The sequence below is a fragment of the Vibrio sp. 14N.309.X.WAT.E.F5 genome, assembly GCF_030397615.1.
GTDB classification, from domain to species: Bacteria; Pseudomonadota; Gammaproteobacteria; order Enterobacterales; family Vibrionaceae; genus Vibrio; species Vibrio lentus.
Genome location: NZ_JAPNXR010000015.1, coordinates 72,504 through 122,308, shown reverse-complemented (window position 1 = coordinate 122,308; position 49,805 = coordinate 72,504). Strand labels below are relative to the sequence as shown.

The following is a 49,805-nucleotide window of genomic DNA, read 5'->3' as shown; positions in this document are numbered from 1 at the left end:
TCGCTACTCGCTACTCGCTACTCGCTACTCGCTACTCGCTACTCGCTACTCGCTAAAGCATATCAACAGCTTTTTCTATCGCCGCAATGAGTTTTTCAACATCATCCATGTTGTTGTAAATACCAAATGAAATACGAACCGTTCCTTTCACATTGAGTGCATCCATTAATGGATGAGCACAATGGTGACCAGCGCGAACTGCGATACCTTGTTGATCCAGCAGAGTTGCAATATCTTGATGGTGAACACCATCCATCACAAAAGTAATCACACTTGCGTTGGGTTGATAACCCAATACCTGAATATCATCCAGTTTACTGAGTGCAAGATAAGTCTCGTGCTGAAGCTGGTGGATATGATTTTCGATATCTTGCTGAGCAAAACCACTTAACCATTCTATTGCGGTACTTAATGCTATCGCTCCCGCCACGTTTGGCGTGCCCGCTTCAAATTTTCCCGGCAGTTCAGAAAAGGTAGTGCCAGAGAAAGACACGCGTTCAACCATCTTGCCACCACCATGCCAAGGTGGCATCGCGTCTAGCAATTCAAGCTTGCCGTAAAGCACCCCAATACCAGCGGGAGCATAGAGCTTATGTCCAGAGAACACGTAGAAATCAGCCCCTAAAGCAGCAACATCAACGGGCTCATGAACGATACCTTGCGCGCCATCGACTACAACAATTGCATTCATTTTATGTGCTTTCTCGATAACTGTTTCAATGGGCTGGCGAGAACCCGTAACATTGGTTATCTGAGCCAGAGCAACAATCTTAGTTCGTTCATTCAAAAGGGCGTCAAACGCAACAACGTCAAAGTCACAATCTGATGTCATTGGTACTTTCACGACTTTAGCACCGGTTTGTTCAGCCACAATTTGCCAAGGCACGATGTTGGCGTGATGCTCCATTTCACTGACTAAGATCTCATCGCCAGGTTGAAGCGTGCTTCTTGCGTAAGTTTGTGCGATTAGGTTAAGTGCTTCGGTTGCACCACGAGTCCAAATAATCTCTTTTGACGATGTCGCGCCAATAAACTGAGCGACCTTGTCTCTAGCCGATTCAAATTGACTGGTTGCTTGAGCTGTTAAGCTATGACTGCCACGGTGAACATTGGCATTTTGCTTGGAGTAATATTGGCTAATAGCATCAATAACCACCTGAGGTTTTTGTGTCGTTGCCGCGCTGTCTAAGTAAATCAACGGTTGTTGGTTGATGGTTTGTGATAGCGCAGGAAACTGCTCTCGGATGTGATTGATATCAAGCATCTATTCTTACCTAAATCTTGGAAATTGGTGCCAGCGTCATGCTGATCAGTATCGTTATTTTATCGCGACTTGTTAACCGTTGCTGACTAATCTTGATGATTCCAGCTATTTTCTTGTGCTTTAACCTGATCGAAGAGTTTTTGGTTAACAGGAACCTCTATCTGATGCTTAAGTGCGGTTTTTATTAGGTGTCCGGTAATGAAGTCGATCTCTGTCTTTCGTTGGTAAAACACATCTTGCTTCATTGAGGAATTGTTCTTTGCTGTCGCTTGAATAACCTTGTTGACGCTTGTCTCTAATTCGTCAAATGAACAAGTAATACCTTCAGCCTGCATCACTTGCATGAGTTCTTTAATTATAGAACTCAGAGCTTCGCTAAATCTTTTGTCAGCAAGCTCTCCGTTTTTGATCTGTTCCAACCCAGTCAGTGGGTTGATGGCACAATTGATGGCGAGCTTAGTCCATAGCGCCGTTTTTATTTCAGGATTCCAACTCACGGTAGGTAAAGCGTGTTCCAACACATCAACTAAAAAAGTGCACTGTTGACCTTTGAGGTTAAAAGCACCCAACTGGGTTTGTCCGATTCCTGTATGGGATACATTGTTGCGATTGGGTTTGAATGCCGCTTGGGTGGTGGTCGCCAATACTATTGGGTGAGCATCAATTTGAGTCTCTATATGGTCGACCGCGCCCATTCCATTGTGCATGAACATGAGAATGGTGTCAGGGTCTAGGTGTTGAAGCAGTGGAGTGGTGGCTTCTTCTACTTGCCAAGCTTTGACCGTGAAGATCACTAGGTCACTTTCTGATAGCTTCTCGATATTGTTGTTACTGAAGGAAAGTGAAGCTTGTCCATCAAGCGATACGTCAATTGAGTTATCAGTGGAGCGACTCCACAAAGACACATTATGACCCGCTTGAGAGAGTTTGATAGCCCACAAAGAGCCGATAGCTCCAGGCCCAATAATTGAGATGTTCACAGCAATACCGAGATAAGAAAGTGATGCTGCAAGGATAACGAGGCATTAAATGAAAGCAATAAAAAATGGCACCCGAGGGTGCCATTTTGGAAACTTTCTTAGAAGTTCTATTAGAACTTGTAAGTTACTGCTACGTAGTGACCTACGCCTGAAGACTCAGCTTGTGCTGATGCATTCCATGGAAGGCCTTCGCCATCTGCAAAACCGTATACATCTTTGTATAGTTTTAGACCGTAGCCAACTGCGAACTGATCTGAGTGCCAGTAAAGACCGTTGAACATTGCACCACCATTGCTTGATGTTGCATACCCTTTACCTTCATCCATACCGAATTGGTAATCGATGTAACCTTGGTAAGAGATGAATGAACCGTTCTCGAAGAAGTGGAAAGGTTTGAACCAGTTAGTCGAGATTTGGAAACCGTTCCAATCTTTTTTGTTTGAGTCGTATGTACCGTAAAGGTTTAGACCCATTTTACCGAACCATGGAACCATTACGTCAGAACCAAGACCAATTTTTTGAGTGTTAACACCAGGGCTACCATCGATACAACCTGTAGCATCACAGTTAGTAGCACCACCACCACCCCATTCCATAAGAGATGCAACGTATAGCTCTTGAACTGGACCAAAAGAAAGGTCTTTACCAGTTAGGCCATCGATAGACATACGAGGAGCAAACTTCATGAACATTTTTTCAGATTTTGCTTTATCGCTGCTTGAGTCCGACGTTAGGTTAAATACATCAACATAGCCGTAAAGATCGAAAATACCATTGCGACCACCAAACTCCATCTCTAGGTAATCATGAGTAGACTCAGAAACACCTTTCTCATTAAAAGCACCCATCAAGTTGAACTGTAGGAACTTGTAATCGTTCTTGTGGATGTCGCCGTCAGAATAATCCGCTGCCATTACTGGAGCAGAAGCTGCTGCTAGTAGGGCAAGAGTTAAAAGTGATTTACGCATAATGGAACTCTCTATGTTAAAAATGAATAACCCGCTAATCCGTGCGTGTTTATGATGTCCGAATGCCGAGCATAATAGCGATTTTGTTCTCAAATAAAAGTGAGACGCGATGAAAATTGCAATTATTAAGGTGAACTTGATCACACTAATGATCTAAATGATGGAACTTTAAGATGGTAATGCATCCTGATGCACCACTGATTCTATTGATTTTGTGAAATTCGATTATTTTATGGATAAATTGGTGAATTACTGCCCTAAGCAAACGATTCTACTGAATAGAGTGACATGCATATCAAAATCAACAGTATTCTTTTCTAAGGCTTTTCGCGCTGAAAAGTGACTAAATCAAACCGCCCTCCATCCTGCCTTTGATCTATTTTTGACCAACTTCGTAATGGTGTTGGAATCAATTGATGAACAACTCATGTGATGAGTAATCTGGAGTACGAATCTGATTACTTTTCAAATCACAGATATATTTGAGACAGTTCACTGCACTAGATACCGAGAAAGTATTTAAAGATTTTTACTGAGCTAATCTTCTGTGTGACGAACTGGTCTAACTTTTTGGAGAGAAGACCGATGAAATATTCACCATTATTAGCGGTAGCAATTTCAGCGCTGTTCATTGTCGGGTGTGATGATGACGATGAACCAACGACACAACTGCAAGCCGTTCATGCATCACCCGATGCACCCTTAGCTAACGTTATTGTAAACAGTCAGGCTCGTTGGACTGGCGTTGATTATGCTCAGGCGTCTGGTTACGCCTCTGTCAATCAAGGACAGACATCAGTACAAGTCGATGTTCAACTTCCTGGTGACGCTGTCGCTACGGTGATCCCTCAAAGCCAATTCGATTTGAGCGGTGATTTAGATTACACCGTTATGGTGGTCGGCGATGCTGATGGTTCCAATAACCCTGTAGAGGCTTTAGTGGTTACACGCCCCGCTGAGGGAACCGCAACAAGTTCAAGTCTAGATGTGCAAGTTGTACATGCAGCAACAGGCGTTGGTGCGGTGAACCTGTATGTTACTGGGCCGAGTGATCCGTTGGGCGCGCCGCTTGGGACTCTAGACTACAAAGATTTTACTGATGTGTTGAACATTCCAGCTGGTCAGTACCGAGTAAGATTAGAAACAGTGAGCGGAAGTGCTATTGCTTTTGACTCTGGAGAAATCACTCTGTCTGGCGGTAGCGAGCTAACTATTGCGGCGGTGCCAAGAGCTGATTCAAACAGCGCATCTCCGGTGAAATTGATGGTGATGGATGGGAAAGGATCGTCTTTAATTTACGATATGGCAGAAACTGCTGAGGTCAGAGTGGGGCACTTAGTTGATGGTGCTCCGGATGTAGACCCATTTGTAAATGGTTCGGCTTTTGCGCCTTTAGCTGATTTGGTGTTCAAGGAGATCCGAGGGTTTATCGATTTGGCTGTCGGAAGCTATGACATTGATATATTTGCAGATGGTACAACAACTAATGCATTGATTGATGCCGACGGGGTGGCTGTATTTGCTGGAATGGATTACAGCATTTATGCAGTGGGGACTGTTTCTCCATTGAACTTAGAAGCACTTGTCGTTCCTGAAAACCGTCGTCCGGTAGCGACTAGCGCAGTATTGAACATTACCCATGCGGCGGCAAACCCAGTTGCAGCTTCGGTTGATATTTACTTAACTGAGAACGTAGGAATCTCTGGAAGCACTCCTGCGCTGAGTGATGTGAAATTTAAAGATTACGCGAATGGCATTTATGTAGCTGCGGGCTCTTATTTTGTGACGATCACAGTCGCAGGTGACCCATCTACTGTTGCGATTGATTCTGCGCCTGCAACTTTGGCTAACGGTGTTGTGTATCAAGTGGTGGCGATTGATGATTCGATGGGAACTGGCTTTAACTTAATAGTGAGTGATACGACAGACTAGCTCCTGAACATCCATATTCAGAAAATAAAAGAGGGTAGCTCATTGCTACCCTCTTTCTTTCGTTTGCTTTTTCTCTTATTCGTGGTTCTGTTTAGCTTTTTCTAACAAATCAGTAAAAAAGTGGCGTAACGAATAGAGCATGATCAAACTCGGTATCACCATTAATGATGTCAGTATAAAGAAGGTTGACCAGTCATTGAGGAAGTCGACCAATTCGCCGCTGAAAGATGCCAACGTCGTTCGACCAAAATTACCTAAGGATGCTAATAGAGCATATTGCGTTGCAGAGAAAGCGTGCCCAGTTAGTAGCGTTAAGAAAGAGACAAATGCCACTGTCGAAAAGGCGGTTGTGAAGTTATCGACAATAATGGTTGCCAAAAATAAGTGCTCATTTGGTCCTACTTGCGCAATCCATGCAAACATGAGGTTGCTGGCAGCCATTGCCACACCGCCAATCATCAGCCCGCGCACAATCCCGAACTTCACATTGAAGACACTGCCTAACAAGGTGAAGAATATTGTTGCACCCCAACCAATTAACTTGGAATAGTGGCCGATTTGTTCATTGCTAAAGCCGATCTCTTTATAGAAGGGAATCGACATTCTGCCTAAGAAGGCTTCACCTATCTTAAACAGGAAGACGAACAACAGCAGGGTAATTGCAACTTGAACACCGTTTCTCTTAAAGAAATCGTAGAAAGGCTCTAGCACTGTAACGCTTAGCCAGGCCACAACTTTAGAACCCACAACCTTATTATGGCGCTGCTGTGCTTCTTTTTGTAGCGCTTCGCGTTGTGTTGTTGGTTCCCCAACAAATAAAGTGAATAGCATTAGAATAATGACAACACCAGCCATGCCGTAATACACGCCATTCCAACCTATCGTATCAGCGTTGATAAAGGCGAGGTAACCCGGAAGAGAATAGCCTGTCCACCATCCCATCACGGCCATTGCGGATGCTTGTGGTAACTTTGATGATTCTGATTTTGGAAATGAATCAATACGGAAGGCATCGATAGCGACATCTTGGGTTGAAGAGGCGATCGCAATCCCGAGAGCAAGCATAGAGGTGAACATCAAGTCATTGGCTGGGTTTACACCAGCGATGAAGAGTGTGCAGACCAATACAAAGCTTTGGCACAGGAATATCCAACTGCGTCGTTGACCTAATATTGCATGTAGGATTGGCAGTTTGACTCGGTCTACCAATGGTGCCCAAAGAAAGTTAATGGCATAGACGGCGAATACACTACCGAAATAACCAATCGCAGCACGAGTTAAGCCAGCATCTTTTAGCCAGCCCGACATGTTAGAGCCGATAAGAACCCAAGGAAAGCCACTCGAACAACCCAGCATAAACACCCAAAGTAGACGTTTATCTAGGTAGCTACGGAAGGTCTGCATCCAAGAAAGAGAGGGAGTGCCAGATGACATGGGGCGTCCTTGTATAGAAAAACGCCCTTAAGAGGTTAAGGGCGCTGTATGAGATTACTTAAGAAGTGTTACTTTGTTGATGATGATTGGGTCGGCTGGGATATCTGACATACGACCCATTCGCTTAGTCGGAATGGTTGCCATCTTTTGTACGACATCGAAACCTTCAGTCACCGTGCCGAAAACAGCGTAGCCAGGGTTGCCACCTTTTGCATTCAAGAAGTCGTTATCCGAAAAGTTGATGAAGAACTGACGAGTCGCAGAATCTGGCGCGTTAGTGCGAGCCATTGCAATCGTTGCTGTATCATTCTTTAGACCGTTACTGCCTTCATTTTTGATAGGGGCATAAGTCGCTTGTTGATTCATGTCTTGATCGAAGCCGCCGCCTTGCGCCATAAAGCCAGGAATAACACGGTGGAAGATAGTGCCTTCATAGCTACCGTCGGCAACATATTTAAGGAAGTTATCAACACTAATCGGTGCTTGTTCTTGGTTGAGCTCGATAGTGAAGTCGCCTAATGTCGTCTCTACGTTCACTTTAGGGCCAGCCCAAACGCTCACGCTAACCAGCATTAATGCAATAGAAGTTAAAATACGGCTCATTAGAAACGTTCCTTCATGTAGTTTTGCAGTTCAGCGTCGTTAGCAATCTCAGTAAGAACCAAATTGATCACATCGTTAAGAACCATTGAGATATCGTCGTTTGAAGCGCTTAATGCACCAGTACGAGTTGCCGTACCGTTGAATGTTTTAACGAGCTTACCTTCAGGTGTTTCAGCCGTTACTTCAAGTGTTACTTTACCGTCCATTTTGTTTTCCATAATGGTGTGTTCTACGGTAACAAGCGCTTCTTGAATCTCTAAAACAATTGAGTTTTCACTGTTTACGCTTGCACGAAAACCTTGAGAGTCCAGTTGTTTTGCTAATGCGTCCTCTAGAGAAATACGCATGTTTTGTTTAGCGTGAATCGGCTGGATATTTGAACGGCCACTATCAACCAAAGCAACATACTGAGCGGCACGAACATCTTTGCTCGTTAGTGTGTATGTTTTGTTTTGAACGATATTGCTTGAGCTTAGTGAAGCTTCTGGCATTACGTTGATCTGTTCTTGCTGAGGGGCTGAACAGGCAGTCAGAGCCATGATAGAAGCAGCCAAAATCAGTTTTTTCATTCCTTTTTCCTTTCTAAATTCACACCAGAAGCTCGGTATTTTAAATTCTTATGAAGCAGTCTACTGCCTATTTATTAAAATTTGCAGGCTCTCTTGTTGCCTGTAATATCTCAAATTTTTGGTTCAATTCAAGCGTTTCGACATTTGCTTCACCAAATAATCTTGCTAGTTTGACATCGTATCCGAGGTGTCGGTTACCAATAACAATTAATTTGCCCCCGTTACTAAGAACATGCTTTGCATCACAGAACATTTGCCACGCAATGTGGTCCGTGATCGCTTGTTGTTGGTGGAACGGAGGATTACACATAACTAAGTAAGTGCTGTTTTTCTTAAAGCCATCTAAACAGTTGTTTGCGATGAACTGGAAGTTCCCTTCTTCGCCAAGGTTGTCTTTTACATTCTGGCGTGCAGACTCCACAGCCATGAAGCTTTCGTCTACACAGGTAATACGAGCTTGTGGGTTTAACTGACCAGCTTTCACACTCAGTACACCATTACCACAACCCAAATCAATTATGTGACGCAATTCTGGATCTTGTGGAATGTGTTCCAACATATAACGAGCGCCTTGATCGAGTGACTCGCCTGAGTAAACATTTGGTAAATTTTTCAAGCGAATATCTTCACCGTCCACATCCCATTCAACATAAGGTTCTACTGTTTGAATCGGTTGGCAGTTTGGAGAAGAGAACACAAGGCGATGCTTTTTCTTAGCCAGAGAGGTTTTGGTTTCGCCCAGATACTTTTCAAACAGGTTCAGTGTTGAAGTGTGGATCTCTTTTACTTTATTCACACCAATTACTTGGCAGCCTTCAGGCAATGCTTGGCGCAATTGACTCAATTGCCATATTAGGTGGCGGTTGGTTTTTGGCAACTGCATGATCACAAGGTCGATACCGTGTGGGATATCATCCATTGTGTTTAAAAAGTTCACACGGTTGCTCTGATTACGCTGTAAGTTTTTTAGCGTTCCGCGATGAGAAATGAAAGAGTCACTCATCATGGTCACATCATGGTCTTTCGAGAACCAAGCGGATAGGGCGCCAAAACTGTCGTTCATGATCAGGATGTGTTTACCAGGTTCAAGGTTCATCTCTTCAACATGGCTAATCAGGTATTCGTCGCCGGCATCCCAAGCTTGAAGGGTTTCATTTGAACGGTTGGGGAAACGATTTAGGGTTAAAGTTCTATCGTGAAGGGTAAGTTCAGTTTTCATTGCTTGAGATACTTATGTAAGAAATAACAAAGATATTGTCTCAAATGCAGACTGAACAAGATATAAAAAACTCGACTAAACCCCTTGAGTCAGCGATGAAATACTCAGACAGTCGGTTAGTTAGGGTTTATACTGGAGCGACAGATAATGCCAATACGCTATTTAAGGAATCACAATGATCCAAGAAGTTATCGAAACAAAATTGCACAATGAGTTTTCACCAAGTCATTTAAACGTGGTGAATGAGAGCTATATGCACAATGTTCCGGCTGGTTCTGAGAGTCATTTTAAAGTGATTGTTGTCAGCGATGTGTTTGAAGGTTTACGTCTTATTGCTCGTCACCGAGCGGTAAATAAAGCACTTTCAGAAGAACTGGCGAATAATATTCACGCGCTATCTATTCATACCTATACAAAAGATGAATGGATGAAGCAGCTAGATAACGTGCCAGACAGCCCTATGTGTATGGGTGGTGGCAAGTAATAGATTCAATACATATAAAGAGAGGTGGTTATGCCGCCTCTTTTGTCATCAAAACTATGTGTTTTTAGGTTTTATATCACTCAGATTGATGTCAAATTGAGCTGTCAAAAATACCTACAATGAGTAATGTTTTTATTAACAGTGTTTCAACATAACTCGTAAAATATTAGTTTGTGACAGAGTATTAATCTCTTGTTTAAAACACGATTCAAAAGCCATTTTATCTGTGCGGCTCGTCAAATTTATACATATTTGAGAGTCCATATGCTTCAAATCTCACCAAATAAAGGCCGTATTCAAGTTATTGGTCATGGCATCAAGTTGTCAAAAAATGCTAGAATACGGCACCTGATAAATCTCACATAATTAGTGTGATGAATTTATTAAGATAATGTTGCGATTTTGGTATCTCAAATCTACCGAAACCGGACACTGTAATGTCGTGTCTAAGGGCGGAATAAAACGTCCTGAATTTACGCAATTAAAAGAATCTTTTTCCCGATAAAGTAGTGCAAGTGCGTATGATTACAATAAAGAAGGGTTTGGATCTTCCTATCGCAGGAACTCCATCCCAGGTGATTAATGATGGTAAGTCCATCACTAAAGTCGCCTTGCTTGGCGAAGAGTACGTTGGTATGCGTCCTACGATGCATGCTCGCGTTGGTGATGAAGTGAAGAAAGGCCAAGTTCTTTTTGCAGATAAAAAGAACCCAGGTGTTGTATTTACTTCTCCAGCAAGCGGTAAAGTTATTGAAGTGAACCGTGGTGCTAAGCGTGTTCTTCAATCAGTAGTGATTGAAGTAGCAGGCAATGAGCAAATCACGTTCAATAGCTATGAAGCTAACCAACTAGTAGGCCTTGACCGTGAAACGGTTAAAGCTCAATTAGTTGAGTCTGGCGCATGGACCGCTTTGCGAACTCGTCCGTTCAGCAAGGTTCCAGCCATTGATTCTGAAACTCAGGCTATTTTCGTAACTGCTATGGATACTAATCCGCTAGCAGCTGAGCCAGAATTAATCATTAACGAGCAGTCTGATGCTTTCGTTGCTGGTTTAGATCTTCTTTCAATTCTGACTAACGGTAAAGTGTACGTTTGTAAAAAAGGTACTAGCTTACCTCGTTCAGCTCAGTCTAACGTTGAAGAACATGTTTTTGATGGCCCACACCCTGCAGGTCTTGCAGGCACGCATATGCATTACCTATACCCGGTAAATGCACAAAATGTAGCGTGGAGCATTAACTACCAAGACGTGATCGCATTCGGTAAGCTTTTCCTTACTGGTGAGATTTACTCTGAGCGTGTTGTTTCTCTGGCTGGTCCAGTAGTGAACAACCCTCGTCTAGTTCGTACTCAAATTGGTGCTAGCCTTGAAGAGTTGACGGACAGCGAGTTGATGCCAGGTGAAGTTCGCCTGATCTCAGGTTCAGTGCTATCTGGTGTTCACGCTTCAGGTCCACATGCTTACCTTGGCCGTTACCATCAACAAGTTTCGGTTCTTCGTGAAGGTCGTGATAAAGAGCTATTCGGCTGGGCTATGCCTGGTAAGAACAAGTTCTCTGTTACTCGTTCATTCCTTGGTCACGTGTTTAAAGGTCAGTTGTTCAACATGACAACGACGACAAACGGTAGTGATCGCTCTATGGTTCCAATTGGTAACTACGAGAAAGTAATGCCATTAGATATGGAGCCTACTTTGCTGCTTCGCGATCTATGCGCTGGCGACGTTGATAGTGCACAAGCACTTGGTGCGCTAGAGCTAGATGAAGAAGATTTAGCACTGTGTACCTTTGTATGTCCTGGTAAGTACGAGTACGGTCAGTTACTTCGTGAATGCCTAGATACAATTGTGAAGGAAGGGTAATTTTCATGGGCCTTAAAAAGTTTATTGAAGACATCGAGCATCATTTTGAACCAGGTGGTAAACACGAAACGTGGTTTGCGCTTTACGAAGCAGCAGCAACACTTTTCTACACACCAGGTACTGTTACAAAGAAAAGCTCGCATGTCCGTGATAGCGTTGATTTAAAACGTATCATGATCATGGTTTGGCTTGCGGTATTCCCAGCAATGTTCTGGGGTATGTACAACGCAGGTGGTCAGGCTATCGCAGCACTAAACCACATGTATTCAGGTGCAGAACTAGTTTCTATCATTGATGGTAACTGGCACTACTGGCTAACCGAAATGCTTGGAGCCTCCTTAGGGGCCGATGCAGGTTGGGGTAGTAAGATGCTCTTGGGTGCGACTTACTTCTTACCTATCTACGCAACGGTATTTATCGTTGGTGGTTTCTGGGAAGTACTTTTCTGTATGGTGCGTAAGCACGAAGTAAACGAAGGTTTCTTTGTTACTTCTATCTTATTTGCGCTTATCGTTCCGCCAACGCTTCCTCTATGGCAAGCAGCATTAGGTATTACCTTTGGTGTTGTTGTAGCTAAAGAGATCTTCGGTGGTACGGGTCGTAACTTCTTGAACCCTGCTCTTGCTGGTCGTGCGTTCCTATTCTTTGCATACCCTGCACAGATTTCAGGTGACGTAGTTTGGACCGCTGCAGATGGCTTCTCTGGTGCAACTGCTCTTAGCCAATGGGCTCAAGGCGGCGGTAGTGCACTAATGAACGTAACATCGGGTGAAGCAATCACTTGGATGGACGCATTCATTGGTAACATTCCAGGTTCTATCGGTGAAGTTTCAACGCTTGCACTTATGATTGGTGCAGCAATGATTGTTTACATGGGCATTGCTTCATGGCGCATCATTGCGGGTGTAATGATCGGTATGATTGCTGTGTCTACGCTGTTCAACGTGATCGGTTCTGATACTAACGCAATGTTCAGCATGCCTTGGCACTGGCACCTAGTTCTAGGTGGCTTCGCATTCGGTATGTTCTTCATGGCGACAGACCCAGTATCAGCTTCATTTACCAATAAAGGTAAGTGGTGGTACGGCATCCTAATCGGCGCAATGTGTGTAATGATTCGTGTAGTTAACCCTGCATACCCAGAAGGCATGATGCTTGCGATTCTATTCGCAAACCTATTTGCTCCTCTGTTTGACCACGTTGTAATCGAGAAGAACATTAAGCGGAGACTAGCGCGCTATGGCAAGTAATAACGATAGCATTAAAAAGACGCTGTTTGTTGTTATCGCATTGAGCCTAGTGTGCTCAATCATCGTTTCAACAGCTGCAGTTGTTCTTAAACCTAAGCAACAAGCTAACGCAGTTCTGGATCAGCAAACTAAGATCCTTGAAGTTGCGGGCATTGAACTTGCGGGTAATATTCCAGCACTGTACGCAGAGAACATTGAACCTCGTCTAGTTGATTTCGCTACTGGCGATTTCGTTGACGGCGATGCTGCTGCATACGACCAACGTAAAGCGGCAAAAGATCCAGCTCAGTCAATCAAGCTTTCAGCTGAAGATGACATCGCTAAGATCATTCGTCGTGCTAACACGGGTACGGTATACCTAGTGAAAGATGGTGCTGAAACTTCTAAAGTTATCATCCCTGTTCACGGTAACGGCCTATGGTCAATGATGTACGCATTCGTTGCGGTAGAAACTGATGGCAACACAGTTTCTGGTATCACTTACTACGAGCAAGGTGAAACTCCTGGACTTGGTGGTGAAGTTGAGAACCCAACTTGGCGCGCTCAATTCGTTGGTAAGAAATTATTCGACGAAAACCACAAACCTGCTATTCAGGTTGTTAAAGGTGGCGCTCCTCAAGGTTCTGAGCACGGTGTAGATGGCCTTTCTGGTGCAACACTGACTAGCGTTGGTGTTCAACATACATTTGACTTCTGGTTAGGTGATATGGGCTTTGGTCCGTTCCTAGCAAAAGTTCGTGACGGAGGTCTGAACTAATGTCTAGTGCAAAAGAAATTAAAAAGAGCATCTTAGCGCCTGTGTTGGATAACAACCCAATCGCGCTACAGGTTCTTGGTGTGTGTTCTGCTCTTGCGGTAACCACTAAGCTAGAAACAGCATTTGTTATGACTATCGCGGTAATGTTCGTTACTGCTCTGTCTAACTTCTTCGTTTCTTTGATCCGTAACCACATTCCTAACAGTGTGCGTATCATCGTTCAGATGGCAATTATCGCATCATTAGTAATCGTGGTAGACCAAGTGCTTAAAGCATACCTATACGATATCTCTAAGCAGCTATCTGTATTCGTAGGCCTAATCATTACTAACTGTATTGTAATGGGTCGTGCTGAAGCATTCGCAATGAAGTCTGCGCCAATCCCATCTCTAATCGATGGTCTTGGTAACGGTCTTGGTTACGGTTTCGTTCTTATCACTGTTGGTTTCTTCCGTGAGCTTCTAGGCTCTGGCAAACTATTTGGTATGGAAGTACTACCTCTAGTGAGCAACGGTGGTTGGTATCAGCCAAACGGCTTGATGCTTCTAGCACCTTCTGCATTCTTCCTAATTGGTTTCTTGATTTGGGCAATTCGTGTGTTCAAACCAGAACAAGTAGAAGCGAAGGGGTAAGGTAGTCATGGAACATTATATTAGTCTGCTAGTTAAATCGATTTTCATCGAAAACATGGCGCTTTCTTTCTTCCTAGGTATGTGTACATTCCTAGCGGTTTCTAAGAAAGTTAAAACTTCTTTTGGTCTTGGTGTTGCGGTAGTTGTAGTACTTACAATCGCTGTTCCTGTAAACAACCTTGTTTACACACACATCCTAAAAGAAAATGCACTTGTTGCCGGTGTCGATTTAAGTTTCCTTAACTTCATCGCATTCATCGGTGTTATCGCTGCACTTGTACAAATCCTAGAGATGGTTCTAGACCGTTTCTTCCCACCTTTGTACAACGCACTAGGTATCTTCCTTCCTCTGATCACAGTTAACTGTGCAATCTTTGGTGGTGTATCTTTCATGGTAACGCGTGACTACAACTTTGCTGAATCTGTTGTTTACGGCTTCGGTTCTGGTGTGGGTTGGATGTTAGCTATCGTTGCTCTTGCGGGTATCCGTGAGAAGATGAAGTACTCTGACGTACCTCCAGGTCTTCGTGGCCTTGGTATCACGTTCATTACTGTTGGTCTGATGGCGTTAGGCTTTATGTCTTTCTCTGGTGTTCAACTGTAGGGTAAGCACCCAGTAATAAGGAATAACAAATGCAAAGCATTATTCTTGGCGTAGCGATGTTTACCATTATTGTATTGGCTCTAGTATTAGTGATTCTTTTCGCTAAATCTAAGCTAGTACCATCAGGTGACATCACTATTGCTGTAAACGGCGACCCTGAAAAGGCGATCGTTACTCAACCTGGTAGCAAGCTACTTGGTGCCCTAGCTGGCGCTGGTATCTTCGTATCTTCTGCTTGTGGCGGCGGTGGCTCTTGTGGTCAGTGTCGTGTAAAAGTTAAGTCTGGTGGTGGCGACATCCTTCCGACTGAACTTGATCACATCACAAAAGGTGAAGCTCGCGAAGGCGAACGTCTTGCATGTCAAGTTGCTATGAAAACTGACATGGAGATTGAACTAGACGAAGATATCTTTGGTGTTAAAAAGTGGGAATGTACTGTTATCTCTAACGATAACGAAGCTACTTTCATCAAAGAACTTGCTCTAGCTATCCCTGAAGGTGAAGAAGTTCCGTTCCGCGCGGGTGGTTACATTCAGATTGAAGCTGAACCACATCACGTGAAATACGCAGATTACGATATTCCTGAGGAATACCGTGGTGACTGGGATAAGTTCAACTTGTTCCGTTACGAGTCTATCGTTAAAGAGCATTCGATCCGTGCTTACTCTATGGCTTCATACCCAGAAGAGAAAGGCATCATCAAGCTTAACGTGCGTATCGCAACTCCGCCGCCAAACAACCCTGACGTAGCTCCTGGTGTGATGTCTTCATACATCTGGTCTCTTAAAGAAGGCGACAAATGTACTATTTCTGGTCCATTTGGTGAGTTCTTTGCTAAAGACACTGACAATGAAATGGTATTCATCGGTGGTGGTGCAGGTATGGCGCCAATGCGTTCACATATCTTCGACCAACTTAAGCGTCTTAACTCTACTCGTAAGATGTCTTACTGGTACGGTGCACGTTCTAAGCGTGAGATGTTCTACATTGAAGATTTCGACGGCCTAGCGGCTGCAAACGAAAACTTCGTGTGGCATTGTGCTCTGTCTGATCCTCAACCTGAGGATAACTGGGACGGTTACACTGGTTTCATCCACAACGTATTGTACGAAAACTACCTGAAGGATCACGAAGCTCCTGAAGACTGTGAGTACTACATGTGTGGTCCACCAATGATGAATGCGGCTGTTATCGGCATGCTGAAAGATCTTGGTGTAGAAGATGAAAACATCCTACTAGATGACTTCGGTGGTTAATCCATTTAAGTGATTGATATTATGGCTGACTCCTACGAGTCAGCCATTTGTTTTTCTAAAGCTCGTTTTGACAACATACTGGCTTATATAAGAAAGAGTAAGGTATTTTTAAGACCTATGTTTACTCTTATTTTTCCTTATATAAATCCTCAACATTAAACAGGAGTAAGCAAGTGAGAATTTGGCTTGTTGCATTAACTTCTTTGATTTTTCTTGCTGGCTGTGAAAAGCCGATTGAGCAAGTGCATTTAAGTGGCCCTACGATGGGTACTAGCTACAATATTAAATACATCAATGGTGATGAGTTCCCTGAGTCAAAAGAGATTCACACCGAGATTGATCGCTTGCTTGAAGAAGTAAACGATCAGATGTCGACTTACCGTGAAGACTCAGAGCTAAGCCGTTTTAATCAACACAAAGGTGCAGACGCATTTGAAGTTTCTGAGCAAACTGCGATTGTAGTGAAAGAAGCGATTCGTTTGAACGGTCTTACTGAAGGTGCGTTGGATGTTACCGTTGGCCCTTTAGTGAACTTGTGGGGTTTTGGCCCTGAAGCACGTCCAGAAGTTGTTCCAACAGACGAAGAGCTTGCTGCTCGTAAAGCGAAGGTGGGTATTCACCATCTAAGCATTGAAGGCAATAAACTCAGTAAGGATCTACCAAACCTGTATGTCGACCTTTCGACGATTGCAAAAGGTTGGGGCGTTGACGTTGTAGCTGACTACCTTGATTCAATTGGCATTCACAACTACATGGTTGAAATTGGTGGTGAAATTCGCTTGAAAGGTCTAAACCGTGACAATGTGGGTTGGCGCATAGCGATTGAGAAACCAAGTGTAGAAGAGCGTACTATTCAAGAGATCATCGAACCAGGTGATATGGCGATTGCAACCTCTGGTGACTATCGCAACTATTTCGAGCGTGATGGTGTTCGTTACTCACACATCATCAACCCAGAAACAGGTAAACCTCTTCATCACAAAGTGGTTTCTGTGACTGTTTTAAACCCGTCTTCAATGACTGCAGACGGTTTATCTACAGGCCTTATGGTCTTAGGTGAAGTAAGAGGAATGGAAATCGCTAACCAGCATAACATCCCAGCGTTTATGGTGGTTAAAACAGCAGATGGCTTTAAAGAAATTGCTTCAGAAGCATTTAAGCCATACTTAGGTAAATAAGGTAAGCGAGAGAATTATGAATACATTTCTGATTACATTTGGTGTTTTTCTTGCCGTGATCACAGCAATGTCGATTGGCTATATTGTCCAAAAGAAAGTTGTGAAAGGTAGCTGTGGTGGTTTAGGTGCTGTTGGTATCGACAAAGTCTGTAATTGCCCAGAACCTTGTGATGCGCGTAAAAAGCGCGAAGCACGTGAAGCTTACCGTGTTGAGAAACTGGCTGAGCGTCAAGAAAAAGAAGCGGCTTGGAGTAAAGATCGTATCGCTTAATTGGTGATAACGATTGATGCTAGTTTTCCTTAATTAGTCTTTAACTAATGAGTTATCTAGCTCTCTAAACGCAAAGAGCTCAAGGCATTGTCTTGAGCTCTTTTTGTTTCTATAGACTTAAAACGCTAAAAGTGAAACGCCTATAAGCCTGCCTATAAAGGGTTTGGCTGTTATATCTGTTTATCTATATAGTTAACTACCTATGAACTCTTATTGCGAGTGCATACAAGCCGGTTTCTACCTTGCTCTTTGGCCGTATAAAGCAGTTCGTCGGCAGCTTTGATTTGTTCATCTAACTTGCCGTCTAAATCAGTGACACCAATACTGATGCTGACTTTAATACTTTGGGATTCATGTATGACTTCATGATCTTCTATTGCCACTCTCATCGATTCTAGATTATCAACGAAGCTTTCAAACGACCCACACGACTGAATACAAAACTCTTCACCACCAAAACGAACGGCTACATCATCGCTGAAGTGGTCCTTGATGATACCGCCCACGGCAACCAGTACCGCATCACCACCATCATGGCCGAAGGTATCATTCACTTTCTTAAAGAAATCGATATCCATCATCGCTATATTTCTTTCTTCACAGCCTTTGCATGGTTGATTGAACAAATAGCGACGGTTCCATAGCCCCGTAAGTGCATCTTCATTGGCATGACGAAACAGTTCATTGGTCGCTTCCTTCATATCGAGAAGCTGGTGAATACGGCAGAAAAATTCTTCTTGGTTAAATGGCTTATAGAGGAAGTCGTTAGCGCCCGCTTTAAGGAAGCGCGCGGTCATGGTGCGATCGTCGCTACCTGATAGACCAAGAATAGCGAGTTGGTTGCGGTCGTGGTTTACTCGAATGTCACGGGTCATCGAAATACCATCTTTTTTCGGCATGTCATGATCGGTAACGACAAACGTGATATCAGGATCCTTGCTGAGAAGCTCTAGTGCTTGTTCGCCATCTTTCGCTTGAATCGTTTGAATATATTGATGTTCGAGGAGTTGGACGACATATCGACGAACTACAGCTGAATCATCAACCACCAACGCTTTATGGTGTCGATTATTCGAGATTCGATTAACCAGAGGAAGTAAGTAACTGACCGATGACATACTGTCTTTAAGGATGTAATCAAGCACACCTTTGGCGAGAACCTGTTCTCGAAGTGTGTTGTTGAACATACCGGTTAGTACAATGATTTTTTGTTGGTAGCCGAGTACCAAATCAATGATTTCACCATCTTGACCATCGGGTAGGCAGTAATCTAATACAGCACACAAGAAATCCGTCTCTTGCTCTAAGATCGCTTTCGCTTCCTCAATTGATTCTGCGAGTGCGACTTCATAGCCACTGTTTTTTAATTGCTGGTATAGATAGTTTCGGAATGCTCGACTGTCCTCCACCACTAGTATTTTTTCACTCAAAAGCTATCCCTACTTATCGACTAAATACTCCTTACAATACTATCAGAAGAGTGGACTGCTGTTGAAGTGAAACCTCTTGAGCTGGACACGAGATCATTTTAAATCGTGGAATAATTGATTATACTGTTCATAGATACAGTTGTAAGGTTGAGTTATTTCTAAATGTGCAGTGCAGGCCAAGATAAAATCAGAAAAATAATCCATGTTGATATGGACTGTTTTTACGCAGCTGTAGAAATGCGCGACAACCCGGCTTACCGAAATCGACCGCTTGCGGTTGGTGGGCATGAAAAACAAAGAGGTGTCTTGAGTACCTGTAATTATGAAGCTCGCAAGTTTGGTATCCGTTCAGCGATGCCAACGGGGAAAGCACTACAGCTTTGTCCTAATTTATTAGTAGTTCCGGGAAGAATGCAGGTTTACGTTGAGATCTCTAAAAAGATCCGCGAAATATTTTCTCGATACACAGCATTGATTGAACCCCTTTCTCTGGATGAAGCGTTTCTTGACGTGACTGAATCAAAGTTGTGTCACGGTTCTGCGACATTGATTGCTGAGTCAATTCGCCGCGATATTTGGAACGAGTTAAATCTCACGGCTTCAGCCGGTGTCGCTCCGATAAAGTTCTTGGCTAAAGTGGCTTCGGATATGAATAAGCCCAATGGGCAATTTGTTATCCCTCCACAAGATGTACAAGCTGTTATTGATGATTTACCACTGGAGAAAATCCCAGGCGTTGGCAAGGTCAGTATCGAAAAACTTCATCTAGCGGGATTCTTTACATGCAAGGACATCAAAGGGGCAGACTATCGAGACTTGCTTCTGAAGTTTGGTCGACAAGGTGCATCGTTGTGGAAGCGAAGCCATGGTATCGATGAAAGAGAAGTCATCATAGAACGCGAGCGTAAATCCGTAGGCGTTGAGCGAACGTTTACTCAAAATATTTCGACTTATGCTGAGTGCTGGCAGGTGATTGAAGATAAGCTCTTTCCTGAGCTTGAAACTCGCCTAGAAAAAGCCAGCCCAAGTAAAGCGATCATCAAGCAGGGCATTAAGCTCAAGTTTGCCGATTTCCAGCAAACGACCATAGAACACATACATGCTTCATTGGATCGAGAACACTTCAAAGAACTATTGAGTGAGATCTTAAAAAGACAACAAGGGCGAGAGATACGCCTGCTCGGTTTGAGTGTGATGTTACAACCCAAAGAACAAGTGAAGCAGCTTAATTTAGCGCTATAAGACCACTTAATCAGCGATCTTCAATCAATTGACATTAGGGTTGAAATTGACAGCGCTCTTTACTAGAGCGCCATCAGAAAGCCTTATCGGTTATAGATATGGAGAGGTTCGGATGATAAGTTAAATCGCCTAGATATCTATCGTTTGATAGTTTGGCCTATGTTGAAAAAAGCCAAGACTTCTTTTAAATCAGAAGTTTTTTGTGATATGACGATATTGGCTTCTTGGGTGTGCTGTGCACTAGTCACGCTATTTTTTACGGTGGTATTGATTCCTTCAATACGTTCGGTGATATCTTGAGTTACAATTCTTTGTTCCTCTGATGCTGAGGATACCATTGTGTTCATTTCCGAAATCTCCATAACTTGCTGCCTAATATCAGTAAATGCTTGTGATAGTTCAAGCATCATCTCTTGTGAGCGCTGAACTAGAACTGTATTGGACGACATGTATTCATCAGCCTTTCTTGATTGGGATTGCAGCTGAGTAATAATATTTTTGATATCAACAGTAGAAACTTGGGTTCTTTTTGCTAAAGATCTGACTTCATCAGCAACCACAGAAAAGCCTCTTCCATGCTCTCCTGCTCGAGCTGCTTCAATAGCTGCATTGAGGGCGAGTAAGTTAGTTTGTTCCGATATTGAATTTATAACTTCCACTACGGAATTTATGTGCTCAGAGTGTTCTCTTAACTCATTGACGATTATGGCTGATTCAGCCATAGCCGAACTTACATCATTATTTATATTGTCGGCTTCGTTGATGACTTGCGCGCTGTTTTCTATAACTTGCATTGTTGCTTTTGCCATCCGATCTGCATGTGCGGCATTATCAGACACGCTAGAAGCTGCAGCAGAAAGTTCTGTTGCAGCGGTTGCGACTTGCTCTACATTATTGAAACCAGAACTAGCGTTGTTGTTGGTGTCATCGATTAACTGCTCAATTCTAGTTTGTTGTACAGCCAAGTCGGACATCTTTACGCTAGACTGATTAACAATATGAGAGATGCTTTCTTGTAAACTTTGTAACGATGCCTGTACTTGGTCTAGCTCGTTGTTGCTGTTGTTAGCTTTTAGTGGGGTAAACTGACCAATAGACATTTGTTCAAGTGTAGATACCATTATTGGCAGATTACGAAGTTGTCTTCTGATAGCCGCATAAACGGTGATCATTAACAAAATACCGATACAAATAAATAACCCTATGATTCCTGTCATTAGGCTCTTGTTCATAGAGTCTTCATGGCTTTGATTTGTCCATGCAAAAAGGTCGTAACTTTTGGTAAGAGGTTGCTTTGATACTGTGTAAGGTTCTTTAGAATCATCCGCAGTGTATAGATATGGATCTTCAGTTAATGTTTTGAAGTTCGGTCTTAATTCATAGATGTTTTTGTTTACCCAGCCCGTTTCTCTGGTAGCCGCATCGGCCATTACGATTTCACCATCCTTTGTCGTAATGGCAAACTCAACACCAAATTCGGGCATCAATTCGGATAACGTAATATCGACGCCGAATACACCAACTAACTGTCCGTTTCTTTTAATAGGAGCCGAAACAGAAATGACTCGTTCACCTGTATTACTGATGTAAGGAGCTGATACGTAGCTAGGGTACCCCTTTGCAAATATAGCGAGGAACCATTCTCTCTGTTTTTCGAGGACATTAAAGTTAGAAACCCAGCCTTTAGAGAGTGCGCTAAATGGTGTGCCGTTGATATCTGCGAAGTAGACATCGATGAATGCAGGGTTTGCAGAATGAACCCTATCCAATACTCGAAGCATTCGAGATTCATCAAAAGGAGCATTGGTCCCATAGTAAGGTAGTAAAAAAGCAAATTGCTGAATCATTGATTTGGCATCTTCTAAATTCGACTCAAAAGTTTGAGAGACGACACTAACCACTTCATCGTTATTTACCTGAATGTTTTCCCATTTCCAGTTATTGAGATAGTGGTTTGTGGACGCTAAAGCGAGCAAAAACAAACCGAGCATAACTGTAAGAAAAGAAAGGGATATCTTCTTGACCATTCTATGGATCCTTTAATACTAGAGGGAGTATTTATTAAATTTTTTGAGTCGGCCGATTGTTAACCAAATCCAAAGAGTGTCTAGTTTTTAAAGATTATTGATTGTTTTTGAGGTGTTTAATGGAATTAATGATTAAGGCAAAGAACGAGAAGATACAAAGACAGTGGTTGTTTGAGCGATTAATCTAAAATTAGCTAGGTTTATTCAAACCTAGCTGACTTATTAGCACTATCAGCGTCTTTTTAATCTTCTTATCTTGGTAATCGTTTTACCAATGCCAAGGTTTCACTGAACGGTTGTTGCTCTAACTTTCCGTAGCCCGACATTTTACTGGCTTTTAATTTGGTAGAAAGCGGTGTCGCGATTCCGCATAAAAAGCGAGTAATGGCTTCATCGGTAATCAGTTGTTGGCTGTTGGCGATGAATTCTTGAATCCAAGCGAGGACGATCTCTTCATCAATAGTTTCAGCCTTCACGTTGGGTAGTGTGGCAATTTCACCTCGGCATACTGAGCAGTGACCACAGTTTTTGGGTGCTTTATCATCGGCGAAGTAACTCGCAAGGCGTGAACTTAAGCAGGTATCAGCTTCAAAGAAACTCAGCATTTGGTTAAGACGGTTTATCTCACTGTTCTCTTTTGCTTTAAACAACTCAGTTAAACGTTCTGACAATTGCATCATATCTTCAGATGTATTGTTGATCGCGTAAACATCCGTGATCTGCTTACTTTCCAATTCAATCCAGCCTTGTTCATTGAAGTAATCGATAGCCGCAATCACACGCTGACGATCGGCTTGGAAGTGAGTCCAAAGCGCATCAAAATCGACTTGGCACCAAACTCTGGCTTGAGGAGAACATTGGAAAATCGCTTCTACAAAATGGCGACGTTCACTTTGGAATTGCTCGGTGATCTGTTGCTTAGGACGAATGAACTTAAATTTGTAGTCAGCAAAATAGCTGTATTTTGGTTCAATCACGCCTTCAATTTCTAGATAAACCAACAGTGTTTTTAGTGGAAGTTGACGAATGTTAGATTCACGCGATAGTTGGTTGAGCATGATCTCCCATTGGTTTGCACCAGCAGCGCCAATGTTTTGGTTTTCGTAGATCTCTTTTAATACCGCTTGGATTGAGATGTTGTCTGGTGTATCACCAAATACGAAGTTTTCTAGCGTACTGAGGCCATACTTGTTGGCGAGAAGAATACATACTGAAGGTTGACCATCTCGGCCTGCTCTACCGATTTCTTGCGAGTAGTTCTCTATCGATTTGGGTAAGTCGAAGTGAATCACACGGCGAATATTTGATTTGTCGACGCCCATCCCGAAAGCAATAGTCGCAACAATACAATGCACGTCATCATTCATGAATTGGTGTTGAATAGCATCTCTATTTTCTGGTTTAAGCCCCGCATGGTAAGCGACTGCGTTGATTCCAGCATTGCGTAATTGTTGAGCCACCATCTCTGCTGTTTGCTGAAGGGTGACATAAACGATGGTTGGAGCTTGAGGCGCTTGATTTGCGACAGAGCACAGCGTCTCTAGCTTACTAGCTTGTTCACAAGGTTGAATCGACAGGTCGAGATTTTGACGATAGAAACCAGTAACAACAACGCGTTCCTCATTGATATCAAACTTAGACTTCATGTCTTGGATAACTGAGGTGGTTGCGGTTGCAGTGAGTAGTAATACCTGCGGGATATTCAGTTGCTTCTGGTATTGAGGAAGCTTCAGATAGTCTGGTCTAAAGTTGTGTCCCCACTCAGAAATACAGTGCGCCTCATCGACCACAAGTAGAGATATTGGAACCTGAGAAATGAACTGGCGAAAACGTTCATTCTTTAAACGCTCGACGGAGATCATCAGGATCTTGGTGTCTCCGTTACGCACAGACTGCATCACTTGCTGAGTGGTTTGTCTGTCTTGGCTAGATTCTATCGCAGCGGCGCTGATCCCTTTACTGTGTAAGAAGCTCAACTGGTCTTTCATTAAGGCTAACAGTGGAGAAATCACCAAGGTTAAATGAGGAAGTTCTAACGCAGGTAACTGGTAGCACAGCGATTTACCTGAGCCCGTCGGGAAGATGGCCGCGGTAGAGTGACCGGATAGAACATTATCAATGACTTGCTTTTGCCCATTACGCAGCGAATCGAATCCGAATACTTGTTTTAGCTTCTGCTCAATCATTTGTGTTCTACCTGAGTTGTTAAGTGTCGTATTGATGCTAAAGCGTTCGCCTATCTATGATCGCGTCGCTTGATGAATCAAATGTCTTGCACCTGATTGTACCTAATTCTATTCTGTAGCTCCTATAGAAAAGCACTCCAAAAGTATGAATAAGTCTGAGCTTCGACAAATAATTTTAGAGCAACTCGAATCACGGTTAAGCATCGCACAATCTGCGACTCAGCGAGCTATTGATGCTGCCACCGATGAAGAGACCGTGCCAGAGCACAAGTACGATACCTTAGCGTTAGAAGCCTCGTACCTTGCCCATGGACAAGCGATGCGGGTTCAAGAGTGTGAAGATGACATCCAGTGTTACCGAAACCTCGTATTACGAGACAGTGAAAGAATTACCGTCAGCAGCTATGTTGTGGTCATTGACGAACATGATGAACATAAGCACTTTTTCCTAGGGCCAAGAGTTGGGGGGCTTTCTGTTATATGGAACGAAAATGAGATTGCCATCGTGACGGCGAATGCACCATTTGGTCAGGCTCTTATGGGCAAAGAAGTCGGTGATGAAATTGAGTTTAGGGTCGCTGATAAACAGTTTTGCTATGAAGTAGTATCGATTGACTGAATGACAGGCTTATAAATATAAACGTTTTTCTGACAAAGAAGCATAAACTAGCGGTATAGTCGTTGGGCAGATTGATGAGAGGGTGTTATGAAAAAAAGCGTATTAATTGCATCATTAACAGTGGCTACCGCTGTTGTGAGCCTGCCAACTTTTGCAGCTCAGTGTCGAGTTGATTTGAAAAATGAACTACGAATTGACGAGCAGAAAGTCGAAATCCATCAAGTAAATGGTGATACAGCTATTCTGGATGGCAATAACGATCTTTATATTCATGGTGAAAAGGTCGCACTTGATGCCGACCAACAAGCGGCAATTGAAAAATACCGCGACAGCATGAATGAGTATTTACCACGCGCAAAACAAATGGCGAATGACAGCTTAGCCTTGGCGAATGATGTTATTGATGACATCGCTGCCAGCCTAGATTCTCCAGAGTCGTTTGATAATGTAAAAGAATCAATGAAAACGTACTTTGCTGAATTAGAGGCTCGTTATTATAAAGATGGCGAGTTAGTCCTACCGGCTAATAGTTTCGATTCTATGGCGAATGGTTGGTCTGAAGATTTCGAAAAGGCTAAGGAGATCTTTAACCAAGAGTTTATCTCAAGTGCCTTTAATGCGATGTCAGAAAAAATGAAGCAAGACGGCGGACTAAATCTGACCGAAATGGCTGATAGCATGGCTGAATTAAAGCTTAAAGTTGAAGAGCGAATGAAAGAACACTCTCAACAAGTACAAGAGGAAGCGAATGAGTTCTGTGATTCTCTAGATGAGATGGCAGAGCAAGAGCAAGAGCTGCATAAAATCATTCCGAACCTAAAAGACTACCAAGTATTTACTATCTAGCCTGAGTTTCAGATTCGTTAGAAGAGCACCGATTGGTGCTCTTTTTTTATGGGTTAAATAAGCTAACGATTAATTAAGGAATAACTTTAAACAGGCTGATCAATCGTTATCTTGTTTTTATGTGGTCAGTTAGTCTGGGTGATTGTTAATAACTTGGTCTTAAATACTAAATGGATTGTAAAAATAAGATAATTGTTCATTTATTGGTTGTGCCTATCATTGCTTTTGATTACTGTACTTATCAACTAGTTCACTGATTTTTGATGCGGGCAATATGGACCAACAATCTTCCTCTTCAAGAGAGCATTTTAGCTCTCGTTTAGGTTTTATTTTAGCAGCGGCGGGTGCAGCTGTTGGCTTAGGTAATATTTGGGGTTTCCCAACTCAAGTTGCCAGTAACGGCGGTGGCGCTTTTCTGCTTGTTTACCTAATCATGATTTTCGTGGTTGCTTTCCCGATGCTGGTGGTTGAGATGGCGATTGGCCGTCATGGTCAAGCGAACCCTGTCGATAGTATGCGCTCTTTGACGACAAATCCGTTAGGTAAGAAAGTCGGTGAATTTGTCGGTTGGATTGGTCTAAGTGTCCCAAGTGCCGTGTTAGCCTTTTATAGTATTGTCGGCGGTTGGTTGATTTGCTTCCTAATTGGTGCAGTCGCTGATCTTGTCGGTCTAGAAGCTGTTGCTGATTGGTTTAAAGGCTTCAGTGTTGAGCGCAATGTATTTGGTACGGTCGCATTCTATGTGCTGACTATCTTGATTGTTCAGGGTGGTGTTAAGCAAGGTATCGAGAAGTGGTCGACTCGCTTAATGCCGGCATTGTTCATTTTGTTTGGCTTACTGTTTGTTTACATCATGACGCAAGCGGGCGCGATGGAAGGGCTGAAACATTACTTGGTTCCAGACTTTGAGAAAGTATGGGATAGAAAACTCATTCTAGCGGCAATGGGACAAGGCTTCTTCTCGCTAACCATTGGTGGCTGCTCTATGTTGGTTTACGGTTCTTACTTAAGCAAGAAAGAGAACCTACCAAAAATGGCGATGAACGTAACCTTGGTTGATACCGCTGTCGCTTTTATTGCTGGCTTAGTGGTTATGCCTGCAATGTTTGTTGCGATGCAAAAGGGCGTACAAATCTATGCTGAAGACGGCTCACTATTGAGCTCTGACACACTGGTATTTACGGTTCTGCCTTTGATGTTTGATAGCTTAGGTGTACTTGGTCAGATCTTCGCAATTGTCTTCTTCTTGTTGCTAACGATCGCTGCTCTTACTTCTTCAATTTCAATGCTGGAAGGGCCTGTAGCGCTAGTGAGTGAGCGTTTCAATACAAGACGAACACCAACGAGTTGGGTGATTGGTGGTGCTATTGCACTGTTCAGTGTGGTGATTGTTTACAACTTTGCTGCGATGTTTGGCATGGTTGCGATGATAGCGACTCAATATCTTCAACCGGTCGCAGCACTGATGTTCTGTCTGTTTGGCGGCTGGGTGTGGAGCCGAGCTTCAAAAGTGAAAGAGCTTGAACAAGGTTGTCCTGATTTTAAGCTTGGTTGGTTTGGTAAAGTGTGGCCAATGTATGTGAAGTTCGTGTGTCCAGTCTTGGTGGCAACAGTTATCTGGGCTTCATTTGGTTAGTAGACCATTTAGCATCTAGATGATTAGACTTCGAATTCAAGGCCACTCTTAATGAGTGGCTTTGTTGTTTTGTATTGAACAAGCTTGTTTTGCTCGATAGAAAAAAGGCGCTGAACATACAGTTCAGCGCCTTTTCAATTTTGGATTAAGCAATGTGGTTACTTAATTTCCATACCTTGAGCTTGCAAGTCGGCATGGTAAGAAGAACGTACAAACGGGCCACAAGCTGCGTGAGTGAAGCCTAGTTCAAGAGCAATCTCTTTCAGTTCATCAAACTCTGAAGGCGGCACGTAGCGTTCTACTGGTAAGTGGTGACGGCTTGGTGCTAGGTATTGGCCTAGAGTCAGCATCGTTACGCCATGTTCGCGAAGATCTTTCAATACTTGAACGATCTCTTCTTTCGTTTCACCAAGACCCATCATCACACCTGATTTCGTTGGGATGTCTGGGTGCTGCTCTTTGAATTTTCTTAACAGATCAAGAGACCATTTGTAGTTCGCGCCTGGACGAGCTTTACGGTATAGGCGTGGCGCAGTCTCTAGGTTGTGGTTGAAAACATCTGGCGGGTTGTCTTTCATAAGATCAAGCGCAACGTCCATGCGACCACGGAAGTCTGGAACCAGTGTTTCAATGCGAATGTTTGGGTTCTGTTCGCGAATTTCACGGTTACAGTCAGCAAAATGCTGAGCACCACCATCACGCAGGTCATCACGGTCAACTGAAGTGATTACAACGTACTTCAGTTTCATGTCTTTAATCGTCTTAGCCAGTTTCTTCGGCTCTTCTGCTTCAGGAGCAACAGGACGACCATGGGCAACATCACAGAACGGGCAGCGACGAGTACAGATAGCGCCAAGAATCATAAACGTTGCCGTGCCGTGGTTAAAACACTCGGCTAGGTTAGGGCAAGACGCTTCTTCACAAACTGAGTGCAGGTTGTTTTTACGCATTGCTGACTTGATTTCTTGAATACGATGGCTGTCTGAAGGAAGTTTAATCTTCATCCATGCAGGCTTACGTAGAACTTCTTTCTGTTCAGCAGGCATATTCTTTACGGGAATTAATGCCATTTTGTCAGCGTCACGATATTTAACGCCTTTTTCCATTTGGATTGGTTTGCTCATGATTTTATGCTTCTGCTGTAATGTTACTGGTGGCTTGAATGTCTACTTGGTCATAGCCGAGTAGTTCTACTAGCTCTTGTATTAACTGTTGCTCAACGCTCTCTAATTCACTTGGTCCGCCTAACTGGCTTACCTGCGCCATTTCCATACCTTGGTAACCACATGGGTTAATGCGTAGGAACGGAGACAGATCCATATCGACGTTGAGTGCAAGCCCATGAAATGAGCAGCCGCGTCGAATTCGTAATCCGAGTGAACAGATTTTCTTGCCATCGACATAGACACCAGGTGCGTCAGGTCGGGCAGTTGAATTTATATTGTAAGCTTTCAGAGTGTTGATTACGAGGTTCTCAATATGAGTCACCAAATCACGTACTCCGAATTTTTTGCGGCGGATGTTAATCAAAAAGTAAGCGACTAACTGACCTGGGCCGTGATAAGTCACTTGGCCACCGCGATCGCTTTGAATGACAGGGATATCACCAGCATTTAATACATGCTCGGCTTTGCCTGCTTGTCCTTGAGTGAAGACAGGGTTGTGTTCAACCAACCAAACTTGGTCTACGTCTTCTTCTGTGCGTTCGTCTGTGAACTTATGCATGGCTTTCCATACAGGTTCGTAATCCTGACGGCCTAATTTTTTTACGATTAGCTTATTTTGCAAAGCAGCACTCCCCCAAGGATTAATAAAGTGAACGCATTATAAACGCGAAACATGATTCTAACTACAGACGGACTGCAAGGTTTTTCAACTTTCTTTGTATTTATTGAAAATTAAGTTGAATGATTTTGAGTCCAATAGGGTGCTTCAAACAAAAACAGCGGCAATAAGCCGCTGTTTTCCATGCGTAATCGTCGATTACAGAACCATACGAACGATTTCGATATCGCCCAGCTCTTTGTATAGCGTTTCTACTTGTTCAATAGAAGTCGCTGTAATATTGATTGAAACAGAGTGGTAGTTGCCTTTCGCACTCGGTTTTAGTGTTGGGCTGTAGTCACCAGGAGCATGACGCTGGATCACTTCTAGCACTAGCTCTGTAAGCTCTGGCTTAGCGTAGCCCATTACTTTGTAAGTGAATGAACAAGGGAACTCTAAGAGGTCTTTTAGTTTTGCATCAGAATTGATGTTCATGATTAGCTCCAAAAGGCTAGACTCTCGCAAATTGGCGAAATGTCGATAAAAAGCGTGTTCGGTCAACAGACACGAGTAATAAGGCGGAATACTACGTGTAAATATCATCGAACTCAAGATCAACAAAAGCCGCACATGGCGGCTTTTGGTTCGTTAATGCGTAAATAAGTAATTTACTCATTAGGTTAGCTATACAAGAACTTTATGTATTGCTAGAACAAACGTTTGACTCGTTTAGAATAAACCTTTGAATAGCAGTACTAGGTAATCCCATAGACGGCTAAATAGGCTGCCTTGGTCTACATCTTCAAGTGCAAGTAGCGGGTATTCAGCAACGTCTTCACCATCAACTTGGTAGAATAGTTTACCTACAACATCGCCTTTGCTAATCGGTGCTTCCAGTTCTTTTTCAAGAACGAAGCTAGCTTTTAGGTTCTTCGCTTGGCCACGAGGTAGAGTCACGAAAGTATCTTCGTCGACACCTAGAGCAACTGTGTCCTTACTACCCATCCAGATTTTTTCTTCAACGAATGTTTCGCCAGCAGTATGTGGTGCCACTGTTTCGAAGAAACGGAAACCGTAGCTCAGTAGCTTTTTGCTTTCTGTTTTACGAGCGTTCGCATTCTTCGTGCCCATCACAACCGCAACAAGACGCATTTTGCCTTCTGTTGCTGAGCTTACTAGGCTGTAACCTGCGTTGCTCGTGTGGCCAGTTTTAATGCCATCAACGTTCATGCTCTTATCCCATAACAGACCGTTACGGTTGTACTGGGTGATGCCGTTGTAAGTGAATTTTTTCTGTGAGTAGATACGGTACTCATCAGGAACGTCACGAATCAGTGCCTGACCAAGTAAAGCCATATCATAAGGCGTTGAGTATAGGTTTGGATTGTCTAGACCGTGCACGTTAGCGAAGTGCGTGTCTTTCATGCCAATAGAGCTTGCCCAAGCGTTCATTAGGTCAACGAATGCGTCTTCAGAGCCAGCAATATGCTCAGCCATTGCAACACAAGCATCGTTACCTGATTGAATGATGATGCCACGGTTCAGTTCTTCAACTTTAACCGTTGTACCTACTTCAACGAACATCTTAGATGAGTCTGGGAAGTTTTTAGCCCAAGCGTTTTCGCTAATGACAACGTCGTCGTTTAAGTTGATGTTACCACGGTCAAGCTCTTGGCCAATCACGTAGCTCGTCATCATCTTGGTTAAACTTGCTGGAGAAAGCTGAGTGTTCATTTCTTTCTCTGCTAGTACTTTGCCTGAATGGTAATCCATCAGAACAAAACCTTTAGCGGCGATTTGAGGTGCATCAGGTACAACAATAGGAGCGGCGAATGACGATGTAGCTATCGTTGCAGAAAGAGCAACAGAAGTAGCAAAAATCGATTTAACAAGTTTATTAGATTTAATCATTTTGAATGCAATTATTTGGTGAACTATTCATATATTAACAGAATCACTCTGTCACACCAGAGCGCTGATTACCAGAAGTAACTGTTAGATTAATTAGCGAGTTAGCGTGTGCTTTTTTATATAAGCTGACGGGTAACCCATCAGCTTAACTTGTTCTAATTTCTCTTGAGTCAGAGCATAGTCATGAAATGGCCCAAGCATCAGACGGTAGTTGTCGTCATTTGGCTGCAAGAACGTTGCTACAGCTAGCTTTTCGCCTAGATCTTTGGCTAACTTCTCGGTTCTATCTTCATGTGGCGATGTGGCTACCTGAATAATAAATTGCGGCAAAGCAGCCTTTTTATTCGCGTCTGTTGGCATAGCCACAGTGATGACTTCTATCTCAACATTTGCTGTGCCTGTTCTCAAGACATCGAGCTTGTAAGCTGCCGCATAACTAAGGTCAATGATTCGGCCTTCATGGAATGGGCCTCGGTCATTGATACGAACAATCGTCGTTTTGTTGTTATCGGTATTTGTCACTTTTACATAGCTTGGAATGGGCAATGTTTTGTGCGCTGCCGACATCGAATACATGTCGTAGATCTCGCCATTTGAGGTTAAATGGCCATGGAACTTTTTACCATACCAAGAGGCTTTTCCCTTCTCGGTAAACCCTTCGGTTTTTTTTACGATTTTGTAGTCTTCACCACGCAGAGTGTAGTTAGTGTTACCACCTAAGCTGTAAGGTTCATACTGCGGATGAGCGTCTTCTAAGTGCTCGACTGAGATTGGCACATCTGGCGCAATATCAGAATCAATGTCGTAACGGCCTTTTTGCTCTTGGGAAGAGCAGCCGTTAATCAAAACCGCCAAGCCGACGATAGACAACATTTTTTTGATTGGCAGCTCATTGACCAAAGATGTTGTTAGGGGGAATGCTTTAATAGACATCAATTAGGTTGCCTTTGAGAATGCTTTTCTGTGTGTATGGATCGACATTAAAATACCAAATCCAGCCATGAGAGTAACCATTGAGGTGCCGCCGTAGCTGACTAGCGGAAGAGGGACCCCAACTACAGGTAGGATGCCACTTACCATGCCAATGTTTACAAAAATATAAACGAAGAAGCTCAGTACAATACTGCCAGCCATCATTCGGCCAAATGCCGTTTGTGCTTGGCTCGCCAGAAATAAACCACGTCCAATAATGAATAGGTAGATAGCGAGCAAAAACAAAATACCGATCATGCCCCATTCTTCGGCAATTACCGCAAAAATGAAGTCGGTGTGTCGCTCCGGAATAAACTCCAGTTGAGATTGCGTGCCTTGTAACCAACCTTTTCCGGACACCCCACCAGAACCTATCGCAATTTTACTCTGAATGATGTGGTAGCCCGCACCTAATGGATCTGATTCAGGATCAAAAAGGGTTCTTACACGTACTTTCTGATATTCACGCATCAAGAAGAACCACAGGATCGGGATGAACCCACCCAGTGCGATCGCTGCACTCATAATTATTTTCCAGCTGATCCCAGCAAGGAAGATAACGAAGATACCAGAGGCCGCAATCAGGATTGACGTTCCTAGATCGGGCTGTTTAGCGATGAGAATCGTGGGTACAAACACCATCACCAACGAGATCGCAAGGGTTTGGAAAGTCGGTGGTAGTGAACGCTTACCAATAAACCTTGCCAACATTAAAGGAACCGCAAGCTTTAGTAGCTCTGAGGGTTGGAATCGAACAAATCCGAAGTTCAGCCAACGTTGTGCACCTTTAGAGGCTTCACCAAAGAACAGCACTCCAAGTAGCAAAATAACACCGCCTGCAAATAGCAAGGGAGCTAAGCTCTCATAAGTGCGTGGTGAGAGTTGAGCCAAGAAGATCATCACACCCAAAGACAGAGCCATACGCATCGCTTGGCGATCCATCATCGCAAGGCTTTGGCCGCTTGCGCTGTACATGATCAATAAGGCAAAGCCCATTAAAACCAGAATGCCGAGCAATAGCGGCAGATCGATATGTAGCCGTTCGAATAAGGCTCTATTTCGTCCAGTTGAAGGATCAAGTTTCATTATTTTATTGCCTTACTTTCATAATCTTCTGCAAGGATAATATGGTCTAAAATCCTTCTTACTACTGGGCCACCATTAGATGAACCACCACCTGCATTTTCTAAAACAATGGTGACCACTGCTTCAGGGTTTTCAAAAGGAGCGTAACCAGTAAAGAGGGCGTGATCGCGTAAATGCTCGGCAATCTCGTCTGCGTTGTACTCTTCATCTTCCTTCAGGCCGAATACCTGTGCGGTACCAGATTTACCGGCAGAGATGTAAGACATTTTCTGGAATGAGCGTCTTGCTGTGCCTTTTTTGCCGTGGTTTACCAGTTTCATGCCTTCTTGGGCAATATCCCAATATTTCTGTTTTACACCCGTTACTGGTGGATAGGTCTCGATTTCCGAAAGAACTTGTTCATCGAATGGACGACCGTTCTCTATGGTTGAGCGCAATAGGTGAGGTGCTGTTACTTCACCCTCATTAACCAATACCGATGTCGCTTTCGCTATCTGCATTGGTGTCGCTGTCCAGTAACCTTGTCCAATACCAACGGGAATGGTGTCACCTTGATACCAAGGCACACGATGTCGCGCCATTTTCCACTCACGGGTTGGCATGTTGGCTTTACTTTCTTCGTAGATATCAATACCGGTGTAATCACCGAAACCGAACATCATCATCCATTTAGATAAGCGGTCGATGCCCAGATCAAAGGATATTTGGTAGAAGAAGGTATCAACAGACTCTTCAATTGCTTTGACGATATCAACTTTACCGTGTCCCCAGCGAAGCCAGTCACGAAACGGTTTGGTTTTTGAATTGGGTATTTTCCAATAACCCGGATCATTTCGTGTCGTGTTCGGTGTAATGACACCTTCTTGCAATGCTGCAACAGCAATGAAAGGTTTGATGGTTGAAGCTGGTGGGTATATACCTAAAGTCGCTCGGTTAACCAAAGGTCGGTTTTTATCCTGTAATAGAGCATTGTAACCCTTAGATGAAATACCGTGTACGAAGGCGTTCGGGTCATAGCTTGGGCTTGATACCATCGCTAATACACCATTGTCTTTTGGATCGAGAACGACAGCTGAGCCTCTGCGTCCGTCGAGCAATTTGTGTACGTACGTCTGCAGTTTGATATCGAGATTGAGCACGATATCTTTACCCGGTACTGAAGGGACAAATTTGAGTGTGCGAATTACGCGTCCGCGGCTGTTGACTTCAACTTCTTGATAGCCAGCAGTTCCGTGCAACATGTCTTCGTAATAGCGTTCAATACCGAGCTTTCCAATGTCACGAGTGGCTTGGTAGTTGGCGTCTTTTTCTTCTCGAACTAGGCGTTGCATGTCGCGATCGTTGATTCGCGAGACATAGCCAATTACGTGGGTGAGAACATCACCATAAGGATAGAAACGTTTTAAAGTTCCGGTGACTTCTACGCCTGGAAATTTATGTTGGTTAACTGAGAAAACAGCCACTTGCTCTTCAGTGAGCTGGTTAAGAATCGGTACCGACTTAAAGCGTCGTGAATTACGACGGTCACGATTAAAGCGCTCGATACGTTCAGGAGGAATCTCAATTAAGGTTTGCAAACGGATGAGCGTGTCATCCATATCTTTAATTTTTTCTGGGATGATCTCGAGGTTGAAAACCGGGCGGTTTTCCGCAAGGAGTACTCCGTTTCGATCGTAAATCAGACCGCGATTGGGCGCGATAGGCACAACCTTTATTCGGTTGTCATTCGATCGAGTTTTATAGTCCTGATATTGGTTGACCTGAATGTTATACAGGTTAACAACCAACATAGTCATCATGACTATGATCCCTATAAACGCAACAAAAGCACGGCTAGTGAATAGTCGTGCTTCTGCTTTGTAGTCACGGATTTGGCTACGTTTACGTAACATTAACGCTTATTCTCGGTGGTACGGGTGGTTAGCAGTGATGCTCCAAGCTCGATACAAGCTTTCAGCCATGATAACGCGTACTAATGGATGAGGTAAGGTCAGTGCTGACAAAGACCAGCTTTGATCCGCGGCTGCTTTACATGCAGGGGCTAATCCTTCAGGCCCTCCAATGAGGATGGACACATCGCGTCCATCCAACTTCCAACTTTCTAATTGCTCAGCAAGCTGTGGTGTATCCCATTTTTTACCTGGGATATCGAGCGTGACAATACGGTTGCCTTTTGGAACCGCTGCCAACATCGCTTCACCTTCTTTTTGAAGAATACGTGCAATATCGGCATTTTTGCCACGTTTACCTGCAGTGATCTCAATGAGCTCTAATGGCATGTCGTGAGGGAAGCGACGGCGATACTCTTGAAAGCCTTCTTCTACCCACTTTGGCATTTTAGTGCCAACAGCAATCAGTTGGATTTTCAACGCTTAGCTCCAAAGCTTTTCTAGTTGATATAGCTCACGATGCTCTTCTTGCATAACGTGCAGCATGCTCGTACCCATATCTAGGACAACCCATTCGCCTTCTTTTTGTCCGTCCATACCTAGCGGTTGTAGACCTACTTTTCTTACTTCATCTGCGACATGTTGTGCAATAGAGGCAACGTGGCGCTTAGAAGTGCCAGTACAAACAATCATGAAATCAGTCACACTTGATTTGCCTTCTACATCGATAGTTACAATCGATTCTGCTTTCATGTCGTCGGCTTTGTCTGCAAGAAAGTCTTTTAGTTCTTCACGTAACACTGGGTGTTCCTTTAATCTGAATTTAGCTTTGTTTAGGGTATTTTGACCCTAGAATATAACACGCTTTTATGCGTGAAACGGTATAGAAGCGGAAGGGATACAAAACTCTACGCTTAACTGATGAATTAGTGGCCAAGGCGACTGTTCATATTGGGTTTTTGTCATCAATTCAGCTTGAGTGAGCAACGCAAACAGGGAGTGTAATCGAGAAATCGAAACTCTTGTTAGCGCTGCGTTATAAAGAGGTTTCTTAGATTGCCATATACGGTGCTTGTCAAAAACCTGCCCGATTGGCATCTGTTTCATTTGTTGCTGCATTTGTAATAGCAGAGCAAGCTCACGTTGTATGCTACGCAGCAAGATGACGGGTTCGACACCTTCGGCTTCTAACTGACGCAGAATTCTTTGTGCACGGTTACCTTTGCCAGCCAATAACGCATCACTCCAATGGAATGGCGTAAAGTGGTTATGTCGGCTCAGTGACTCTTCAAGTCGGACTAATGTGAGTTTTCCATCAGGATACTGAAGAGCGAGCTTTTCAAGGCTTTGAGTTAGGGCGAAGAGGTTGCCTTCGTGCCATTGAGCCAGCATTTGAATCGCTTCTGGATCAGGTAATAGGCCAACCTGACGACAACGCGCTTGGACAAACTGAGGCAAGCGGCTGACATCAGGAGTTAAACAGCTTACCCAATGCCCTTGATTCGAGAGTGCTTTGAACCATTTTGCATTCTCTTGGGCTTTCGTCAGCTTAGTGCCAACCAATATCAATAAAATATCGTTGTGAATATGCTCAGAAATCGCGAGTAACTCTTTCGCAATCGCAGCGTTAACCCCAGACTCAGGCAGCTCAAGTTCGATGATCTGGCGACTTGAAAATAGGCTTAATGCTTGAGTGCAGTCATAGACTTGATTCCAGTCGAGGCTATTATCAATCGCAAAACGGTGACGCTCTTCGAAGCCTTGCTCTTTGGCTGTTTTTTGAATCGCTTCTCGGCTTTCTTGTAGCAGCAAAGGCTCATTACCAAAAATTAGGTAAACGTTGCTTAACTGCTTAGCAAGTTGTTCAGATAAACGATCGGCAAAAATACGCATCGAATAAACCTATTGCTCAACCGTTACGCTAGGCTCAGCATCAGGTGCTGTACTGGCGTCGATCTCAACGTCGTCAATTTCGATGTTCTTGATGTTGTACTGCTTTTCTAGCTCTTTTACTTGAACGTTTTCCAGAGCTTGTAGATCCATGCTACCTGCTGCAATGTTCGCTTTCAATCGAGCCATCTGACGAAGGATCTGGCTTGTCGCAAGCTTACGCATTTCATCTTCAATCATGTCACGTTCAACCGATTTTGCGAGTGCTGTGAGCGGGTTATCAAGGTAACTACGAGTCACGCTGGTTGAGAATGTTTTTGAACCTAGATCGGGGATGGTTACTCGATATGAAGAACGGAACGTCAGCTCTTTTTCTGCTGCACGAGTGTTTTGGTATAGAGACAGCGTTCGCTCACCTACACTCTCACTAATAATGTGCAAGTTAGGTGTGTTCTCAGCTGGTGGCACAATTTCTACATCATTCATACGCAGCTGGCCTTTCATCATACGTGTGAACGTACTGTATTGGTCGTAACTGGTCACAGAGATCTTGTTGAGTTCTTCTGGTACGGAGTAATCACCACGTAGGTGGAAACCACAGGCACTTAGCAGGCTAACGGTTAAAACAACAATAGTAACTTTCAATGAAGATAGTGAAATCAGGCGCATTATTTGATGGCTCTCATGAAGGTAGAATACTTATTTAAAGGCTTTAGAGCTTTCGAATCGTAGGACTCTGAGTCTAAAGCACTTAAATAAGTAGACAGGGCAATGTTGCACCCTGTCTAGAGACTACTGAAAACAAAATAAGTTCGTTTCAGCAGTTATATGTGCAGACTAAAACTAGTTCGCTTTAATATGCAACTAGTTCGTTAGCCAGTGTTAGTTAACTAATATTAGTTAGCTACGATGTTCAGAAGCTTGCCAGGTACGAAGATAACTTTACGAATAGTTAAGCCATCTAGGAACTTCTTAGCGTTCTCATCGTTTAGACCAAGCTCACGAACTTGCTCTTCTGTTGCGTCAGCTGCAACCGTTAGCTTCGCACGTAGCTTACCGTTGATCATCACAACGATAGTCTTCTCGTCTTCAACTAGCGCTTTCTCATCGAAAGTTGGCCATGTTGCTGAGTCAACGTTTGATTCACCTAGTGCAATCCACATTTCGTAAGAGATGTGGGGAGTCATTGGGTAAAGCATGCGAACCACTGCTTTTAGCGCTTCATCAAGAATTGCACGATCTTGTACAGACTCTTGAGGTGCTTTCGCTAGCTTGTTCATCAGTTCCATGATCGCAGCGATGGCAGTGTTGAATGTTTGGCGACGGCCGATATCGTCCGTTACTTTCGCGATAGTTTTGTGGATATCACGACGAAGTGCTTTCTGATCACCAGACAGCGCAGAAGCGTCAACAGATTCAGCCGCACCTTTAGCAGAGTGAGCGTGAACCAGTTTCCAAACACGCTTAAGGAAGCGGTTTGCGCCTTCAACGCCAGACTCTTGCCACTCAAGCGTCATATCTGCAGGCGATGCAAACATCATGAATAGACGTACGGTATCAGCGCCGTACTTGTCTACCATCTCTTGTGGGTCGATACCGTTGTTCTTAGACTTAGACATTTTGATCATGCCTGAGTGCTCAACGTCGCGGCCTTGGTTGTCGATTGCTTTTTCAATGCGACCTTTCGCGTCTCGGTCGATCGTCACGTCAGTTGGAGCAATCCATTCCTTCGTGCCTTTCTCGTTCGTGTGGTAGAACGCGTCAGCCAGAACCATGCCTTGACATAGAAGCTGTTTGAACGGTTCATCAGATGTCACGTAACCCGCATCACGAAGAAGCTTGTGGAAGAAACGAGAGTAAAGCAGGTGCATACATGCGTGCTCGATACCACCAACGTATTGGTCAACTGGCAACCAGTAGTTTGCTTTCTCTGGATCTAGAATGTCGTCAGCTTGTGGTGAACAGTAACGTGCGTAGTACCATGAAGATTCCATGAACGTATCGAACGTATCAGTTTCACGTAGCGCTGGTTCGCCATTGAATGTTGTTTCAGCCCAAGACTTATCCGCCTTGATTGGGCTAGTTACGCCATCCATTACCACGTCTTCTGGAAGAATAACGGGTAGTTGGTCTGCTGGTACTGGGTGAACTTCACCATCTTCAGTGGTTACCATTGGGATTGGAGCACCCCAGTAACGCTGACGAGACACACCCCAGTCACGTAGACGGAAGTTTACAGTCTTCTTACCTTTGCCTTCAGCTTCAAGCTTTGCAGCGATTGCATCGAATGCTTCTTGGAACGCAAGACCATCGAATTCACCAGAATCGAACAGTACACCTTTCTCAGTGTAAGCCGCTTCAGACACATCTAGCTCAGAACCATCTTCTGGCTTGATTACTGGGATGATATCGATGCCGTACTTAGTCGCGAATTCGTAGTCACGTTGATCGTGAGCCGGAACCGCCATTACAGCACCTGTGCCGTAATCCATAAGAACGAAGTTAGCTACGTAAACAGGAACAACGCGACCGTTAAGAGGGTGGATAGCCGTTAGGCCAGTATCCATACCTTTCTTTTCCATCGTCGCGAGTTCAGCTTCAGCCACTTTGGTGTTGCGACATTCTTCAACGAATGCTGCAAGCTCAGGGTTGTTCTGTGATGCTTTCTCTGCAAGAGGGTGACCCGCAGCGATACCAACATAAGAAACACCCATTAGCGTGTCTGGACGAGTTGTATAAACTTCTAGTGGCGCTTCTTCACCGTTAACAGCGAAAGATAGCTCAACACCTTCAGAGCGACCGATCCAGTTACGCTGCATGGTCTTAACCATTTCAGGCCAACCTTCAAGGTTGTCTAGATCATCTAGTAGCTCTTGAGCGTACTCAGTGATCTTAATGAACCACTGAGGGATCTTCTTTTGTTCTACTGGAGTATCACAACGCCAGCAGCAACCGTCTTCTACTTGCTCGTTCGCTAGTACAGTTTGGTCGTTTGGACACCAGTTAACAGAAGAAGTCTTCTTGTAAACTAGGCCTTGTTCGTAGAGTTTTGTGAAGAACTCTTGTTCCCAACGGTAGTACTCAGGTGTACATGTTGCGAATTCACGTTTCCAGTCGTAACCAAAGCCCAAAAGTTTAAGCTGGTTTTTCATGTATTCGATGTTTTCGTAAGTCCACGGAGCAGGCGCTGTGTTGTTTTTTACAGCTGCGTTTTCTGCAGGTAGGCCGAATGCATCCCAACCGATTGGCTGCATTACGTTTTTGCCTTGTAGACGTTGGAAACGAGATACCACATCACCGATGGTGTAGTTACGCACGTGACCCATATGCAGTCGGCCACTTGGGTACGGGAACATAGAAAGACAGTAGAATTTTTCTTTATTTGGGTCTTCACTTACAACGAAAGTCTCGCTGTCATCCCAGTGTTGTTGAACCTTTTGTTCAATCTCTTGCGGGTTATATTGTTCTTGCATCGATGGTATCCGGTTATCTTGGAATTTGTGAGTTCGGTTAGAACAGAATCTTACAGATCGTCATAGAATACCTAAAGGAGCTTAGTACAACAATAGTTATACCCTTCATACTTGCAGTTGCAGCATGGTTGATTGCGTAAATTCAACCGAATTACTTACGACAGCTATACTTAAGGGTATGAATTGCATTTGTTTGTTAGGAACTGGTCGCTTAACGGCAGGCCCGTTCACTAAGATAAAGCTTGGTCATCTTAAGGAGGTCGTTATGCCGAAGAAAAAAGCACTCTATGAAGAAGTCGTCGAAGAGGTGATAGAAACGCTGAAGCATAGTCCTGAAGAGCTCAACAACAAAATAGAAACGTCAGGTAAATATGCGAAAGCAGCCAATGACATGACCAAAGACGAATTGTCATTGATTTCGGCCTATGTGAAGTCGGACTTAAAAGAGTTCTCCGAAAGCTATGAGGAGAGTAAAGGTGGTCCATTTTATTTGATGATCACAGATTCTATTTGGCAAGGGCTGTTGGATATCACTGATCGTACTAAGGTGGAATGGGTTGAACTGTTTCAAGACTTAGAACATCAAGGCTTGTATCAAGCGGATGAGGTTATTGGGCTCGGAACACTCGTTTGTGATGAGTGTGGGCATCAAACCGAATATAACCACCCAACGACGATTATTCCGTGTATTAAATGTGGTTCGACAGGGTTTAGCCGTAAAGCGCTTAAGCCATAAGTTCCTGAACCATATTAAACCGTAGCAATAAAAAAGGGTTGACTGAATTAGCCAACCCTCAACAACTTTACCTCGAACCTAGTCTTTTCTTCTCATAAACCAGCCCGCCACCAAACTCAGCAATGCCCAGATATACAGTGGCCACGTACCGACCACGTGATAAGGGGTTTGACCATCCGTTGAAATGAGTTCAGCTTTCAATACTGCCGTTTCAAACTGCGGTATTTGTTTGATGATCTTGCCTTTGTGATCCGTTACTGCCGTTACACCATTGTTGGTAGAGCGAATTAGTGGCTTCCCAAGCTCCAGAGCACGCATCTGTGCGATTTCCATATGTTGCAATGGCCCAATCGAACGGCCGAACCACGCATCATTAGAGAGCGTTAGAATAAAGTCAGTTTCATCTGTTACGTTTTGTCTAACTTGATCATTAAAGATGATCTCATAACACAACGCAGGCGCTAGATGACGACCATTTGCCACGATGTTTGGTTGAACAAAGTCGCCACGGCTGAATGATGACATTGGCAAGTTAAAGAACGGTGCTAATGGGCGCAAGATATCTTCAAATGGAACAAACTCACCAAACGGTAACAGGTGATGCTTATGGTAGCGTTCGTCTGGATCGTAGCTGTACTCACCATATGGATTCACACCAAGTGAAAGAACACTGTTGTAGTACTTCTTATCTTCAGATTGATTCAGCACGCCAGTAATGATTGAGCTGTTGTTCATCTTCGCTGCGCTATCTAAGTTGCGTAGGAAAGATGGAATCTCAACTTCGAATGCTGGAATAGCCGCTTCAGGCCAGATGATGATATCGGCGTCCCAGTTTTCTCTGCTTAGGTCTGTGTACTTCATCATGGTTGGCCAGCGATGGCTAGGTAGCCATTTGCTGTCTTGATCGACGTTGCCTTGAATCAATACCACTGACGTTGTTTTCTGAGGGTTTGGCGTTACCCAATCGACATTGCGAAGACCAAAACCCGTGCTAAATACAACAGCAGGAATGACAGCGACACTCCATGCTTTGTTGATGATCGTATAAGCGAGTGCAGAAGCCGACACAATAATCGCTAGCGTCACAAGCTCGACACCACCAATCGGTGCGAATGAACCTAGTGGAGAGTCGATTTGGCTGTAACCTAGCCATAACCACGGGAAGCCAGTCATTACCCAACCGCGTAGCCAATCACAGATTAACCATAGTGCAGGGGCAGCAAGAAAAAATCGGCTTAGGTTATTGCTTGGAAAGAATTTGTTTAAACTCCAAGTAAATAGACCGGAGTAGATCGCAAGATAACCAACAAGCAATGCCATTAAGAATAAATTGGCAGCCAGAGGCATTCCGCCAAAGCCATCAATACTGACGTATACCCAACTAATACCAGTCGTGAATTGACCTAAGCCCCATGCGTAACCAATCCAAAGCGCACTTTTAGGAGAGCGATTGTTGATCAGTAACAGCAATAACGCTGGGCTGAGAATAGCAAGAGGCCATATTGAATACGGAGCGAATGAAAGGGTTGTTATAGCGCCAACAAAAACGGCCGCAAGCGGCCGTAATAGGCGATGATTAAATAGTTTAGTCATCTAATTTCTGTCATCTCTTTAGAGAGAAGTTGTTATTCTTCGATAGTTGGAAGAGGTTGTTCGTCAGGTATCGTTACCTGCAACTGAATCACACGACGGTTATCAGCTGATGTCACTTTGAAATGGTAGTTTTCGATTTCTACAATTTCGCCACGAACCGGTAAGTGACCTAATGCTGTCATTACCATGCCGCCGACTGTATCCACTTCGTCATCACTGAAAGAGGTCTCAAACGTATCGTTGAAATCTTCAATAGTGGTTAAAGCTTTAACAGCGAAGGTATGCTTACTCAGCTTACGAATATCTACTTCTTCTTCATCGTCGAATTCGTCTTCAATTTCACCAACGATTTCTTCGAGGATATCTTCAATGGTTACCAGGCCAGAAACACCGCCAAACTCATCGACAACGATAGACATGTGGTAACGCTCTTCTTGGAATTCCTTGAGCAGGCGATCAACTCGCTTACTTTCAGGAACAACCACGACAGGGCGAATCACTTGTTCGATATCAAATGGGGCACTTTCTGAACCCAAATACTTAAGTAGGTCCTTCGCTAATAGAATGCCTTCAACATGGTCTTTATCTTCACTGATCACTGGGTAGCGAGAGTGTTGAGCATCAGTAATAAGCGCAATCAACGTATCTAAATCGTCGGTGCGTTCAACTGTAACCATTTGAGAGCGAGGCAGCATGATATCGCGTACTCGCATCTCTGAAATTTCCATAACACCTTCGAGCATGTCGCGGGTGTCGTGGTCAATTAGGTCATTAATTTCAGAACCGCGGATTACATCCACAAGTTCTTGGCGATCTTTAACTTCGCCTTGAAATATTTGGCCTAGACGTTCAAAGAAGGACTTTCTACTCGGACCTTCAGATTTTTTACTTCCCTCAGAAGTGGGGGGGTTACCTTCGTTCATGATTTCTCAAAAAATAACGCTATCAGAAGTGTGATAGCACACATTAAAACTCAGATTCCTGTGAAAATAACAGGTTCGATGAGTTCTTGTTTCTCTGCAATCTACGTTACCAGAGTCAATTTACTTTTCTAGAATGTAAGGGTCTTCAAAGCCCATAGTTTGCATAATTTCTGTCTCGAGTGACTCCATCTCTTCAGCTTCATCATCTTCGATATGATCATAACCTAGCAGATGCAGACTGCCATGTACAACCATATGAGCCCAGTGTGCTAGCAGAGGCTTATTTTGCTCTTCTGCTTCTTTTTCGACAACTTGGCGGCAGATAATAAGGTCACCCAGTAGATCTAATTCCATTCCTGGTGGCGCTTCAAATGGAAAAGACAGCACGTTAGTTGGCTTATCTTTTCCACGATAGTCATGGTTGAGCTGGTGGCTCTCTTCTGTATCAACAATACGAACGGTGAGCTCGGCATTCTCTTGAAACTGAGGAATTGTCTTATCCAACCAAAGCTGAATATCTTGTTCGGTTGGAAGATCTTGCTCATTTTCGACCGCTATTTGCAGGTCTAGTTCAATAGACATCTATTTATCACCTTGTTCTGCAATTACAGAGCTATTTTGTGTTGCTAATTGTGTCGTAACGGCTTGTTGAGCCTCAAGAAGCTTAGCTTCGCGCTCTTCACGCTTACGTTGTTCAAACTCTTTACGCTCTTTCTGGTCTTTTGCTTCCCACTTCTCGTACGCGTTGACGATACGAGCAACCACAGGGTGACGAACTACGTCTTCAGACATGAAGAAGTTAAAGCTAATGTCATCAACGTCACTGAGCACTTCAGTCGCGTGGCGTAGGCCTGATTTCGCACCACGAGGTAAATCGATTTGAGTGATATCACCTGTGATAACAGCGCGAGAGTTAAAACCGATACGGGTTAAGAACATTTTCATCTGCTCTACCGTAGTGTTTTGGCTCTCATCTAGAATGATAAATGCATCATTCAGTGTACGACCACGCATGTAAGCCAGAGGAGCAACTTCAATCACGTTACGCTCAATCAGTTTCTCAACACGCTCAAAACCAAGCATCTCAAAGAGCGCATCGTAAAGTGGACGTAAATATGGATCGACTTTCTGGCTTAAATCGCCCGGAAGGAAACCTAGCTTCTCACCCGCTTCAACGGCAGGGCGAGTCAGTAGGATTCGGCGAACTTCTTGGCGTTCAAGAGCATCTACCGCTGCCGCTACTGCTAAGTACGTTTTACCTGTACCAGCAGGGCCAATACCAAAGGTGATGTCATGAGTGACCATGTTCATCAAGTATTGAGCTTGGTTGGGTGTACGTGGCTTGATGACACCTTTTTTAGTCTTAATGGTCACTTCTTTGCCGTAGTCGATTTCAGACTCGACATGTTGCTCCAAAATGCCTGACTCAGTGACTGCGAGGTGAACCTGTTCAGGTTCAATATCGGACACGTTGCCTTTGGCCGGAGCCGTTTCTACATAGAGGTGCTTGATGATATCTAGAGCGGCCGCTGTGGTGTGAGGCTTGCCTACTATGGTGAAGAAGTTACTACGGTAATTAATTTCAACGCCAAGACGGCGTTCAAGGTGTTTGATATTGTCGTCGAATGGACCACATAAGCTTGCCAAACGTAGGTTGTCGGCAGGTTCTAGGTTGATCTCTAAAGTAACGATTTTATTGCTCAAATTAGCCTCTCATTTTGTGCCACTCACTCTTAAATAAAAAAAAGAGCAAGAAGCCCGATATAGACCGGGCTTCTGATGGTGATTCCCTATTTCTAAGATGGTCACTTAGTTAGGTAATTTCAAGCTTTTCGTTTGAGCTTTGTTCTCAAACGTTATCTGACTAAGGCGTAAATGTCGCTACACCTAGCTCATCTTCGCGTTTTGTTTTTTCCATCATTTCTGCTGGAGTCATTGCCACGCGTAGGCCCATGTCTTTTTCTGTACGAACCAGTTCACCACGAAGTGAGTTGGTGTAAACCTCAGTAATCTTAACGTCTACGAATTGACCGATAAGATCAGCAGAACCTTCAAAGTTCACAACACGACTATTTTCAGTACGGCCACGAAGCTCCATTAGGTTCTTTCTTGAAGGACCTTCTACAAGAATACGTTGCTCTGTACCTAACATTAGGCGAGAGAAGCGCATAGCTTGAGTGTTCACCGTTTGTTGTAGCTCGTATAGACGATCTTTCTTCTCTTGTGCTGGCACATCACATGGGTAATCTGCAGCTGGTGTACCTGGACGAGGAGAGAAAACAAAGCTGAAGCTCATATCGAAATCAACTTCTTTGATCAGTTTCATCGTATCTTGGAAGTCTTGCTTAGACTCACCAGGGAAACCAACGATAAAGTCAGAGCTGATTTGAATATCAGGGCGAGCTTTACGCAGTTTACGGATGATAGATTTGTATTCGATTGCCGTATGTGGACGCTTCATCATTGTAAGAATGCGGTCACTACCACTTTGTACTGGTAAGTGAAGGAAGCTCACAAGCTCAGGTGTGTCTTTGTAAACTTCAATAATGTCGTCGCCGAACTCAAGCGGGTGGCTTGTTGTGAAACGAATACGGTCGATACCATCAATAGACGCAACTAGGCGAAGTAGTTCTGCAAACGTGCAGATGTCGCCTTCGTGAGTTGGGCCACGGAATGCGTTTACGTTTTGGCCAAGTAGGTTTACTTCACGTACACCTTGTTCTGCAAGTTGCGCAACTTCGTAAAGTACATCATCCATTGGACGACTAACTTCTTCACCACGAGTATATGGCACAACACAGTAAGTACAGTACTTAGAACAACCTTCCATGATAGAAACGTACGCCGTTGCGCCGTCTGCTTTTGGCTCTGGAAGGTTATCGAATTTCTCGATCTCAGGGAATGAGATGTCCATTACAGGTTTTTCGTTAGACAGAGATGATTTAATCATTTCTGGCAGACGGTGTAATGTTTGAGGGCCAAAGATTACGTCAACGTAAGGTGCGCGTTGACGGATATGGTCGCCTTCTTGAGTTGCTACACAGCCGCCCACACCGATCACCACACCTTCTTTTTTATCTTTAAGCGTTTTCCAACGACCAAGCTGGTGGAATACTTTTTCTTGCGCTTTTTCGCGAATAGAACAAGTATTCAGGAGTAGTACGTCTGCTTCCTCAGGTACTTCAGTTAGCTCATAGCCATTTGCAGCGTTAAGCAGGTCAGCCATTTTTGATGAATCGTATTCATTCATCTGACAGCCCCAAGTTTTAATTAGCAGTTTCTTACTCATTTTTTGTTCGCTCGATCGTTAGTTTAATTTAAGGGAGCAAATCGCCCAGTATTCATCTGCAAGTGCCGTTTGTCATATTAACGCATTCAGCTTTTATGACCGGCTCTGGCAGCAAGCCGCGTATTGTACTGGTTTCAAAACCGACTGACTAGTAGTCTGATAAAATCTCTTCGGTAGTGGTTTTTATTATTGTTAACGCTAGGTACAGCAAGGGGTAACCCTTCTTTCGAATAAGGTTTTTGGTTACAAGTTAGTTGTGAAAACGTACAATCGAAAACAGTCAAAGAATCAAAATGATAAGTACAAAATATGAACAGTTACGACATTGTAGTAGTGGGTGGTGGCATGGTTGGTGCTGCGACTGCAATCGGCTTTGCTCAACAAGGACTGAATGTTGCCGTGATCGAAGGCTTTGCTCCAAAAGTTTATGATGACTCACAAGCGATGGATATTCGTGTATCAGCAATTTCTCAGGCTTCAGTTGATTTGCTTGAAGAGCTGGGTGCATGGCAAAGCATCGCTGCAATGCGTGTTTGTTCTTACAAGCGTTTGGAAACCTGGGAGCACCCAGAGTGTCGTACTCGTTTTGATGCCGCATCTCTTGATTTACCTCGTTTAGGTTACATTGTTGAGAATCGATTAATCCAATTGGGTTTATGGGCTCAGTTTGAAGCATACGATAATTTAACGATCTTATGCCCAGAGAAATTAGACTCGATTGAGTTTGGCGAAACCAATATCGTTAAGCTCCAATCAGGAGGTGAGTTATCAGCTAATTGGGTGATTGGTGCTGATGGTGCAAATTCAGCCGTTCGTCAGCAAGCTGGAATTGGCATTACAGCTTGGGATTACCGACAGCACTGCATGCTTATCAATGTAGAAACAGAACTTCCTCAGCAAGATATTACTTGGCAACATTTTTTACCGAGTGGACCCCGTTCATTCCTTCCATTGTGTTCGCTAATGTCTGAAGGTAAAGAGGTAGGGCAGGGTTCTTTGGTGTGGTATGACTCGCCTTCTCGTATTAAGCAACTTTCTGCGATGAGCCCAGAAAAATTACGTAATGAAGTTATTTCTAGCTTCCCTGCAGAATTAGGTGATGTAAAAGTGTTGAACTCGGGCTCATTTCCTCTGACTCGACGTCATGCTCAATCATACTCGAAGAATAATTGTATTCTTGTCGGGGACTCTGCACATACGATTAACCCTCTAGCAGGGCAGGGTGTTAACTTGGGCTTTAAAGATGTGGCAGCACTATTGGATACCACCAAAGAGAAAGGTGAATTGAATCAATCTGTGGCGAGACGCTATGAAGTGATCAGAAGAGGTGACAATCTAATGATGCAAAGTGGCATGGACTTTTTCTACAAAACGTTCAGTAATGATATTGGCCCGCTCAAGTTTGTGCGTAATGCTGCACTAAAGCTAGCAGAAAACTCAGGGCCGATTAAATCACAGGTGCTTAAATACGCTTTAGGGTTGTGATTGGTTAGTCCAAATTATCGAGTTATAAAAAGAAGGAGAGCAGAGGCTCTCCTTTTTTGATTTCGTGATAGTTCTTAGTTCTTAGTTCTTAGTTCTTAGTTCTTAGTACTATTGTGTTACACACACAGGTGCATCAATGGCTAAAGAGCATCCAGTATAGGTGAGGGATCCATTTTCAATATCTCGTTTGAATGATGTGAGGTTGTTGGAATGCTGGTTTGCGGCGATAAGCCATTGCCCGTCATTAGTGATATGAAAGTCGCGAGGGAACTTACCTTCAACATCGTAACTATCCATAAAAATGAGCTTTTGAGTGACGGAGTCTATTCTAAAACAACTGATTCTGGATTGATGTCGGCAAGACACATAAAGGAATTGCTCATCTGGCGATAGCTTAATTGCAGCCGCTGCTTCTCCTTTTTCCAAATTAGGAAGTGCATCAACTTCTTCCACAATATTCCACACCCCTAAAGACTTTTCCAAAATCAATATCGTTTCAGAGAGCTCACATACGACATAGGCTCTATCTTCAGATTGATTAAAGGTCAGGTGACGAGGTCCATTCCCTGCACGCACTTTGATAGATTGCATTGGTTCATCAAGGAACTCTTCTTGCTCTTCGTCAAAGCAATAGAAGTTGATTCGATCGGCTCCGAGATCGACGGTGACAAACTGCGGAGAGTTCTTCAGGAAAAGGCTTTGATGAGCATGTGGGCCAGTTTGTCTTTCTGCATCAGGTCCAGAACCAACCATTTTGAGTGTTTTGAGCCGTTTATCGATATTGCCATTGATACTTAAACTAAAGATATCGAATGTCCCTGATGAATATTGCGATGTAATAGCAAACTTATTGTGGGGATCTATAGCGATATGACAAGGGTGATCTCCCGAAATTGGCCCAGTATTTGACGCTATTGTTGAATCAGCATTCGGTATATGAATCAGCTGTGGTTGTATCTTTTGGTCAACTTCAGAAGCCGTGTAGATCCCTAGCTTTGTCGTGGTGACAAACGAGGGGTTAGTGCAGGCCGCTATAAGCTCTAAAGGCAACAGCGTTCCCGTTTCTAGATCTAACTGAGTTTCATATACACCTTGGCTATTACTTGGAGAATCTGTGTAGCAACCGATCGTTAAAGGGAGGGTTTTCATAGGCAGTCATACTCAGTTAGGAAATGGAGCAGACATTGTCTAATAAAATCGCAGTAAAAGTGAGGTTATAGAAGAGAATACTTGGTGACTTGGCTTACAGATTTACATATTCCAGATAAAACAAAACCCAGCTAAAAAGCTGGGTTTTATTCAATGATGGTGCGGTCGGAGAGACTTGAACTCTCACACCTCTCGGCGCCAGAACCTAAATCTGGTGCGTCTACCAATTCCGCCACGACCGCAGCAAATCTTTATAGTTATATCGACATTGGTGATTCAATATAACGTTGTTTGTTCTTTTTCTTTCATAAGAAAGAATGGTGGCTACTGCGGGATTCGAACCTGCGACCCCATCATTATGAGTGATGTGCTCTAACCAACTGAGCTAAGTAGCCA

At 43.7% G+C, this 49,805-nt stretch carries 44 protein-coding genes and 2 tRNA genes; 16 read left to right on the top strand and 30 right to left on the bottom strand.

Annotation, left to right across the window (positions count from 1 at the left end; genetic code table 11):
• Positions 1–52: 52 nt before the first annotated feature.
• The 3 genes from csdA to OW495_RS16485 all read right to left on the bottom strand — a co-directional run bounded on the left by csdA (position 53) and on the right by OW495_RS16485 (position 3,212).
• A complete protein-coding gene (gene csdA, locus OW495_RS16495; protein ID WP_289887458.1) occupies positions 53–1,264 on the bottom strand; it encodes a cysteine desulfurase CsdA in 1,212 nt (403 codons plus the stop codon).
• 86 nt (positions 1,265–1,350) lie between these two features.
• Positions 1,351–2,244 carry a 2-dehydropantoate 2-reductase gene (gene panE, locus OW495_RS16490; protein ID WP_289887457.1) on the bottom strand — a complete coding sequence of 298 codons (894 nt, stop codon included), beginning with the start codon at positions 2,242–2,244 and terminating at the stop codon, positions 1,351–1,353.
• Between the two features lie 110 nt (positions 2,245–2,354).
• Complete coding sequence (locus OW495_RS16485) at positions 2,355–3,212, bottom strand: outer membrane protein OmpK (RefSeq protein ID WP_065584404.1); 858 nt, start codon at positions 3,210–3,212, stop codon at positions 2,355–2,357.
• Positions 3,213–3,797: 585 nt separating this feature from the next.
• Between OW495_RS16485 and OW495_RS16480 the strand changes: the two genes are divergently transcribed.
• Positions 3,798–5,144: a DUF4397 domain-containing protein gene (locus tag OW495_RS16480; protein ID WP_102514103.1), complete on the top strand. Its 1,347-nt coding sequence runs from the start codon at positions 3,798–3,800 to the stop codon at positions 5,142–5,144.
• Positions 5,145–5,219: 75 nt separating this feature from the next.
• Here the strand turns inward: OW495_RS16480 and OW495_RS16475 are convergent, their stop codons facing one another.
• The 4 genes from OW495_RS16475 to OW495_RS16460 all read right to left on the bottom strand — a co-directional run bounded on the left by OW495_RS16475 (position 5,220) and on the right by OW495_RS16460 (position 8,969).
• A complete protein-coding gene (locus OW495_RS16475; RefSeq protein WP_289887452.1) occupies positions 5,220–6,578 on the bottom strand; it encodes an MFS transporter in 1,359 nt (452 codons plus the stop codon).
• 54 nt (positions 6,579–6,632) lie between these two features.
• Positions 6,633–7,181 (bottom strand): peptidylprolyl isomerase, encoded by a 549-nt coding sequence (locus OW495_RS16470; RefSeq protein WP_017104452.1) that lies wholly within the window; start codon positions 7,179–7,181, stop codon positions 6,633–6,635.
• Positions 7,181–7,750: a YajG family lipoprotein gene (locus OW495_RS16465; protein ID WP_017110209.1), complete on the bottom strand. Its 570-nt coding sequence runs from the start codon at positions 7,748–7,750 to the stop codon at positions 7,181–7,183. The genes OW495_RS16470 and OW495_RS16465 overlap by 1 nt, the downstream gene beginning before the upstream one ends.
• A gap of 67 nt (positions 7,751–7,817) precedes the next feature.
• Entirely contained in the window at positions 7,818–8,969 is a 1,152-nt protein-coding gene (locus OW495_RS16460) for a methyltransferase (protein WP_017104450.1), read from the bottom strand.
• Positions 8,970–9,144: 175 nt separating this feature from the next.
• Between OW495_RS16460 and bolA the strand changes: the two genes are divergently transcribed.
• The 9 genes from bolA (at position 9,145) to nqrM (ending at position 17,263) form a co-directional block, all read left to right on the top strand.
• Positions 9,145–9,453 carry a transcriptional regulator BolA gene (gene bolA, locus OW495_RS16455; protein ID WP_017064186.1) on the top strand — a complete coding sequence of 103 codons (309 nt, stop codon included), beginning with the start codon at positions 9,145–9,147 and terminating at the stop codon, positions 9,451–9,453.
• A gap of 521 nt (positions 9,454–9,974) precedes the next feature.
• On the top strand, positions 9,975–11,315 hold the full coding sequence (locus OW495_RS16450) for a Na(+)-translocating NADH-quinone reductase subunit A (RefSeq protein WP_017110205.1): 1,341 nt from the start codon (positions 9,975–9,977) through the stop codon (positions 11,313–11,315).
• 5 nt (positions 11,316–11,320) lie between these two features.
• Positions 11,321–12,565: an NADH:ubiquinone reductase (Na(+)-transporting) subunit B gene (locus OW495_RS16445; protein ID WP_017110204.1), complete on the top strand. Its 1,245-nt coding sequence runs from the start codon at positions 11,321–11,323 to the stop codon at positions 12,563–12,565.
• Positions 12,555–13,322 carry a Na(+)-translocating NADH-quinone reductase subunit C gene (locus tag OW495_RS16440; RefSeq protein ID WP_004735209.1) on the top strand — a complete coding sequence of 256 codons (768 nt, stop codon included), beginning with the start codon at positions 12,555–12,557 and terminating at the stop codon, positions 13,320–13,322. The genes OW495_RS16445 and OW495_RS16440 overlap by 11 nt, the downstream gene beginning before the upstream one ends.
• Positions 13,322–13,954, top strand: coding sequence for an NADH:ubiquinone reductase (Na(+)-transporting) subunit D (locus OW495_RS16435; protein ID WP_008223083.1), 633 nt, complete (start codon positions 13,322–13,324; stop codon positions 13,952–13,954). The genes OW495_RS16440 and OW495_RS16435 overlap by 1 nt, the downstream gene beginning before the upstream one ends.
• Before the next feature lie 7 nt (positions 13,955–13,961).
• Complete coding sequence (gene nqrE / locus OW495_RS16430; protein WP_004735211.1) at positions 13,962–14,558, top strand: NADH:ubiquinone reductase (Na(+)-transporting) subunit E; 597 nt, start codon at positions 13,962–13,964, stop codon at positions 14,556–14,558.
• Between the two features lie 29 nt (positions 14,559–14,587).
• Positions 14,588–15,814: an NADH:ubiquinone reductase (Na(+)-transporting) subunit F gene (gene nqrF, locus OW495_RS16425; RefSeq protein ID WP_009848376.1), complete on the top strand. Its 1,227-nt coding sequence runs from the start codon at positions 14,588–14,590 to the stop codon at positions 15,812–15,814.
• A 173-nt stretch (positions 15,815–15,987) separates the two neighbouring features.
• Entirely contained in the window at positions 15,988–16,992 is a 1,005-nt protein-coding gene (locus tag OW495_RS16420) for an FAD:protein FMN transferase (RefSeq protein WP_065104965.1), read from the top strand.
• 16 nt (positions 16,993–17,008) lie between these two features.
• Complete coding sequence (gene nqrM / locus OW495_RS16415; RefSeq protein WP_017104444.1) at positions 17,009–17,263, top strand: (Na+)-NQR maturation NqrM; 255 nt, start codon at positions 17,009–17,011, stop codon at positions 17,261–17,263.
• Between the two features lie 200 nt (positions 17,264–17,463).
• Here the strand turns inward: nqrM and OW495_RS16410 are convergent, their stop codons facing one another.
• The gene (locus OW495_RS16410; protein WP_102514102.1) at positions 17,464–18,693 is read right to left on the bottom strand and encodes a response regulator; all 1,230 of its coding nucleotides are present in this window, start codon (positions 18,691–18,693) and stop codon (positions 17,464–17,466) included.
• Positions 18,694–18,855: 162 nt separating this feature from the next.
• Between OW495_RS16410 and dinB the strand changes: the two genes are divergently transcribed.
• On the top strand, positions 18,856–19,935 hold the full coding sequence (gene dinB / locus OW495_RS16405; protein ID WP_102514101.1) for a DNA polymerase IV: 1,080 nt from the start codon (positions 18,856–18,858) through the stop codon (positions 19,933–19,935).
• Between the two features lie 137 nt (positions 19,936–20,072).
• Here dinB and OW495_RS16400 read toward each other — a convergent pair whose 3' ends face one another.
• Complete coding sequence (locus OW495_RS16400; protein WP_102514100.1) at positions 20,073–21,962, bottom strand: methyl-accepting chemotaxis protein; 1,890 nt, start codon at positions 21,960–21,962, stop codon at positions 20,073–20,075.
• A gap of 251 nt (positions 21,963–22,213) precedes the next feature.
• Complete coding sequence (locus OW495_RS16395) at positions 22,214–24,148, bottom strand: RecQ family ATP-dependent DNA helicase (protein WP_102514099.1); 1,935 nt, start codon at positions 24,146–24,148, stop codon at positions 22,214–22,216.
• Positions 24,149–24,293: 145 nt separating this feature from the next.
• Between OW495_RS16395 and OW495_RS16390 the strand changes: the two genes are divergently transcribed.
• The 3 genes from OW495_RS16390 to OW495_RS16380 all read left to right on the top strand — a co-directional run bounded on the left by OW495_RS16390 (position 24,294) and on the right by OW495_RS16380 (position 27,249).
• A complete protein-coding gene (locus OW495_RS16390) occupies positions 24,294–24,767 on the top strand; it encodes a GreA/GreB family elongation factor (protein WP_102514098.1) in 474 nt (157 codons plus the stop codon).
• A gap of 87 nt (positions 24,768–24,854) precedes the next feature.
• The gene (locus OW495_RS16385) at positions 24,855–25,613 is read left to right on the top strand and encodes a YggN family protein (protein WP_017104439.1); all 759 of its coding nucleotides are present in this window, start codon (positions 24,855–24,857) and stop codon (positions 25,611–25,613) included.
• A 274-nt stretch (positions 25,614–25,887) separates the two neighbouring features.
• Complete coding sequence (locus OW495_RS16380) at positions 25,888–27,249, top strand: sodium-dependent transporter (RefSeq protein ID WP_102514097.1); 1,362 nt, start codon at positions 25,888–25,890, stop codon at positions 27,247–27,249.
• Positions 27,250–27,407: 158 nt separating this feature from the next.
• Here OW495_RS16380 and lipA read toward each other — a convergent pair whose 3' ends face one another.
• The 12 genes from lipA to leuS form a co-directional block, all read right to left on the bottom strand.
• A complete protein-coding gene (lipA, locus tag OW495_RS16375) occupies positions 27,408–28,373 on the bottom strand; it encodes a lipoyl synthase (protein ID WP_017110197.1) in 966 nt (321 codons plus the stop codon).
• A 4-nt stretch (positions 28,374–28,377) separates the two neighbouring features.
• Entirely contained in the window at positions 28,378–29,037 is a 660-nt protein-coding gene (lipB, locus tag OW495_RS16370) for a lipoyl(octanoyl) transferase LipB (protein WP_076668146.1), read from the bottom strand.
• 195 nt (positions 29,038–29,232) lie between these two features.
• Positions 29,233–29,511: a DUF493 family protein YbeD gene (gene ybeD, locus OW495_RS16365; protein ID WP_029223455.1), complete on the bottom strand. Its 279-nt coding sequence runs from the start codon at positions 29,509–29,511 to the stop codon at positions 29,233–29,235.
• A 231-nt stretch (positions 29,512–29,742) separates the two neighbouring features.
• On the bottom strand, positions 29,743–30,924 hold the full coding sequence (locus tag OW495_RS16360) for a serine hydrolase (RefSeq protein ID WP_017062336.1): 1,182 nt from the start codon (positions 30,922–30,924) through the stop codon (positions 29,743–29,745).
• Positions 30,925–31,017: 93 nt separating this feature from the next.
• Positions 31,018–31,857: a septal ring lytic transglycosylase RlpA family protein gene (locus tag OW495_RS16355; RefSeq protein ID WP_029223454.1), complete on the bottom strand. Its 840-nt coding sequence runs from the start codon at positions 31,855–31,857 to the stop codon at positions 31,018–31,020.
• A 3-nt stretch (positions 31,858–31,860) separates the two neighbouring features.
• Positions 31,861–32,982 (bottom strand): rod shape-determining protein RodA, encoded by a 1,122-nt coding sequence (gene rodA, locus OW495_RS16350; protein WP_065104958.1) that lies wholly within the window; start codon positions 32,980–32,982, stop codon positions 31,861–31,863.
• Positions 32,982–34,874: a penicillin-binding protein 2 gene (gene mrdA / locus OW495_RS16345; protein ID WP_017110192.1), complete on the bottom strand. Its 1,893-nt coding sequence runs from the start codon at positions 34,872–34,874 to the stop codon at positions 32,982–32,984. Before mrdA ends, rodA begins: the two co-directional genes overlap by 1 nt.
• 6 nt (positions 34,875–34,880) lie before the next feature.
• Positions 34,881–35,351 carry a 23S rRNA (pseudouridine(1915)-N(3))-methyltransferase RlmH gene (gene rlmH / locus OW495_RS16340; RefSeq protein WP_065104956.1) on the bottom strand — a complete coding sequence of 157 codons (471 nt, stop codon included), beginning with the start codon at positions 35,349–35,351 and terminating at the stop codon, positions 34,881–34,883.
• A gap of 3 nt (positions 35,352–35,354) precedes the next feature.
• Positions 35,355–35,672, bottom strand: coding sequence for a ribosome silencing factor (rsfS, locus tag OW495_RS16335; protein ID WP_017104431.1), 318 nt, complete (start codon positions 35,670–35,672; stop codon positions 35,355–35,357).
• A gap of 66 nt (positions 35,673–35,738) precedes the next feature.
• Positions 35,739–36,764, bottom strand: coding sequence for a DNA polymerase III subunit delta (holA, locus tag OW495_RS16330; protein WP_017104430.1), 1,026 nt, complete (start codon positions 36,762–36,764; stop codon positions 35,739–35,741).
• Positions 36,765–36,773: 9 nt separating this feature from the next.
• The gene (gene lptE / locus OW495_RS16325; protein ID WP_102326995.1) at positions 36,774–37,430 is read right to left on the bottom strand and encodes an LPS assembly lipoprotein LptE; all 657 of its coding nucleotides are present in this window, start codon (positions 37,428–37,430) and stop codon (positions 36,774–36,776) included.
• A 227-nt stretch (positions 37,431–37,657) separates the two neighbouring features.
• Positions 37,658–40,234, bottom strand: a complete 2,577-nt coding sequence (gene leuS / locus OW495_RS16320; RefSeq protein WP_139684618.1) for a leucine--tRNA ligase — start codon at positions 40,232–40,234, stop codon at positions 37,658–37,660.
• Positions 40,235–40,499: 265 nt separating this feature from the next.
• On the opposite strand from leuS, the gene OW495_RS16315 reads away from it, so the two are divergent.
• Complete coding sequence (locus OW495_RS16315; RefSeq protein WP_017104427.1) at positions 40,500–40,970, top strand: zinc ribbon-containing protein; 471 nt, start codon at positions 40,500–40,502, stop codon at positions 40,968–40,970.
• 78 nt (positions 40,971–41,048) lie between these two features.
• On the opposite strand, the gene lnt is transcribed toward OW495_RS16315, so the two are convergent.
• The 5 genes from lnt to miaB form a co-directional block, all read right to left on the bottom strand.
• Entirely contained in the window at positions 41,049–42,563 is a 1,515-nt protein-coding gene (gene lnt, locus OW495_RS16310; protein ID WP_102514095.1) for an apolipoprotein N-acyltransferase, read from the bottom strand.
• Between the two features lie 32 nt (positions 42,564–42,595).
• Entirely contained in the window at positions 42,596–43,486 is an 891-nt protein-coding gene (corC, locus tag OW495_RS16305) for a CNNM family magnesium/cobalt transport protein CorC (RefSeq protein WP_017104425.1), read from the bottom strand.
• Positions 43,487–43,606: 120 nt separating this feature from the next.
• Entirely contained in the window at positions 43,607–44,068 is a 462-nt protein-coding gene (gene ybeY / locus OW495_RS16300; protein WP_102514094.1) for an rRNA maturation RNase YbeY, read from the bottom strand.
• Entirely contained in the window at positions 44,069–45,190 is a 1,122-nt protein-coding gene (locus tag OW495_RS16295; RefSeq protein WP_102514093.1) for a PhoH family protein, read from the bottom strand.
• A gap of 160 nt (positions 45,191–45,350) precedes the next feature.
• Positions 45,351–46,775: a tRNA (N6-isopentenyl adenosine(37)-C2)-methylthiotransferase MiaB gene (miaB, locus tag OW495_RS16290; protein WP_017104422.1), complete on the bottom strand. Its 1,425-nt coding sequence runs from the start codon at positions 46,773–46,775 to the stop codon at positions 45,351–45,353.
• 309 nt (positions 46,776–47,084) lie between these two features.
• Here miaB and OW495_RS16285 point away from each other — a divergent pair, with 309 nt between their 5' ends.
• Positions 47,085–48,260 carry a 2-octaprenyl-3-methyl-6-methoxy-1,4-benzoquinol hydroxylase gene (locus OW495_RS16285; protein WP_102514092.1) on the top strand — a complete coding sequence of 392 codons (1,176 nt, stop codon included), beginning with the start codon at positions 47,085–47,087 and terminating at the stop codon, positions 48,258–48,260.
• Positions 48,261–48,368: 108 nt separating this feature from the next.
• Here the strand turns inward: OW495_RS16285 and OW495_RS16280 are convergent, their stop codons facing one another.
• The 3 genes from OW495_RS16280 to OW495_RS16270 all read right to left on the bottom strand — a co-directional run bounded on the left by OW495_RS16280 (position 48,369) and on the right by OW495_RS16270 (position 49,804).
• A complete protein-coding gene (locus tag OW495_RS16280; RefSeq protein ID WP_102514091.1) occupies positions 48,369–49,409 on the bottom strand; it encodes a lactonase family protein in 1,041 nt (346 codons plus the stop codon).
• Positions 49,410–49,566: 157 nt separating this feature from the next.
• A tRNA-Leu gene (locus OW495_RS16275) sits at positions 49,567–49,651 on the bottom strand.
• Positions 49,652–49,727: 76 nt separating this feature from the next.
• Positions 49,728–49,804: transfer RNA gene (locus tag OW495_RS16270), tRNA-Met, on the bottom strand.
• Position 49,805: the final 1 nt, after the last annotated feature.

What these genes read in the sequence shown, in the direction of transcription:
- holA (WP_017104430.1), bottom strand. Translation starts at nt 36,764, where the DNA reads ATGCGTATTTTTGCCGATCGTTTATCTGAACAACTTGCTAAGCAGTTA.
- csdA (WP_289887458.1), bottom strand. Translation starts at nt 1,264, where the DNA reads ATGCTTGATATCAATCACATCCGAGAGCAGTTTCCTGCGCTATCACAA.
- OW495_RS16280 (WP_102514091.1), bottom strand. Translation starts at nt 49,409, where the DNA reads ATGAAAACCCTCCCTTTAACGATCGGTTGCTACACAGATTCTCCAAGT.
- OW495_RS16470 (WP_017104452.1), bottom strand. Translation starts at nt 7,181, where the DNA reads ATGAGCCGTATTTTAACTTCTATTGCATTAATGCTGGTTAGCGTGAGC.
- dinB (WP_102514101.1), top strand. Translation starts at nt 18,856, where the DNA reads ATGTGCAGTGCAGGCCAAGATAAAATCAGAAAAATAATCCATGTTGAT.
- OW495_RS16355 (WP_029223454.1), bottom strand. Translation starts at nt 31,857, where the DNA reads ATGTCTATTAAAGCATTCCCCCTAACAACATCTTTGGTCAATGAGCTG.
- leuS (WP_139684618.1), bottom strand. Translation starts at nt 40,234, where the DNA reads ATGCAAGAACAATATAACCCGCAAGAGATTGAACAAAAGGTTCAACAA.
- bolA (WP_017064186.1), top strand. Translation starts at nt 9,145, where the DNA reads ATGATCCAAGAAGTTATCGAAACAAAATTGCACAATGAGTTTTCACCA.
- OW495_RS16440 (WP_004735209.1), top strand. Translation starts at nt 12,555, where the DNA reads ATGGCAAGTAATAACGATAGCATTAAAAAGACGCTGTTTGTTGTTATC.
- OW495_RS16465 (WP_017110209.1), bottom strand. Translation starts at nt 7,750, where the DNA reads ATGAAAAAACTGATTTTGGCTGCTTCTATCATGGCTCTGACTGCCTGT.
- lipA (WP_017110197.1), bottom strand. Translation starts at nt 28,373, where the DNA reads ATGAGCAAACCAATCCAAATGGAAAAAGGCGTTAAATATCGTGACGCT.
- OW495_RS16450 (WP_017110205.1), top strand. Translation starts at nt 9,975, where the DNA reads ATGATTACAATAAAGAAGGGTTTGGATCTTCCTATCGCAGGAACTCCA.
- corC (WP_017104425.1), bottom strand. Translation starts at nt 43,486, where the DNA reads ATGAACGAAGGTAACCCCCCCACTTCTGAGGGAAGTAAAAAATCTGAA.
- mrdA (WP_017110192.1), bottom strand. Translation starts at nt 34,874, where the DNA reads ATGTTACGTAAACGTAGCCAAATCCGTGACTACAAAGCAGAAGCACGA.
- ybeY (WP_102514094.1), bottom strand. Translation starts at nt 44,068, where the DNA reads ATGTCTATTGAACTAGACCTGCAAATAGCGGTCGAAAATGAGCAAGAT.
- rodA (WP_065104958.1), bottom strand. Translation starts at nt 32,982, where the DNA reads ATGAAACTTGATCCTTCAACTGGACGAAATAGAGCCTTATTCGAACGG.
- OW495_RS16445 (WP_017110204.1), top strand. Translation starts at nt 11,321, where the DNA reads ATGGGCCTTAAAAAGTTTATTGAAGACATCGAGCATCATTTTGAACCA.
- OW495_RS16390 (WP_102514098.1), top strand. Translation starts at nt 24,294, where the DNA reads ATGAATAAGTCTGAGCTTCGACAAATAATTTTAGAGCAACTCGAATCA.
- nqrE (WP_004735211.1), top strand. Translation starts at nt 13,962, where the DNA reads ATGGAACATTATATTAGTCTGCTAGTTAAATCGATTTTCATCGAAAAC.
- OW495_RS16395 (WP_102514099.1), bottom strand. Translation starts at nt 24,148, where the DNA reads ATGATTGAGCAGAAGCTAAAACAAGTATTCGGATTCGATTCGCTGCGT.
- OW495_RS16480 (WP_102514103.1), top strand. Translation starts at nt 3,798, where the DNA reads ATGAAATATTCACCATTATTAGCGGTAGCAATTTCAGCGCTGTTCATT.
- OW495_RS16315 (WP_017104427.1), top strand. Translation starts at nt 40,500, where the DNA reads ATGCCGAAGAAAAAAGCACTCTATGAAGAAGTCGTCGAAGAGGTGATA.
- OW495_RS16435 (WP_008223083.1), top strand. Translation starts at nt 13,322, where the DNA reads ATGTCTAGTGCAAAAGAAATTAAAAAGAGCATCTTAGCGCCTGTGTTG.
- lnt (WP_102514095.1), bottom strand. Translation starts at nt 42,563, where the DNA reads ATGACTAAACTATTTAATCATCGCCTATTACGGCCGCTTGCGGCCGTT.
- lptE (WP_102326995.1), bottom strand. Translation starts at nt 37,430, where the DNA reads ATGCGCCTGATTTCACTATCTTCATTGAAAGTTACTATTGTTGTTTTA.
- OW495_RS16400 (WP_102514100.1), bottom strand. Translation starts at nt 21,962, where the DNA reads ATGGTCAAGAAGATATCCCTTTCTTTTCTTACAGTTATGCTCGGTTTG.
- nqrF (WP_009848376.1), top strand. Translation starts at nt 14,588, where the DNA reads ATGCAAAGCATTATTCTTGGCGTAGCGATGTTTACCATTATTGTATTG.
- OW495_RS16385 (WP_017104439.1), top strand. Translation starts at nt 24,855, where the DNA reads ATGAAAAAAAGCGTATTAATTGCATCATTAACAGTGGCTACCGCTGTT.
- OW495_RS16485 (WP_065584404.1), bottom strand. Translation starts at nt 3,212, where the DNA reads ATGCGTAAATCACTTTTAACTCTTGCCCTACTAGCAGCAGCTTCTGCT.
- OW495_RS16475 (WP_289887452.1), bottom strand. Translation starts at nt 6,578, where the DNA reads ATGTCATCTGGCACTCCCTCTCTTTCTTGGATGCAGACCTTCCGTAGC.
- nqrM (WP_017104444.1), top strand. Translation starts at nt 17,009, where the DNA reads ATGAATACATTTCTGATTACATTTGGTGTTTTTCTTGCCGTGATCACA.
- OW495_RS16380 (WP_102514097.1), top strand. Translation starts at nt 25,888, where the DNA reads ATGGACCAACAATCTTCCTCTTCAAGAGAGCATTTTAGCTCTCGTTTA.
- OW495_RS16285 (WP_102514092.1), top strand. Translation starts at nt 47,085, where the DNA reads ATGAACAGTTACGACATTGTAGTAGTGGGTGGTGGCATGGTTGGTGCT.
- OW495_RS16360 (WP_017062336.1), bottom strand. Translation starts at nt 30,924, where the DNA reads ATGATTAAATCTAATAAACTTGTTAAATCGATTTTTGCTACTTCTGTT.
- miaB (WP_017104422.1), bottom strand. Translation starts at nt 46,775, where the DNA reads ATGAGTAAGAAACTGCTAATTAAAACTTGGGGCTGTCAGATGAATGAA.
- OW495_RS16460 (WP_017104450.1), bottom strand. Translation starts at nt 8,969, where the DNA reads ATGAAAACTGAACTTACCCTTCACGATAGAACTTTAACCCTAAATCGT.